Annotated in this window: 60 protein-coding genes and 2 tRNA genes (1 of these 62 cut by a window edge); 38 read left to right on the top strand and 24 right to left on the bottom strand. The window is 64.3% G+C overall.

The annotated features are described in order from the left end of the window. Positions 1–434 carry the 3' end of a family 8 glycosyl hydrolase gene (locus F7P65_RS19330; RefSeq protein ID WP_150294701.1) on the top strand. Its footprint begins 577 nt before the window's first position, so 434 of the gene's 1,011 nt are visible here — the last part of the coding sequence; its start codon lies off the left edge, out of view; the stop codon is at positions 432–434. Between the two features lie 50 nt (positions 435–484). Here F7P65_RS19330 and F7P65_RS19325 read toward each other — a convergent pair whose 3' ends face one another. The 5 genes from F7P65_RS19325 to F7P65_RS19305 form a co-directional block, all read right to left on the bottom strand. Continuing rightward, on the bottom strand, positions 485–1,465 hold the full coding sequence (locus F7P65_RS19325; RefSeq protein WP_240334400.1) for an NADP-dependent oxidoreductase: 981 nt from the start codon (positions 1,463–1,465) through the stop codon (positions 485–487). 20 nt (positions 1,466–1,485) lie between these two features. Beyond that, positions 1,486–2,151: a Dabb family protein gene (locus F7P65_RS19320; RefSeq protein ID WP_150294697.1), complete on the bottom strand. Its 666-nt coding sequence runs from the start codon at positions 2,149–2,151 to the stop codon at positions 1,486–1,488. Next, on the bottom strand, positions 2,144–2,500 hold the full coding sequence (locus F7P65_RS19315; protein ID WP_150294695.1) for a hypothetical protein: 357 nt from the start codon (positions 2,498–2,500) through the stop codon (positions 2,144–2,146). The genes F7P65_RS19320 and F7P65_RS19315 overlap by 8 nt, the downstream gene beginning before the upstream one ends. Before the next feature lie 142 nt (positions 2,501–2,642). After that, entirely contained in the window at positions 2,643–3,710 is a 1,068-nt protein-coding gene (locus F7P65_RS19310; protein WP_150294692.1) for an AraC family transcriptional regulator, read from the bottom strand. Positions 3,711–3,812: 102 nt separating this feature from the next. Beyond that, a tRNA-Gln gene (locus tag F7P65_RS19305) sits at positions 3,813–3,887 on the bottom strand. Positions 3,888–4,015: 128 nt separating this feature from the next. On the opposite strand from F7P65_RS19305, the gene F7P65_RS19300 reads away from it, so the two are divergent. From F7P65_RS19300 to F7P65_RS19290, 3 genes are all read left to right on the top strand, one after another. Beyond that, positions 4,016–4,537, top strand: coding sequence for a MarR family winged helix-turn-helix transcriptional regulator (locus F7P65_RS19300; RefSeq protein ID WP_150294690.1), 522 nt, complete (start codon positions 4,016–4,018; stop codon positions 4,535–4,537). 71 nt (positions 4,538–4,608) lie between these two features. After that, complete coding sequence (locus F7P65_RS19295) at positions 4,609–4,923, top strand: hypothetical protein (protein ID WP_150294688.1); 315 nt, start codon at positions 4,609–4,611, stop codon at positions 4,921–4,923. A gap of 72 nt (positions 4,924–4,995) precedes the next feature. Beyond that, positions 4,996–5,886, top strand: a complete 891-nt coding sequence (locus F7P65_RS19290; protein ID WP_150294686.1) for a DMT family transporter — start codon at positions 4,996–4,998, stop codon at positions 5,884–5,886. On the opposite strand, the gene F7P65_RS19285 is transcribed toward F7P65_RS19290, so the two are convergent. Continuing rightward, on the bottom strand, positions 5,883–6,638 hold the full coding sequence (locus F7P65_RS19285) for an enoyl-CoA hydratase (protein ID WP_150294684.1): 756 nt from the start codon (positions 6,636–6,638) through the stop codon (positions 5,883–5,885). The genes F7P65_RS19290 and F7P65_RS19285 overlap by 4 nt on opposite strands. A 95-nt stretch (positions 6,639–6,733) precedes the next feature. Between F7P65_RS19285 and F7P65_RS19280 the strand changes: the two genes are divergently transcribed. The 11 genes from F7P65_RS19280 to F7P65_RS19230 all read left to right on the top strand — a co-directional run bounded on the left by F7P65_RS19280 (position 6,734) and on the right by F7P65_RS19230 (position 16,853). Next, positions 6,734–7,723 carry a bile acid:sodium symporter family protein gene (locus F7P65_RS19280; protein ID WP_150294682.1) on the top strand — a complete coding sequence of 330 codons (990 nt, stop codon included), beginning with the start codon at positions 6,734–6,736 and terminating at the stop codon, positions 7,721–7,723. Positions 7,724–7,726: 3 nt separating this feature from the next. Continuing rightward, complete coding sequence (locus F7P65_RS19275) at positions 7,727–8,236, top strand: phosphoribosyltransferase (protein WP_150294680.1); 510 nt, start codon at positions 7,727–7,729, stop codon at positions 8,234–8,236. Positions 8,237–8,356: 120 nt separating this feature from the next. Next, positions 8,357–9,967, top strand: coding sequence for a phytoene desaturase family protein (locus F7P65_RS19270; RefSeq protein WP_150294678.1), 1,611 nt, complete (start codon positions 8,357–8,359; stop codon positions 9,965–9,967). Between the two features lie 63 nt (positions 9,968–10,030). Beyond that, complete coding sequence (locus F7P65_RS19265; protein ID WP_150294676.1) at positions 10,031–11,026, top strand: aspartate carbamoyltransferase catalytic subunit; 996 nt, start codon at positions 10,031–10,033, stop codon at positions 11,024–11,026. A gap of 32 nt (positions 11,027–11,058) precedes the next feature. Beyond that, complete coding sequence (locus F7P65_RS19260) at positions 11,059–12,282, top strand: dihydroorotase (protein ID WP_150294711.1); 1,224 nt, start codon at positions 11,059–11,061, stop codon at positions 12,280–12,282. 56 nt (positions 12,283–12,338) lie between these two features. Further along, positions 12,339–12,414: transfer RNA gene (locus tag F7P65_RS19255), tRNA-Trp, on the top strand. A 201-nt stretch (positions 12,415–12,615) separates the two neighbouring features. Further along, entirely contained in the window at positions 12,616–12,822 is a 207-nt protein-coding gene (gene secE / locus F7P65_RS19250) for a preprotein translocase subunit SecE (protein WP_025550848.1), read from the top strand. A gap of 140 nt (positions 12,823–12,962) precedes the next feature. After that, positions 12,963–13,499, top strand: a complete 537-nt coding sequence (gene nusG, locus F7P65_RS19245) for a transcription termination/antitermination protein NusG (protein ID WP_150294674.1) — start codon at positions 12,963–12,965, stop codon at positions 13,497–13,499. A gap of 153 nt (positions 13,500–13,652) precedes the next feature. Beyond that, on the top strand, positions 13,653–14,084 hold the full coding sequence (gene rplK / locus F7P65_RS19240; protein WP_150294672.1) for a 50S ribosomal protein L11: 432 nt from the start codon (positions 13,653–13,655) through the stop codon (positions 14,082–14,084). 4 nt (positions 14,085–14,088) lie between these two features. Next, the gene (gene rplA, locus F7P65_RS19235; RefSeq protein WP_150294671.1) at positions 14,089–14,787 is read left to right on the top strand and encodes a 50S ribosomal protein L1; all 699 of its coding nucleotides are present in this window, start codon (positions 14,089–14,091) and stop codon (positions 14,785–14,787) included. A 320-nt stretch (positions 14,788–15,107) separates the two neighbouring features. Further along, positions 15,108–16,853, top strand: coding sequence for a DEAD/DEAH box helicase (locus F7P65_RS19230; RefSeq protein WP_150294669.1), 1,746 nt, complete (start codon positions 15,108–15,110; stop codon positions 16,851–16,853). Between the two features lie 43 nt (positions 16,854–16,896). Here F7P65_RS19230 and F7P65_RS19225 read toward each other — a convergent pair whose 3' ends face one another. Genes F7P65_RS19225 through F7P65_RS19220 form a run of 3 tightly spaced genes read right to left on the bottom strand, consistent with a single transcriptional unit; the run spans position 16,897 to position 19,156 of the window. Next, a complete protein-coding gene (locus F7P65_RS19225; RefSeq protein ID WP_150294667.1) occupies positions 16,897–18,519 on the bottom strand; it encodes a cation:proton antiporter domain-containing protein in 1,623 nt (540 codons plus the stop codon). Between the two features lie 58 nt (positions 18,520–18,577). After that, positions 18,578–18,703 (bottom strand): hypothetical protein, encoded by a 126-nt coding sequence (locus F7P65_RS22520; RefSeq protein ID WP_275897568.1) that lies wholly within the window; start codon positions 18,701–18,703, stop codon positions 18,578–18,580. 54 nt (positions 18,704–18,757) lie between these two features. Then, a complete protein-coding gene (locus F7P65_RS19220; RefSeq protein ID WP_240334399.1) occupies positions 18,758–19,156 on the bottom strand; it encodes a hypothetical protein in 399 nt (132 codons plus the stop codon). A gap of 187 nt (positions 19,157–19,343) precedes the next feature. On the opposite strand from F7P65_RS19220, the gene rplU reads away from it, so the two are divergent. From rplU to F7P65_RS19205, 3 genes are all read left to right on the top strand, one after another. Next, positions 19,344–19,640 carry a 50S ribosomal protein L21 gene (gene rplU, locus F7P65_RS19215; RefSeq protein ID WP_150294663.1) on the top strand — a complete coding sequence of 99 codons (297 nt, stop codon included), beginning with the start codon at positions 19,344–19,346 and terminating at the stop codon, positions 19,638–19,640. Positions 19,641–19,667: 27 nt separating this feature from the next. After that, the gene (rpmA, locus tag F7P65_RS19210) at positions 19,668–19,937 is read left to right on the top strand and encodes a 50S ribosomal protein L27 (protein ID WP_007683600.1); all 270 of its coding nucleotides are present in this window, start codon (positions 19,668–19,670) and stop codon (positions 19,935–19,937) included. A 274-nt stretch (positions 19,938–20,211) separates the two neighbouring features. Further along, positions 20,212–20,802: a GNAT family N-acetyltransferase gene (locus F7P65_RS19205; protein ID WP_150294661.1), complete on the top strand. Its 591-nt coding sequence runs from the start codon at positions 20,212–20,214 to the stop codon at positions 20,800–20,802. On the opposite strand, the gene F7P65_RS19200 is transcribed toward F7P65_RS19205, so the two are convergent. After that, on the bottom strand, positions 20,769–21,371 hold the full coding sequence (locus F7P65_RS19200; RefSeq protein WP_150294658.1) for a GNAT family N-acetyltransferase: 603 nt from the start codon (positions 21,369–21,371) through the stop codon (positions 20,769–20,771). The genes F7P65_RS19205 and F7P65_RS19200 overlap by 34 nt on opposite strands. 188 nt (positions 21,372–21,559) lie before the next feature. Here F7P65_RS19200 and obgE point away from each other — a divergent pair, with 188 nt between their 5' ends. The 3 genes from obgE to F7P65_RS19185 all read left to right on the top strand — a co-directional run bounded on the left by obgE (position 21,560) and on the right by F7P65_RS19185 (position 24,787). Beyond that, positions 21,560–22,660 (top strand): GTPase ObgE, encoded by a 1,101-nt coding sequence (gene obgE, locus F7P65_RS19195; RefSeq protein ID WP_150294656.1) that lies wholly within the window; start codon positions 21,560–21,562, stop codon positions 22,658–22,660. A gap of 74 nt (positions 22,661–22,734) precedes the next feature. Continuing rightward, a complete protein-coding gene (gene proB, locus F7P65_RS19190; protein WP_150294654.1) occupies positions 22,735–23,865 on the top strand; it encodes a glutamate 5-kinase in 1,131 nt (376 codons plus the stop codon). Positions 23,866–23,869: 4 nt separating this feature from the next. After that, positions 23,870–24,787 (top strand): NAD-dependent epimerase/dehydratase family protein, encoded by a 918-nt coding sequence (locus F7P65_RS19185; RefSeq protein WP_162854716.1) that lies wholly within the window; start codon positions 23,870–23,872, stop codon positions 24,785–24,787. A gap of 51 nt (positions 24,788–24,838) precedes the next feature. Here F7P65_RS19185 and F7P65_RS19180 read toward each other — a convergent pair whose 3' ends face one another. Beyond that, positions 24,839–25,351, bottom strand: coding sequence for a CvpA family protein (locus F7P65_RS19180; RefSeq protein WP_150294652.1), 513 nt, complete (start codon positions 25,349–25,351; stop codon positions 24,839–24,841). An 11-nt stretch (positions 25,352–25,362) separates the two neighbouring features. Then, positions 25,363–26,730 (bottom strand): DNA repair protein RadA, encoded by a 1,368-nt coding sequence (gene radA / locus F7P65_RS19175; RefSeq protein WP_150294650.1) that lies wholly within the window; start codon positions 26,728–26,730, stop codon positions 25,363–25,365. A gap of 89 nt (positions 26,731–26,819) precedes the next feature. Here radA and F7P65_RS19170 point away from each other — a divergent pair, with 89 nt between their 5' ends. From F7P65_RS19170 to F7P65_RS19160, 3 genes are all read left to right on the top strand, one after another. Further along, positions 26,820–27,530: an endonuclease/exonuclease/phosphatase family protein gene (locus F7P65_RS19170; protein WP_205452186.1), complete on the top strand. Its 711-nt coding sequence runs from the start codon at positions 26,820–26,822 to the stop codon at positions 27,528–27,530. A 61-nt stretch (positions 27,531–27,591) separates the two neighbouring features. Further along, positions 27,592–29,934 (top strand): patatin-like protein, encoded by a 2,343-nt coding sequence (locus F7P65_RS19165; protein WP_150294646.1) that lies wholly within the window; start codon positions 27,592–27,594, stop codon positions 29,932–29,934. Then, positions 29,931–30,557: a hypothetical protein gene (locus F7P65_RS19160; RefSeq protein ID WP_150294644.1), complete on the top strand. Its 627-nt coding sequence runs from the start codon at positions 29,931–29,933 to the stop codon at positions 30,555–30,557. The genes F7P65_RS19165 and F7P65_RS19160 overlap by 4 nt, the downstream gene beginning before the upstream one ends. Here the strand turns inward: F7P65_RS19160 and F7P65_RS19155 are convergent. Then, positions 30,549–30,836: a 4a-hydroxytetrahydrobiopterin dehydratase gene (locus F7P65_RS19155; RefSeq protein WP_150294642.1), complete on the bottom strand. Its 288-nt coding sequence runs from the start codon at positions 30,834–30,836 to the stop codon at positions 30,549–30,551. The genes F7P65_RS19160 and F7P65_RS19155 overlap by 9 nt on opposite strands. A 74-nt stretch (positions 30,837–30,910) precedes the next feature. On the opposite strand from F7P65_RS19155, the gene F7P65_RS19150 reads away from it, so the two are divergent. The 4 genes from F7P65_RS19150 to F7P65_RS19135 are packed head-to-tail and all read left to right on the top strand — an operon-like array spanning position 30,911 to position 33,529. Then, complete coding sequence (locus F7P65_RS19150; protein WP_150294640.1) at positions 30,911–31,336, top strand: metallopeptidase family protein; 426 nt, start codon at positions 30,911–30,913, stop codon at positions 31,334–31,336. Further along, a complete protein-coding gene (gene ccmA / locus F7P65_RS19145) occupies positions 31,333–31,938 on the top strand; it encodes a heme ABC exporter ATP-binding protein CcmA (protein WP_150294638.1) in 606 nt (201 codons plus the stop codon). Before F7P65_RS19150 ends, ccmA begins: the two co-directional genes overlap by 4 nt. Beyond that, entirely contained in the window at positions 31,935–32,582 is a 648-nt protein-coding gene (locus F7P65_RS19140) for a heme exporter protein CcmB (protein WP_150294636.1), read from the top strand. The genes ccmA and F7P65_RS19140 overlap by 4 nt, the downstream gene beginning before the upstream one ends. A gap of 50 nt (positions 32,583–32,632) precedes the next feature. Next, positions 32,633–33,529 (top strand): DMT family transporter, encoded by an 897-nt coding sequence (locus F7P65_RS19135; RefSeq protein WP_150294634.1) that lies wholly within the window; start codon positions 32,633–32,635, stop codon positions 33,527–33,529. Between the two features lie 36 nt (positions 33,530–33,565). On the opposite strand, the gene F7P65_RS19130 is transcribed toward F7P65_RS19135, so the two are convergent. Beyond that, positions 33,566–33,850 (bottom strand): chorismate mutase, encoded by a 285-nt coding sequence (locus F7P65_RS19130; protein WP_150294632.1) that lies wholly within the window; start codon positions 33,848–33,850, stop codon positions 33,566–33,568. A 159-nt stretch (positions 33,851–34,009) separates the two neighbouring features. On the opposite strand from F7P65_RS19130, the gene F7P65_RS19125 reads away from it, so the two are divergent. The 7 genes from F7P65_RS19125 (at position 34,010) to F7P65_RS19095 (ending at position 42,498) form a co-directional block, all read left to right on the top strand. Next, positions 34,010–35,038: a polyprenyl synthetase family protein gene (locus F7P65_RS19125; protein ID WP_150294630.1), complete on the top strand. Its 1,029-nt coding sequence runs from the start codon at positions 34,010–34,012 to the stop codon at positions 35,036–35,038. A gap of 33 nt (positions 35,039–35,071) precedes the next feature. Then, the gene (locus F7P65_RS19120; RefSeq protein WP_150294628.1) at positions 35,072–35,851 is read left to right on the top strand and encodes a TSUP family transporter; all 780 of its coding nucleotides are present in this window, start codon (positions 35,072–35,074) and stop codon (positions 35,849–35,851) included. Positions 35,852–35,896: 45 nt separating this feature from the next. Further along, complete coding sequence (gene hrpB / locus F7P65_RS19115) at positions 35,897–38,374, top strand: ATP-dependent helicase HrpB (protein ID WP_150294625.1); 2,478 nt, start codon at positions 35,897–35,899, stop codon at positions 38,372–38,374. A gap of 57 nt (positions 38,375–38,431) precedes the next feature. Next, on the top strand, positions 38,432–38,710 hold the full coding sequence (locus F7P65_RS19110; RefSeq protein WP_150294622.1) for an NADH dehydrogenase ubiquinone Fe-S protein 4: 279 nt from the start codon (positions 38,432–38,434) through the stop codon (positions 38,708–38,710). Between the two features lie 114 nt (positions 38,711–38,824). Next, positions 38,825–39,067, top strand: coding sequence for an acyl carrier protein (locus F7P65_RS19105; protein WP_150294620.1), 243 nt, complete (start codon positions 38,825–38,827; stop codon positions 39,065–39,067). A gap of 99 nt (positions 39,068–39,166) precedes the next feature. Next, on the top strand, positions 39,167–40,384 hold the full coding sequence (gene spt, locus F7P65_RS19100; protein ID WP_150294617.1) for a serine palmitoyltransferase: 1,218 nt from the start codon (positions 39,167–39,169) through the stop codon (positions 40,382–40,384). A gap of 122 nt (positions 40,385–40,506) precedes the next feature. Beyond that, on the top strand, positions 40,507–42,498 hold the full coding sequence (locus F7P65_RS19095; RefSeq protein ID WP_205452183.1) for an ATP-binding protein: 1,992 nt from the start codon (positions 40,507–40,509) through the stop codon (positions 42,496–42,498). Here F7P65_RS19095 and F7P65_RS19090 read toward each other — a convergent pair. The 4 genes from F7P65_RS19090 to F7P65_RS19075 form a co-directional block, all read right to left on the bottom strand. Further along, a complete protein-coding gene (locus F7P65_RS19090) occupies positions 42,455–43,330 on the bottom strand; it encodes a hypothetical protein (protein WP_150294612.1) in 876 nt (291 codons plus the stop codon). The genes F7P65_RS19095 and F7P65_RS19090 overlap by 44 nt on opposite strands. A gap of 341 nt (positions 43,331–43,671) precedes the next feature. Next, on the bottom strand, positions 43,672–43,971 hold the full coding sequence (locus F7P65_RS19085) for a DUF938 domain-containing protein (protein ID WP_150294610.1): 300 nt from the start codon (positions 43,969–43,971) through the stop codon (positions 43,672–43,674). Positions 43,972–44,175: 204 nt separating this feature from the next. Next, a complete protein-coding gene (locus F7P65_RS19080) occupies positions 44,176–45,339 on the bottom strand; it encodes a site-specific integrase (RefSeq protein ID WP_150294608.1) in 1,164 nt (387 codons plus the stop codon). A 236-nt stretch (positions 45,340–45,575) separates the two neighbouring features. Next, positions 45,576–47,069: an AAA family ATPase gene (locus F7P65_RS19075; RefSeq protein ID WP_162854715.1), complete on the bottom strand. Its 1,494-nt coding sequence runs from the start codon at positions 47,067–47,069 to the stop codon at positions 45,576–45,578. A 392-nt stretch (positions 47,070–47,461) separates the two neighbouring features. Here F7P65_RS19075 and F7P65_RS19070 point away from each other — a divergent pair, with 392 nt between their 5' ends. After that, complete coding sequence (locus tag F7P65_RS19070) at positions 47,462–47,764, top strand: hypothetical protein (protein WP_150294604.1); 303 nt, start codon at positions 47,462–47,464, stop codon at positions 47,762–47,764. Between the two features lie 89 nt (positions 47,765–47,853). On the opposite strand, the gene F7P65_RS19065 is transcribed toward F7P65_RS19070, so the two are convergent. The 4 genes from F7P65_RS19065 to F7P65_RS19050 form a co-directional block, all read right to left on the bottom strand. Further along, complete coding sequence (locus F7P65_RS19065; RefSeq protein ID WP_150294602.1) at positions 47,854–48,237, bottom strand: hypothetical protein; 384 nt, start codon at positions 48,235–48,237, stop codon at positions 47,854–47,856. Between the two features lie 67 nt (positions 48,238–48,304). After that, positions 48,305–48,649 carry a hypothetical protein gene (locus tag F7P65_RS19060; RefSeq protein WP_150294600.1) on the bottom strand — a complete coding sequence of 115 codons (345 nt, stop codon included), beginning with the start codon at positions 48,647–48,649 and terminating at the stop codon, positions 48,305–48,307. Between the two features lie 110 nt (positions 48,650–48,759). Continuing rightward, on the bottom strand, positions 48,760–49,410 hold the full coding sequence (locus tag F7P65_RS19055; protein ID WP_150294598.1) for a DUF4230 domain-containing protein: 651 nt from the start codon (positions 49,408–49,410) through the stop codon (positions 48,760–48,762). After that, a complete protein-coding gene (locus tag F7P65_RS19050) occupies positions 49,407–50,159 on the bottom strand; it encodes a hypothetical protein (protein WP_150294596.1) in 753 nt (250 codons plus the stop codon). The genes F7P65_RS19055 and F7P65_RS19050 overlap by 4 nt, the downstream gene beginning before the upstream one ends. A 446-nt stretch (positions 50,160–50,605) precedes the next feature. Here F7P65_RS19050 and F7P65_RS22575 point away from each other — a divergent pair, with 446 nt between their 5' ends. After that, positions 50,606–50,965: an excalibur calcium-binding domain-containing protein gene (locus F7P65_RS22575; protein WP_338053922.1), complete on the top strand. Its 360-nt coding sequence runs from the start codon at positions 50,606–50,608 to the stop codon at positions 50,963–50,965. Between the two features lie 383 nt (positions 50,966–51,348). Here the strand turns inward: F7P65_RS22575 and F7P65_RS19040 are convergent, their stop codons facing one another. Continuing rightward, positions 51,349–51,843 (bottom strand): hypothetical protein, encoded by a 495-nt coding sequence (locus F7P65_RS19040; RefSeq protein WP_150294594.1) that lies wholly within the window; start codon positions 51,841–51,843, stop codon positions 51,349–51,351. A 131-nt stretch (positions 51,844–51,974) separates the two neighbouring features. Here F7P65_RS19040 and F7P65_RS19035 point away from each other — a divergent pair, with 131 nt between their 5' ends. Then, positions 51,975–53,348: an SIR2 family protein gene (locus F7P65_RS19035; RefSeq protein ID WP_240334398.1), complete on the top strand. Its 1,374-nt coding sequence runs from the start codon at positions 51,975–51,977 to the stop codon at positions 53,346–53,348. A gap of 917 nt (positions 53,349–54,265) precedes the next feature. On the opposite strand, the gene F7P65_RS22215 is transcribed toward F7P65_RS19035, so the two are convergent. Continuing rightward, a partial coding sequence (locus tag F7P65_RS22215) for a hypothetical protein (RefSeq protein WP_205452180.1) occupies positions 54,266–54,532 on the bottom strand: 267 nt, incomplete at its 5' end.

Genomic DNA, 54,532 nt, shown 5'->3' with positions numbered 1-54,532 from the left:
GGTTCCGATCGCTGGACGGTTCATCGCTGTGGGGACCGCTGATCGCTGACAGCGAGCATCTGCTGTCCGCTGCCCGTTTCGGCCCCCGGCAATTGCCCACAGACTGGGTGGATATTGCAGGCGCCAACAGCATTGTGCCGGCCGCCTCAAAGCCGCCGCGCTTCGGTTTCGATGCGATCCGGATTCCGCTCTATGCGCTCGCCAGCGGCCGTCAGCCTTTGGTATCGCCCATCATCGATTATTGGCGCGACTATCGCCGCCGCGGCAGCGTCATACCGGCCTGGATTGACATTCGGTCGGGCGAGGAAGCGGATTATGGCCTGTCCCCTGGCGGCATCGCGCTCGCAGACCGGTCGTTGGGCCTGAAGAACCGGCAACCGCTGGCCAATGACTATTATGCCGCCGCCTTGCAGATGCTGGCCAAATCGCTCTGATCGCCGGAGAATTTTTGCGGGCTGCCGGTGAGCAGCCCGCCACAGGCTGGCTATCGATCCAATGCGCTGTCGACGTCGAGCAGGATCTTGCCGCGGACATGCCCCGCCGCGACCTGTTCGTGCGCCTGCGCCGCCGCTTCGAGCGGCATGACATGGATGTCGGGCGTACGGATGACGCCGCGCGCGAGCGTGTCCACCAGCGCCTTCAACTGGCGTTCCTGATTGGGAAAGGTCGATGACGCCACCGCCAGCTTGACGCCCAGCGCCTCGGCGCGCGCGGCGTCCGCCATCGGCTCATTGGCGATCAGCGTCGTGATCGGCACGATGAGGCCGCCGCGCTTCACCATTTCCACGGCATCCAGCAGGCTGCCCTGGCCCACCGTGTCGATCACCAGATCGACGCCATCGGGCGCCCAGGCGCGGACGGCGTCCAGCACCCCGCCTTGCCGATAATCGATCGCCAGATCCGCGCCGAGGCCGCGAACATAGTCCAGATTGTGCGGCCCGCATGTCGCCGCGACCTGCGCGCCCGCCACTTTGGCCAGCTGGATCGCATAGCTTCCGGTGCCGCCGGCCCCGCCATTGACCAGGACTTTCTGGCCGCTGGCGACGCCGCCCACATCGAACACGGCTTCCCATGCGGTCATGCCCGCCGTGGGCAGGGCGGCGGCGTCACGCAGCGACAGATGATCGGGCAGCTTCACGACCCGCTCGACATCGGACGCGACATAGTCCGCATAGGAACCGCGCTCGCCCCGGCCCTGGTTGCAGGCGACGACCACGCGGTCGCCCACGGCAAGCCCGCTCACGCCTTCACCGATTTCCGCGACGATACCGGCCGCGTCGAAGCCCAGGACGAAGGGAAAGCCATACGTCAGGAAGGACGACAGCCAGCCCTCGCGCACCTTCCAGTCGGCGGGGTTGACCCCGGCAAAGGCGACCTGGACGACGACGTTGCCCGGCGCGGGGCGGGGCCGTTCGATCTCGCCCAGCCGCAACACGTCGGGGCCGCCAAACTGATCCAGGACCATTGCTCGCATCATCGTCTCCTTCATTGTTCCGGGCCCTGATTGAGAATGGCCTGATCGATCGCACAGAAGGTGTGCACCAGCTGGGGCGCCACCAGATAGTCGGGATATTCGGTATCGAACCAGCGTTCGACATGCGCCCAATGGACCGGATGGATCATATAGGTTCCCTCCAGCCCGGTGCGGTCGGCATATTCCTGTTCCCACAAATGGGTCCACGGCATCGCGCCCGAAGCCGTCGCGGCCTGCGACAATTCCCAGCGCAGGATGGTGCGGGCATGATCGGGCATGATCAGCGTGTCGCGCGCGAAGGCGGCCAGACGCTCCGGCGTCGGGTTGCGGTTGGCGCAGAACATCGCGACCCGGTAGAGCCCGGTGCGCGCATCGGCGGCCCCGCCGGACCAGCCCGTTTCGAACGCCGCATCCTCGCAGGAGCGTACCGCCTGCGCGTCCCCGACCAGAGCCCGGATCGCGGCGCCCGCCTCGCTCGCCAGCGCGGCCTCCGCCGCCGCGCGATCGGCAAAGCTCACCCGCCAGATGAAATCGCCGCCATTATAGGTGCCGGGCAACGTCGGCGCGGCGAGCCGGGTGATCGCGCTAGGCAGGCGCCGTGTCGCCTCGCCCAGCGTCGCGCCGAAGCGCTCGCGCTGCTCTTCCGTCACCCCAAGCACTTTGAGAAGATTATACATTGTCCAACTCCCCCAGTGCTTCCGCTTCGGCCAGCGTGTACCGCTGCCGGGTCTCGACCAGCGCGGGCGCCTCCTCCTGCCACCAGCGATCGACATCGGGATCGAGCCGCGCACGCTGCTTGGCGCCCCATACGGCCCCGACATCCGGCTGCGTCCAGATGAACAGCAGCCGGTTGACGCCTTCGGGCAACCACATCGCCGGTTCGACCAGCCGATGCGCCAGCACCATCCCGCGCTCGCGCGCGCCGGGCGCATAGCGCTGCATATAGGCGTCGTGGAGCGCCTTGCCCTGGCCGGGCCGGGCGACGAGTTCGTCGATCACATAGATCGCGTTTTGTTCAACGGACATGGGCGTTGCGGACCTTTCCTTTGCCGTCTGCCACGTCTTGGGCAGCGGGACGCAGGGATGATCTTGCGTTCGGACGGGCCAATGAGAAATGGCGAAACGGACCAAAAACCGACACAGAACGGACCAACCTCGTCCGCCTGTTTCAGCCGGCCATCGGCCCTGCCACGGCGCGCCGATAGGCCGATGGCGACCGTCCCGCCCAGTTTCTGAAGGCCCGCCGGAACGTCGTCACGTCGCTCATGCCGACGCGCACGGCGATCTCGCCGAGGGAAAGCCTGCCCTCGTCGAGCAGGTTTCGCGCGACTTCGTACCGGCATCGATCCTTCAGCTTCTGCAACGACGTCCCCTCCTCGCCCAGCCGGCGCTTGAGCGTGGTGGCGCTGATACTGAACATCGCGACCAGATCGGCGGTCGCGGGAAGCGGCTGGCGCTGCGCGATGGCCGCGCCGAATATCGCCCCGACGCGCTCGGACAAGGGCGCCGTCTTGGACTGCATGGTCGTCAGTTCGAACGGAAAGCTCCGCAACAGCTCGGCCAGCTCGAACGGGGTACGCACGACCGGCCGTTGCAGATAGCGCGCGGGAAAGCGCAGCAGATTGTCCGGAGCCGAATGAACGACCGGACAGGACAGCAGGCGCGCCGCCACGGCCGCGTCGATCAGGGGCGGGTAACAGACATGGGCGACCAGCGGCTGGATGTCCTCGCCGATGAGCCAGCCGAACAGCCGGTGATAGGTGGAAAGGCCCGTCAGGTCGGCGAGATAGGCGCCGGCGCACTGCGTCGCGCGCAGCGACCGCATCCTGAATTCGGCCTGCGCGCCCAGGGTGCGGACCGACAACTGCCCGCCCCGGCCGTTCAGCATGTCGCAAAAGGCGGCGGCGCGATCGATCGCGTCCGCCAGCGTGCGGCAGGTGATGACGCAGTGGCACAGCATCTCGAATTCCGCCCGGGTCATCGGCGGACGATGCGCACTGCGGCTGGCCTGCACTTCCAGAAACGCGATGCAGTCATGGTAGATGGCGCTGAACGCCGTCTGCGACAGCGGGCCGCTCCACGGGAATAGGTGCCGCGAACCGGCGCGGCGCGCCACGCCCGCCCGCGCGAGGATGGCATCCGCATCGCCCCCGGCCTCCTCGACCTGCAACAGCAGCACGCGCGCCAGCGCGGGGGATGGGCGCTTGCTGGCAGGCTTGGAAATATGCTTGGCCATTGCCGCTTGTCCGTCCGGTCCCGATCCTGCCCTACCGCTCCGCGCTATCCCAGATCCGTTGCGCAAGTTCCTGGAAAACGGGCTGAAATTAGAGGATTCGGCTGGCTGGGGCGGCAGGATTCGAACCTGCGCATGGCGGTACCAAAAACCGCTGCCTTACCGCTTGGCTACGCCCCAGCATCGGCCGGCCATCGCCGGCGCGGACCGCCATATAACGGCTCCTGCGCGAAAGGAAAGCCTAGTCATTATTTTCCTGAGACGCCAATATATACGCTCGTCCATCCGTCATATTGGAAAAAGCCGGCATGTCCCACCCCAGCTCTTCCCCGGCCGCTTCACCGTCCCAGATCGCGCCCGCTTCGCCGCTGTTCCTGCGCGAGGATGAGATCCGCCGGGGGATCGAGATGCTCTATTTCGGCTATTCGGCGCTCACCCGGTCCATCGACGACGGGCTGGCGGCGCAGGGGCTGGGCCGGGCGCATCATCGCGCGCTCTACTTCATTTCGCGCCAGCCCGACCTGACCGTCAAGGACCTGCTGCGACTGCTGGCGATCACCAAGCAATCGCTGGGCCGCGTGCTCAATGACCTGATCGAGGGGGGCTATATCGAAACCCGCCAGGGCGCCAGTGACCGGCGGCAGAAACTGTTGCGGCTGAGCCCCGCCGGCAAGGCGCTGGAGGCCGAACTGTTCCGCGCCCTGCGGGAGAAGATGGCCGCCGCCTATGCCCAGGCCGGGCAAGGATCGGTCACCGGATTCTGGCGCGTGCTGGAAGGGTTGATCGCCGATCAGGACCGATCGATGGTGTTTGCGCTGCGCAGCCGCTGACCGCCCCGCCGCAACCTTTTCGCCTCTGCAACGGTTATGACGGGGTCCGTTGACGGCAATGGGGATATATTATGGGCAAATCATTTCTCGCGATCATGGCGGTGCTGACCGTGCTGGGCACGTCGGCCTGTTCGAAAAAGGCGTCCGACAATCTGGAAAATGCCGGATCGGCCATGAGCAACGACATGGATAACGCCATGGACGAGGCCGGCGCGAAGATCGACAGGGGTCTCGACCGGGCCGGCAATGCGATTGACGAAAGTAGCGACCGGATGGGCGCAGCGATGGACAATGCCTCCCGCGACGCCCGGCGGCAGGCGGACGAGACCAAGCGCGATGTCGGTGCCGCGATGGAACGCGCGGGCAATGACCTGAAGAAGGATTGACCGGACGCGTCGCCCGCCTTTTGCGCGGGCGGCGCTTGACCTGAACGATCATCGGCAGCACCAGCTTGGGCCATGTCCGACGCGGCCTCCCCTCCATCCTTTTCTCCCCGGTTGATGATCGGCCGCCCGGAACTGGCGCTGATCGGCATCACCATGCTTTGGGGTGGCACGTTCCTGATCGTGCACCAGGCGATGCGGCACAGCGGGCCGTTTTTCTTTGTCGGCCTGCGGTTCGGGACGGCGGCGCTGATCGCCTTGCCCCTGGCCCTGCCGGTGCTGCGCGGGGTGACGGCGCGCGAATGGCTGGCGGGCGGGATGATCGGCCTTGGCATCTTCGGGGGCTATTCGTTGCAGAGCTGGGGCCTCCAGAGCATTGCCAGCACCACTTCCGCCTTCATCACCGCTGCCTATGTCCCGCTGGTGCCGATATTCCAGTGGGCGATCCTGCGGCGACGCCCCCGGCTGGCGAGTTGGGCCGGGGTGGCATTGGCCTTTGTCGGGTTGCTGCTGATCGCGGCGCCGCGGGACGGCCTGTCGCTCGGCAAGGGGGAGGCGCTGACGCTGATCAGCACCCTGCCCATCGCGTTGGAGATCATCTTCATCAGCCTGTGGGCGGGCCGGGTGAATGTCGCGCGGGTGACGCTGATCCAGTTGATGACGACGTCGCTCCTCGCCTTTGCCAGCATGGTTCCGGCGGGCGAGGCCGTGCCGCCCTTTTCATGGGTGGTCGTCATGTCCGCCTGCGGGTTGGGGCTGATGACCGCGATCATCCAGCTGGTGATGAACTGGGCGCAGCAGAGCGTGTCGGCGACCCGCGCCACGCTGATCTATGCAGGCGAACCGGTGTGGGCGGGGCTGATCGGCTGGATCGCGGGCGACCGCCTGCCGGCCATCGCCCTGCTGGGCGGCGCCCTGGTGGTCGCCGCCGTGATCATCAGCGAAATCCGGCTCGGGAAGAATTAGCGGCGGAAGACTGGCGGCCGCTTTTCGAAGAAGGCGGCGAAAGCCTCCTGCGCCTCGGGCGAGGCCAGCGTTTCCCTGAACAGCCGCGCTTCTTCCTCGATCCGCTGGTTGAGCGTGACGGGATCGCCCTTCATCAGCCGGCGCGTCGCGGCGAGCGCCTGTGGCGGCTTCGCCATCAGTGCCGCCGCCTTCCGCCGGGCATGGTCGAGCAGGTCATCGGCCGGAACGATGGCGGTGACGAGCCCGGCGCGGTCCGCCGTCTCCGCGTCCATCGGCTCGCCCAGCAGCAGCATCGAGGCCGCCTTGGCATGTCCAAGCGTCGCGGGTGCGAGCAGGCTGGACCCCGCCTCCGGCACAATGCCAAGGTTCACGAACGGCGTGATGAAGCGCACATCGGGCGTCGCATAGACGAGGTCGCAATGGAACAGCATGGTTGTACCGACACCCACGGCCAGACCCTGAACGGCGGCGACCATCGGCTTGTCGAAGGCGGCAAGGGCGCGGATGAAGTCGAACGCAGCGGCGCCGCCCTCCGGCCCGGCCATGAAATCCTTGAGGTCGTTGCCGGCGCAAAAGGCATCGCCCTTGCCCGCGAAGAGGACCACGCCGATGTCGGCGCGCGCCGACGCATCGGCCAGCGCGGCGGTCATGGCGCGATACATGGCGGCGGTCAGCGCATTCTTCTTGTCGGGACGGTCGATATGGATTTCGATGACGCCCTGATTTTCGATGATGGCGATCCCTTCGCTCACGGTCGATCTCTCCTGTGCTGTTCGACGGGCGACTGTTGGCGCATCGGCGGCGGCGCGTCTATCCTTTTCCCCTCTTCCTGCCTAAAGGCGACGCCATGAACCGGCTGCGTGACCTTTTCGATCCCTTTCTGCTGGCGCTGATCTGCACGGTGGCGCTGGCCTCCTTCCTCCCTGCCCGGGGCGACGGGGCCGCCCTCGCCGGGGTGGCGGCGGATGCGGGAATCGTGCTGCTCTTCTTCCTGCATGGCGCCAAGCTGTCGCGCGAAGCGATCTGGAGCGGGGCCAAGGCGTGGAAGCTGCATCTGGCGACACTGGCGACGACCTTCGCCGTCTTTCCCCTGATCGGCCTTGCGACGCAGCAGGTGACGGCGATCCCGCCGTCGATGCGGGCGGGGCTGTTGTTCCTGACCCTGCTGCCCTCCACCGTGCAGTCGTCCATCGCCTTTACCGCCATCGCGCGGGGCAACGTGGCCGCCGCCGTGGTCAGCGCATCCTTTTCCAACCTGCTGGGCATCGTGCTGACGCCGCTGCTGGTCGCGCTGCTGATGGAAAGAAGCGGGACCGGCAGCCTTGTCTCCCTGTCCGCCGTCGAGAATATCGTGCTGCAATTGCTGCTGCCCTTCATCGTCGGACATCTGGCGCGACCGTGGATCGGGGGCTTCGTCGCCCGGCACAAGGCGTTGGTCGGGCGGGTGGACCGGGGGTCGATCCTGCTGGTGGTCTATGCCGCCTTCAGCGCGGCGGTGGTCGAGGGGTTGTGGCACACGGTCTCGCGCGGCGAACTGCTGTTGCTCACCGTCCTCAGCATCGCGATGCTGATCCTGGTGCTGTTGTTCACATTCATGCTCGGGCGCCTGTTCGGCTTTACGCGGGAAGATGCGATCGTGCTGCAATTCTGCGGATCGAAGAAGAGCCTGGCGTCCGGCGTGCCGATCGCGGGCGTGCTGTTCCCCGCCAGCGCGGTCGGACCGATCCTGCTGCCGGTCATGCTGTTCCACCAGATCCAGCTCATGGCCTGCGCGGTGCTGGCGCGGCGCTATGGCGCGCAGGTGGACGCGCAGGCCCGGCTGGCGGCGGCGGAATAGGCCATGACCCAGCCGATCTTCACGCCGGTGACAATGGACAGCTTCCTGCGCCAGATCGATGTGCTGGCGGGGGCGTTGCAGGCGCCGGGATGGCGGCCCGATCATCTGGTCGGCATCGGACGCGGGGGGCTGGTGCCCGCGGCCTATCTCAGCCATGCCACGGACCTGCCGATGCTGTCGGTCGACATGTCGGCGAAGCTGCCCGATTTCGGCGAAGCGCTGCTGGCGAAGCTGGCGGCGCGCGCAGCGGCGGGCGAGAAGCTGCTGTTCATCGACGACATCAACGACAGCGGACGGACCATCACTCTCGTGCGCGAGGCCATGGGGGGAGCGCAGACGGTGCGCTTCGCGGTGCTGATGGACAATATCCAGTCGGCGGCGACGGTCGATTATCGGGCGGACATCATCGACCGCGCCGTGACCAAGGACTGGTTCGTCTTTCCCTGGGAAGCGGTGGCCAGCCGGGAGAGCATGGTGGCCGACTGGAGCGCCGTGCCCGAACGGACGCAATAGACCCATTGCCGCGCCATCGCCCATGTTATACGAATGTATAAGTTTAGCAGCGCTGGCAGGGCGCGGTTGCAAGGGACAGCCCCGCCCCAACCCCTCCCCTGACCGGAAAGGGGTAAGATCATGACGCAACGCTACGACGCCGTCATCATCGGGGGCGGCCATAATGGCCTTGTCTGCGCCTTCTACCTTGCCCGTGCGGGATATAAGGTCCGCATCCTTGAGCGCCGCGCCATTGTCGGCGGGGCCGCCGTCACCGAGGAGTTCCACCCCGGCTTCCGCAATTCGGTGGCGAGCTATACCGTCAGCCTGCTCCATCCCAAGGTGATCCGCGACATGGCGCTGGCCGATCACGGCTATCGCGTGCTGGAGCGCCCGATCAGCAATTTCCTGCCGCAGCCCGATGGACGCTACCTCAAGCTGGGCGGCGGCATCGCACGGACGCAGGCCGAGTTCGCCAAATTCAGCGCGAAGGACGCCGCCGCCCTCCCCGCTTATTATGACGCGCTGGAGGTCGTGGCGGACCTGCTGCGCGACATGACCCTGAAGGCCCCGCCCAATGCGGGCGACGGCCTGCCGATGATCGTGAGCGCGCTCGGCCAGGGACGGCGGCTGGGCGGGCTGACGCTGGAGCAGCAGCGCGACGTGCTGGAACTGTTCACCAAATCGGCGCGCACCTTCCTCGACGGCTGGTTCGAGAGCGAGGCGGTGAAGGCGGCGTTCGGCTTCGACGCGGTGGTCGGCAACTATGCCTCACCCGACACGCCGGGCAGCGCCTATGTCCTGCTGCACCATGTCTTTGGCGAGGTGAACGGAAAGAAGGGCAGCTGGGGCCATAGCGTCGGCGGCATGGGGACGATCACCCGGATCATGGCGCGGGTCGTGCAGGCGCTGGGCGTGGAGATCAGCCTGGAGGCGCCGGTCGCGTCCGTGCTGGTCGACGGGACGCGGGCCGTCGGCGTGCGGCTGGAAAGCGGCGAAGAGGTGATGGGCAAGGCGATCATCGCCAATGTCGGGCCGAAGCTGCTCTATGAACGGCTGATGGCCCCGGGCGACCTGCCGCCGGAATTCCTGAAGCGCATCCGGGGGTTCAGGGCGGGATCGGGCACCTTCCGCATGAATGTGGCGCTGTCGGCGCTGCCCGACTTCACCTGCCTGCCGGGCGCGGGCGAGCATCACAAGTCCGGGATCGTCATCGCGCCGACGCTGGATTATATGGACCGCGCCTTTACCGATGCAAAACGCGACGGCTGGTCGAAGGAGCCGATCGTCGAGATGCTGATCCCCTCGACCGTGGATGACAGTCTGGCGCCGGAGGGATGCCATGTGGCGAGCCTGTTCTGCCAGCAGTTCGCGCCCGAACTGCCAGATGGCCGAAACTGGGATGAGGAGCGCGAGGCGGCGGCGGATCATATCGTCGCGACGGTGGATGCCCATGCGCCCGGCTTTGCGCGCTCGGTGATCGCGCGCGACATCCTCTCCCCGCTCGATCTGGAACGGAAATTCGGGCTGGTGGGCGGCGACATCATGCATGGCAATATGACGCTGGATCAGCTTTGGGCGGCGCGGCCGGTACTGGGGCATGGCGCCTATCGCGGGCCGTTGAAGGGCCTCTATATGTGCGGCGCGGGAACCCATCCGGGCGGCGGCGTGACCGGGGCGCCGGGGCATAATGCCGCGCGGGAGGTGATGAAGGACGGCGCGCTGCTGGGGCGGTGGCTCGGGCGGGGGTGAAGCGCCGCTTTCATCGACGCCGTGCCTTGCCCTCCCCCCTGCGCTCCCCTAAAGGGTCGGTTCATGCCCGACATCATCGTTCCTTCCGCCTCGCCTGACCTCCAAGGCCGGGCGCTGTTCCCGCATCGGCATCTGCTGTCCATCGCCGACCTCAAGCCCTGGGAAATCCGTTTCCTGCTGGATGAGGCCGAACATTGGGCCAGGAGCAACCGGGGCGGCGCGCGCAAGCATGACGACCGCCTGGCGGGCATGACGCAGATCAACGCCTTTTTCGAAAATTCGACGCGCACGCTGCTGTCCTTCGAGATTGCGGGCAAGCGGCTGGGCGCGGATGTCGTCAACATGGCGGCGGCCACGTCCAGCGTGAAGAAGGGCGAGACGCTGATCGACACCGCCATGACGCTGAACGCGATGATGGCCGACGTGATCGTCATCCGCCATGCCAGTTCGGGCGCGGTGGCGCTGATCGCGGACAAGGTGGACTGCCCGGTGCTGAACGCGGGCGACGGCTGGCACCAGCATCCGACGCAGGCCCTGCTGGACGCGCTCACCATCCGGCGGCGCAAGGGCGGGTTCGAGGGGCTGATCGTGGCGATCTGCGGCGATGTGCTGCACAGCCGGGTGGCGCGGTCGAACATGCTGTGCCTTGCCGCGCTGGGCGCGCAGGTGCGCGCGGTGGCGCCGCCGACGCTGATGCCGCCCGAGGTCGAGATGCTCGGCGCCACGCCTCATCACCGCATGGACGAGGGGCTGGAGGGCGCCGATGTCGTGATGATGCTGCGGCTCCAGAATGAACGGATGGACGGGGCCTTCATCCCCTCCCCCCGCGAATATCACATGCTCTACGGGCTGACGCCGGAGCGGCTGGCCATCGCCAAGCCCGATGCGCTGGTGATGCATCCCGGGCCGATGAACCGGGGCGTCGAGATTTCCAGCGTGGTGGCCGATCATCCCGACCGCTCCGCCATTACCGAGCAGGTGGAAATGGGGGTAGCCATTCGCATGGCCTGTCTGGACGTGCTGACCCGAGGCGCGCGTGGGGTGGAGGGATGGTCGTGAGCATCCCGGTCAACAATAAGGAATCGGTGGCGATGAAGACTATTGCCATCATCAACGGCAAGCTGGCCGACCCGGCGGGTAAGGAAGTCACCGACGGCACGATCCTGATCGAAGGCGACCGGATCGTCGCGGCGGGCGATGTGGCCGTGCCGGGGGACGCGGAAAGGATCGATGCCGCCGGGTTGGTGGTCGCGCCGGGCCTGATCGACCTCGGCGTCTTCGCCACGGACAAGCCCGCCTTCCATTTCGGCGGGATCACGCGGGCCGCACTGATGCCCGACCAGTCATCGGCCCTGGACGATGCCGCCCTCATCCGGCAGGCGACGCGGGCAGGGAAGCCCGATTTCTGGGTGCATCCGATTGCAGCCGCGACGCGCGGCCTGAAGGGCGCCGAACTGGCCGAGATCGGCATGATGCAGGCAGCCGGCGCCAAGGCCGTGGGCACCGGGCGCCAGTGGATCGCCGATTCGGGCGTGATGATGCGGGTGCTGGCCTATGCGTCCGGCCTCGGACTGACCGTCATCGCCCATGCCGAGGATGGCGGGCTGGCGGGCAAGGCCGTCGCGACCAGCGGCGAGACGGCGACGCGCCTCGGCCTGTCGCACGCGCCCGCCTGCGCCGAGGCGATGGCGATGGCGCGCGACATCATGCTGGCGCGGGCGACAGGCGCGGCGATCCATTTCCGGCTGGTGACGACCGCAGCGGGATTCGATCTGATCCGCGCCGCCAAGGCCGAAGGATTGAAGGTCACATGCGGGATCAGCCCGGCCTATCTGTTCCTCAACGACCAGGCGGTGACGGATTTCCGCACCTTCGCGCGCCTGTCGCCACCGCTCCGGTCGGAAGAGGACCGCAAGGCGTCGATCGCGGCGGTCGCGGACGGCACGATCGACGTCATCACCTCCAGCCACGACCCGCGCGGGCCGGAGGACAAGCGCCTGCCCTTCGCCGACGCCGCGCCGGGCATGGCGGGGGCGGAAACGCTTCTCGCGCTCGCGCTCAATCTGGTGCGGGAGGGGCATCTGGGCCTCAACCGCCTGATGACGCTGCTCAGCGCCAATCCGGCGAGGATATTGGGCATCGACGCGGGCGCCTTCACCGCCGGGAGCGCGGCGGACCTGATCTTCATCGATCCCGACGCCCCCTGGATCGTCGATTCGGAAAAAATGGCCGCGCAGGCCGGAAACACGCCCTTCGATCGCCTTCCGGTGCAGGGTCGCGTGCGACGGATCATGAAGGGCGGAAATTTCCTGTAACTTCCCCCCTTGCCCTCCCCGGCGGGCCACGCTAAAGCGCCCTCCTTCGCCGGCACAGGAGTGTAGCTCAGCTGGTAGAGCGTCGGTCTCCAAAACCGAATGCCGGGGGTTCGAGTCCCTCCACTCCTGCCAAGCATTAAGCCGCGAAGCCTTGTAAAGCCAAGGTTTCGCGGCTAAGCGCGGTTGATGGTGTTTGGAGCGGCGCTGCGCCACTCCGGGCGAAGAATGGGTCGCGAAGCGCGGCCGCACCCCCGGACGCCGACATGGGCGGGATCGGGAGGGCGGACTGTTGCTTCGCGCTTTGGTGTTTGTTCGAAGGGTTTGAGACAGGCGATGGCGAAGGTTTCTCCGGGCGAATTCGTCAATCAGGTGAAGACCGAAGCGTCGAAGATCGTGTGGCCCACCGGCCGCGAAACGATCATGACCGGCGTGATGGTGGTCATCATGACATCGCTGTTGGGTCTGTTCTTCTTCGGCATCGACACCTTCTTCGGTGCGATCGTGCAATGGCTGCTGGCCTTTGCCGCTGGCCAGGCCTGAAGTTTTTGATTGCCGCGATTTTCAAGTAAATCGCGCTGGGTTTATGAGATTGCCGCGATTTTCAAGTAAATCGCGCTGGGTTTGTGAGATTGCCGCGATTTTCAAGTAAATCGCTAAGGTCGGGAGTTTGAGACGGTAACATGGCGCGCTGGTACATCATCCACGCCTATTCGGGCTTCGAGAACAAGGTCAAGGAATCGATCCTGTCCGAAGCCGAGCGCATGGGCCTCTCCCAGCTGGTCGAGCAGGTGGAAGTCCCCACCGAGACCGTGACCGAGGTGAAGCGCGGCAAGAAGGTGCAGGTCGAGCGCAAGTTCATGCCCGGCTATGTCCTCGCCAAGCTGGCGATGAACGACGATATCTACCACCTCGTCAAGAACACGCCGAAGGTGACGGGTTTTCTGGGTTCGTCGGGCAAGCCGCAGGCGATCAGCGAAGCCGAGGCGGCGCGCTATTTCGGCGCGCAGAAGGCGGCCGAGGCCGCGCCCAAGCACATGGTCAACGTCGATTACGAGATCGGCGACAGCGTCAAGGTGCTGGACGGCCCGTTCGCGAGCTTCAACGGCACCGTCGAGGAGCTGGATTTCGAAAAGAGCCGCGTCAAGGTGTCGGTGTCGATCTTCGGTCGTGCCACGCCGGTCGAGCTCGACTTCGAGCAGGTCGAGCTTTCGAAGTAATTCACGTCATCCCAGCGCAGGCTGGGATCTCGTGCCTCAGACCGTTCCCTTGCGGTCTGAGATCCCAGCCTGCGCTGGGATGACGACAGGGGAAAGTGCGGGAGGCGGATTTTAAGTCCGCTGTCTGACCGCTTAACTTGAAAGAGAGTGAAAATGGCCAAGAAGATTACGGGCTATATCAAGCTCCAGGTGCCCGCTGGAGCCGCCAACCCCTCGCCGCCGATCGGTCCGGCGCTGGGTCAGCGCGGTGTGAACATCATGGAATTCTGCAAGGCGTTCAACGCCTCGACGGAAAAGATGGAAAAGGGCACCCCGCTGCCGACCATCATCACCGTCTATGCGGACCGTTCGTTCAGCTTCGTCACGAAGCAGCCGCCCGCCACCTATCTGATCAAGAAGGCCGTCAACCTGAAGTCGGGTTCCAAGGAACCGGGCAAGGTCGTCGCCGGCAAGATCACCCGCGCCCAGCTCGCTGAAATCGCGCAGGCCAAGATGGCCGACCTGAACGCGAACGACATCGACGCGGCGACGAAGATCATCGAAGGCTCCGCCCGCGCGATGGGCCTCGAAGTGGTGGAGGGCTAAGACCATGGCAAAGCTGACGAAGAAGGCCAAGGTTCTGGCCGCTGCCGTTGACAAGGAAAAGCTGCACGGCGTCGATGAAGCGCTGGGCCTGATCAAGACCCACGCGACCGCGAAGTTCGACGAAAGCGTCGAAATCGCGATCAACCTGGGCGTCGATCCGCGTCACGCCGACCAGATGGTCCGTGGCGTCGTCACCCTGCCCGCCGGCACCGGCAAGGACGTCCGCGTCGCCGTGTTCGCCCGTGGCGACAAGGCCGATGCCGCGACCGCCGCTGGCGCCGACATCGTGGGCGCCGAGGACCTGCTGGAATCGATCCAGGCCGGCAACATCGACTTCCAGCGCGTGATCGCCACCCCCGACATGATGGGTCTGGTCGGTCGCCTGGGTAAGGTTCTGGGTCCCAAGGGTCTGATGCCGAACCCGAAGCTGGGCACCGTGACGCCGAACGTCGCCGAAGCCGTGAAGGCCGCCAAGGGCGGTCAGATCGAATTCCGTGTCGAAAAGGCCGGCATCATCCACGCTGGCCTCGGCAAGGCGAGCTTCTCGGCCGCTGACCTGCGCAAGAATTTCGACGCGTTCGTCGACGCCATCGTCAAGGCGAAGCCGTCGGGTTCGAAGGGCAAATATGTCCGCAAGATCGCCCTGTCGTCCTCGATGGGTCCGGGCGTGAAGGTCGACGTGGCGGAAGTCGCTTCGGTCTGATCCGACGCTGTAACAGTTAAGGGGAGCCTCCTTCCTCCGCGTGGGGAAGGAGGCTTTCTTCTTTTTTGGGCAGTCCTGTGATATGGGGCTTTCCCAATTCATTCTCCTTTTTGCGAGAATGCCAAGGTGCCTTGCAGGGCAAGGTCGAGGGTCGTTCCACCTTCTGCTACTTCATAAGAATGAGCGCGGCTTTGCGAAGCTTCGCCCGCACGGATGAGGGGGATGGGACGCTACCCGGATGGGACGCCTGGAAACTTGGGCCAGGCACAGAATAAGATACCGTCGGCAGAGGCGGGTCGCACTCCGACGGATATGATAGAATGAGTTTTGAACACCTCCCTCCCCTCCTTTCCGACGCGCTGACGCGGAAGGGCTATGAAAATCTGACCCCGGTGCAGGCCGAAGTCACCCAGCCCGAAGCCGAAGGCCGCGACCTGATCGTGTCGGCGCAGACCGGATCGGGCAAGACCGTCGCCTTCGGCCTGGCCATGGCGGGCGAACTGCTGGGCAAGGAAAGCCGCCTTCCGGTCGCCAGCCGCCCGCTGGCGCTCGCCATCGCGCCGACGCGCGAACTGGCGTTGCAGGTCAGCCGCGAGCTGGAATGGCTCTATGGCGAGGCCCGCGCGCGGATCGCGACCTGTGTCGGCGGCATGGACGCGGCCAAGGAACGCCGAGCGCTCAGCCATGGCGCGCATATCGTCGTCGGCACGCCGGGCCGCCTGCGCGACCATCTGGAACGGGGCGCGCTCGACCTGTCCGGCCTCAAAACCGTGGTGCTCGATGAAGCCGACGAAATGCTCGACATGGGCTTCCGCGAGGATCTGGAGGAGATTCTCGACGGCGCGCCGGAGGAGCGGCGCACGCTGCTGTTCTCCGCCACCATGCCCAAGCCCATCGTGGCGATGGCGAAGCGCTACCAGAAAGATGCGCTGCGCATCTCCACCGTCAGCGACGAGCGCGGCCATGGCGACATCAGCTATCAGGCGGTGACGGTTGCCCCTGCCGACATTGAGAACGCCGTGGTCAACCTGCTGCGCTATCATGAGGCGGAAACGGCGATCCTGTTCTGCGCGACCCGCGACAATGTGCGTCACCTGCATTCCAGCCTGACCGAGCGCGGCTTCGCAGCGGTGGCGCTGTCGGGCGAACATAGCCAGAATGAGCGCAACCATGCGTTGCAGGCGCTGCGCGACCGCCGGGCGCGGGTGTGCGTGGCGACCGACGTGGCGGCGCGCGGCATCGACCTTCCCAATCTTTCGCTCGTCGTCCATGTCGAAATTCCGCGCGACGCGGAGACGATGCAGCACCGTTCCGGCCGCACCGGGCGCGCGGGCAAGAAGGGAACGGCCGTGCTGATCGTGCCCTATCCGCGCCGCCGCCGGGTCGAATCCATGCTGCGCGGCGCGAAGATCCCGGTCGAATGGGGCACCCCGCCGAGCAAGGAGGCGATCCAGGAACAGGATAATGCCCGTCTGCGCGAAAAGCTGATGGAGCGGGCCGAACTGGACGAGCAGGACTGGGCGCTGGGCGCCGAGCTGCTGGAACAGAAGTCCGCCAAGGAAATCGCCGCGATGCTGGTGAAGAGCGCCCGCGCCGCCCTGCCCGCGCCCGAGGAACTACTGGACGCCAGCGAAGCGCCGCCCCGTCGCGACGGACCGCGTCCGGGGTTCGAGGACACTGTCTGGTTCCGCATGGACATCGGGCGGCGGCAGAACGCCGATCCGCGCTGGATCCTGCCGCTGATCTGCCGTCGCGGCCATGTGTCGCGGCAGGACATCGGCGCGATCCGCATCGCCGCCAATGAGACGCTGTTCGAGATTCCCAGCGCCATCGCCTCCCGCTTCATCAGCGCGGTGAAGCGCACCGGGGAAGCGAGCGACGAAGGCGCGGAAGTCGCCTTCGAACAGGTCGAGGGCACGCCCCGCGAGGCCGCCCGCGAAAACCGGCGCGAAGGTCCGCGCGGCAAGGGCCGCCCCAATGGCGGGCGCGGCCCGCGCCCGCCCGCGCACAGCCCGCGCCCCTTCAAGGGCGGTCCCAAGCGGGGCGGGCCGCGCAAGCCGCGCTGACAGGAAAAAGGGCCGCTCCCCGATGGAGCGGCCCTTCCCCTATCTATCCCGCGCCGCAGAGCGCCAGCATCTTCGCCGCCAGTTCGCGTTCGCCCATGACGACATGGGGCACGCCCAGCCCTTCCAGATGCGCGACCTCGGCATCCGAATGCGCCCGGGCGATGACCTGGAGATGGGGGTTGAGGCGGCGCGCATGGTCATGGATCGCGCCCCCTTCATACCCCTCCGGCACCGCGATCAGCAGGCGGCGAGCCTCGCTTATGCCGGCGGCGAGGAGGTGGCGGTCCTCCAGCGCGCTGCCGCGGACGACCGAAAAGCCGGCCTCTTCCGCTTCCTCGGCGCGGTCGGCATCGCCCTCCATCAGCACGAAATGGACATTGCGCTCGGCCAGCCGGGTGGCGATCAGCTTGCCGACCCGCCCATAGCCCACCAGAATGACATGGCCCATGAGCGGCTTTTCCGGCGCCTTTTCCTCTTCCTCCGGCTTGTGGCCGCGCACCACGATCGAAAAGATCAGCGGATTGAGCAGGATGGACACGATCGCGCCCGCCAGGATCAGGTCGCGCGCTTCGGCGGGCAGGACGCCCAGGCCCGTGCCCAAAGAGGCCAGGATGAAGGAAAACTCGCCGATCTGCGCCAGGCTCGCCGCGATGGTGAACGCGGTGTCGCCGGGATGGCCGAAGGCGCGGACGATGGCGAAGGCGGCGATGGACTTGCCGACAATGATGATCGCCACGGTGGCGAGCAGCGGCAACGGCTGTTCGATCAGGACCGACGGATCGAACAGCATGCCGACCGAAACGAAGAAGAGCACCGCGAAGGCGTCCCGCAACGGCAGCGTTTCCTCGGTCGCCCGGCGGCTGAGCGGCGTTTCGCCCAGGATCATGCCTGCGAAGAAGGCTCCCAGCGCGAAGGAGACGTCGAAGGCGAGGGCCGCGCCGAAGGCGACGCCCAGCGCGATGGCGAGCACGGCGAGACGGAACAGCTCGCGCGAGCCGCTGTGCACGACCCAGTGCAGCGCCCAGGGAATGACGCGGCGGCCAACCACCAGCATCAGGGCGACGAAGCCCGCGACCTTCAGCAAGGTGCCCAGCAGCGGCGCGAGCAAGGCCCCCGCCCCGCCGGCGGCATCGGTGTTGTTCATGACACTGGCCAAGGGGGGAAGCAGCACCAGCGCCAGGACCATCACCAGATCCTCCACGATCAGCCAGCCGACCGCGATGCGGCCACGGCGGGTTTCCACCAGATCCGCACCCTGCAGCGCGCGCAGCAGGACCACCGTGCTCGCGACCGACAGCGCCAGACCGAAGACCAGCCCCCCCATCAACGGCCAGCCCATATAATGGGCCAGGCCCATGCCCATCAGCGTCGCCACGGCGATCTGACCGATGGCGCCGGGCACCGCGATATGGCGGACCGACAGCAGATCGCGCAGCGAGAAATGGAGGCCGACGCCGAACATCAGCAAGATGACGCCGATTTCCGCCAGCTCATTGGCCAGCCCGGCATTGGCGACGAATCCCGGGGTGAAAGGGCCGACGATGATGCCGGCGACCAGATAGCCGACCAGCGGCGACAATTTCAGGCGATGGGCGATGGCGCCCATGATGAAGGCAACGACAAGGCCCGCTACGATCGTTCCGATCAGGGGCGTGTGGTGGGGCATAGACTGTCTTTCCCTGGCCGCGGGCGGGGAGCCTGTCCTCCGCCAGCAGCGTATTACATTATTCAGCGACCGTAAGCATCGCCACCGACAGCAGCGCCCCGGCAATGCCGAGGCCCGCCATGACGGCGGGCATGAACCAACGGGGCGGACGGCGGTCGCCGCGTCCCGATCTTCTGCGGGTCATGGGAGGCTCCTTTTTCCTGACGGGGGACCGGAGGGTCCGCCTGAAAGCGATGCGTCAGAAAAAAGCGGGCGGCGCGCGGGCGCGCGCGAGGGAAAGAAGGTGAAAGGACGGCAGGGAATGGAAAGACGGGATGCGGCGGACGCGCTGGAACACGAGGACAGCCGGCAACAGCACCGCCATGGCCGGCGGCCGGATCGCGGCGGGCGCCAGGGTGGGCGCCCGCCCATCGCCATCCGGCTCGATCACCCGGATCACAATCGGATTCGCCTGGCCGCGCGCCTTCAGCACGACGCTGGTCGTCGCGGGGTTGAACGCCGAACCCATCAATCGGCTCGAAGGTGGCCCCAGGGGCGCCAGGGCACTGAGCAGCGCCACGCCGAGCGACAGCCACAGGGACAGGATGAAGAACAGCCGGGCCTGCCCGACGTCATTCCTGTATGGCGCTGGCCTCATGCGTGACATTATCCCTTCCGCGACACAGATAGGGAGTGACCCGGCTAAAAACCAGCCCCGAATGCCGGTGTTGCCGGTTGACAGAAGCGAGTCATTCCAGTAGCGGGCCACATTCCCGCGCGGGTCGGAAGGTCTTTATGTCCTCGTCGATCTGCGTAAAGCAGATTTGAACGAGAAGAGAAGAGCCATGTTCGCAATCGTGCGCACGGGCGGCAAGCAGTATCGCGTCGCCGCCGGAGACAAGATCGTCGTCGAGAAGCTGGCCGGTGAGGCTGGTGACAAGGTGACTCTGGATGACGTCCTGTTCGCCGGCGAAGGCAGCGACGTGAAGGACGCAGCCAAGCTGACCGTTGCCGCTGAAATCGTCGCGCAGGCGAAGGGCGAGAAGGTCATCGTCTTCAAGAAGCGCCGTCGTCACAATTACCGCCGCAAGAACGGCCACCGCCAGAATCACACGATCCTCAAGATCGTGTCGATCGCCTGAGCGCAGCTGAAACAAGGAGTTTAGGTCATGGCACATAAGAAAGCTGGCGGTTCGTCGCGTAACGGTCGCGATTCGGAATCGAAGCGCCTTGGCGTGAAGAAGTTCGGCGGTCAGGAAGTGATCGGCGGCAACATCATCATTCGCCAGCGCGGCACGCGCGTCTACCCGGGCCGGAACGTCGGCATGGGCAAGGACCACACGCTGTTCGCGCTCGGTGAAGGCCGCGTGGTATTCCACACCGGCAAGCTCGGCCGCAAATATGTATCGGTCGACGCCATGGCCGAAGCAGCCGAATAACGGACGATCGATGACGGATCGTCCCTCGCAATCGGGGCGATCCTCCTGGCGGAACGGCTTTTAGTCACTCCGCCGGTGTTCGAGGGAAACAAGGGGCGCCCCATCCGGGAGCGCCCCTTTTTCTATTCGTCGGCGTCTCCCCACATTTTCCCTCAGGGCTTTGGAACCCCTGCCCCGCTCACGCGTCGAGGCGGCGGGGCCCAGCCAGAGCCAAGCGTCGTCAAGCCGTAACTTTTTGCGGCCATTGGCGCGCCGGAAATCAGGAGATGTTTGAATGTTTGCCCGTACCCCTCGCCTGTTGCTGCGGCCCGGCTGGATGGAAGATGCGCCCGCGCTGGCCGAGGCGATCGGCGACGCGTCGGTCCTGCGCAATCTGACGCGCGCCCCCGCCGTCTATGGCCTGGCCGATGCCGAAGCCTTTCTGGCCCTGCCGCAGGATGCGCGCCTGCCGCGTCTGCTGGCCTTCACCCGCACCAAGGGCCCGCCTCGGCTGGTGGGCGGCTGCGGCATTCATCTGGCGGCGGATGGCGCGCCGGAACTGGGCTATTGGATCGCGCGCCCCTATTGGGGGCTGGGATTCGCGACCGAAGCGGCGCGCGCCGTCATGCAGATGGCGCGGGCGGCGGGCGTCCGCGATGTCCGGGCCCTCCATTTCGCGGACAATCCGGCATCGGGCAATGTCCTGCGCAAGATCGGCTTCCGCGACACCGGGCGAATCGAAAGCCGCTTCAGCATGGGCCGGGGCGCTGCGGCGGATTGCCTGATCTTCGAGGAAGGCGTTTCCGAAGAGGGCGCGGACGCCCGCGCGATGGCCGACATGTCGATCGACCTTTACGGGGATTCGCTGCCGGCGCTGGCGGCATGATCCCGGAACGCCGAAGGCGGCACGTCAATGCCGCCTTCGGCCCCGGTCGCCCGGACACGCTCAAAAAGTCGAATCGGCGCGGCGCCCAGCATCCGGTCGGCGAAATGGGTGAAGCCTGATTTTGTGGCGACGCGGATGGACGCGGCATGATCGGATTGGATGATGCAGCGCGTCACCGGCGCGTCGAGATGACGGTCGGCCCAATGCAGGACCGACCGCATCGCTTCGGTGGCGAGTCCCCTGCCCCAGCCCGTCGGCGCCAGAACCCAGCCCGCTTCGGGCACATCCTCCAGTTCGGCGATGCCCCGCGCGGCGCTGAGCAACCCCGCTTCGCCCAGCAATGCGCCGCTGGCCCGGTCCTCCAGCGCCCACATGCCATAGCCCAGCAGCGACCACATGCCCGCATAGCGCAGGATGCGAAACCATGTGGCCTGCCCGTCCTGCGGTTGCCCGCCAATGTGGCGGACGACGGCGGGATCGTTCCATAACAGGCGGCAGGCGGGAAAATCCTCTGCCCGGTGGGGACGCAGGATCAGGCGGTCCGTTTGCAATATCGGGGCTTGGGTCATGGGCAAATATGGCTGTGCGCCCGCGCGCCGGTCAAGCGGCTGGAGAAAGGGTCTGGGCGCCGGAATGGCCGCGTGAAAAGGTTCGGCACCTGGCCACGCGGCACCTGATTTCGACGATGATGGAAGAAGCGGCGGCTTTTGCGGCACGCGTGGTTTAATTTTGTCGCATAAGCGGCTATGGGCGCGCCATGCATTTTCTGGATCAAGCAAAGATTTACATCAAGTCCGGCTGGGGCGGTCCTGGCGCGGTCAGTTTCCGGCGCGAAAAATATGTCGAATATGGCGGTCCTGACGGCGGCAACGGCGGCAAGGGCGGCGACATCATATTCGAGGCGGTCGCGGGGCTGAACACCCTGATCGACTTCCGCTACACCCAGCATTTCAAGGCGCAGCGCGGCATGCCGGGCATGGGCAAGAACCGCTATGGCGCGGGTGGCGAGGACCTGGTCGTCAAGGTGCCGGTGGGGACGCAGATCCTGTCCGATCCCACGCCCATAGAGGGCACGGAGGACGAAGACGGCACCATGGAGTTCGAGCAGGAGCTGCTGGCCGATTTCACCGAAGTGGGGCAGCGGCTCATGCTGCTGCGCGGCGGCGACGGCGGGCGCGGCAACCTGTCCTACAAGACCAGCACCAACCGCGCCCCGCGCCAGCATGGCACGGGCTGGCCGGGGCAGGAAATGTGGGTGTGGCTGCGGCTGAAGCTGCTGGCCGATGTGGGCCTTGTGGGCATGCCCAATGCGGGCAAGTCGACCTTCATCAACCAGGTCACCAATACCAAGGCGAAGGTCGGCGCCTATGCCTTCACCACCACCAAGCCGCAGCTTGGCGTGGTGCTGCATCGCGAGCGGGAGTTCGTGCTGGCTGACATTCCGGGGCTGATCGAGGGCGCGGCCGAGGGCGCGGGCATTGGCGATCGCTTCCTGGGGCATATCGAGCGGTGTCGAGTGCTGCTGCACCTGATCGACGCGACCGGGGACGATCCGGTCGAACAGTTCCGCATCGTGCAGGATGAACTGTCGGCTTATGGCGGCGGCTTGGACGAAAAGCCGCAGATCGTGGCGCTCAACAAGGGCGACCTGCTGGGGCAGGAATTGATGGAGGACATTGCCGAACAGCTTCGCGATGAGGCTGGGGTGGAGGATGTGTTCATCATTTCCGGCGCCACGGGCGAAGGCGTGCCCAGGTTGATGGATGCGGTGCTGCCGTTGCTGGATCAGCCGACGAGCGGTGAGGATGACGATAAGGATGGAGGCGAGGAAAGCGAGGCGCCGTGGTCGCCGATCTGACCCGGCATCCCAAGCTCGCTTCGTTCGCACCCTCCCCCCGACCCCTCCTTCAAAGGGAGGGGAGGAAAAGGTAAATGACCGCTCCCCTCTCCGGCTTCCCTCCCGCTCAAATCCGCCGCCTGGTCATCAAGATCGGCTCCGCGCTGCTGGTCGATCCGCAGGGCCAGGTGCGCGAGGCCTGGTTGCGCACGCTGGTCGCCGATGTCGCCGCGCGCAAGGCGGCCGGACAGCAGATCATCATCGTGTCCTCCGGCGCCATCGCCCTGGGCGCGCGGCGGCTGAAACTGCCCAAGGGCGGACGCGGCTCCCTGGAGGACGCGCAGGCGGCGGCGGCGACGGGGCAGATCGCGCTGTCGCAATGCTGGGCGAACCTGCTGCATGAAAACGGCATCACCGCCGCGCAGATGCTGGTGACGCTGGACGATCTGGAACATCGGCGGCGCTATCTGAATGCGTCGGCCACGCTGGAGCGGCTGATGACGCTGGACGTCGTGCCGGTGGTCAATGAGAATGACAGCGTCGCCACGGCCGAGATCCGCTTCGGCGACAATGACCGGCTGGCGGCGCGCATCGGACAGGCGGCACGGGCTGACGCAGTTGTGCTGCTGTCGGACGTCGACGGGCTTTACACCGCCAATCCGCATGTCGATGCGAATGCCATGCTGATTGAGACAATCGAGCGCATCGATGCGCGCATTGCCGGGATGGCGGACAGCGGCTCCGCTTCGGGCATGGGATCGGGGGGCATGACCTCCAAGATCGAGGCGGCGCGCATTGCGACCGGCGCCGGGGCGCATCTGGCGATCATCTCCGGCAAGGTGGATTCGCCGCTGTCGCATTGGGCGGAGGGCGGCAAGGGGTCGATCTTCCTTGCGGCGCAGGCCAAAGGCGCGCGCAAGGGCTGGCTCGCCGGGCGGCTGACGGTGCGCGGGCGGATCGTGGTCGATGCCGGCGCCGAGGCGGCGTTGGGACGCGGCAACAGCCTGCTGCCGGCCGGCGTGGCGCGCGTGGAAGGCATTTTCGCACGCGGCGACGTGGTCGACATCTTGGCCGAGGATGGCCGGGTCATCGCGCGGGGCCTGATCGAATATGACAGCGCGGAAGCCGCGCGGATCGCGGGCAAGCGCAGCGAGGATATCGCGGCGCTACTGGGGCACCTCCCCCGCTCCGTGCTGGTCCACCGCGATCATATGGCGATGGTCTGAGGCCATGAACCTGCGCATTGCGATGACGGGCGCGACGGGATTCGTCGGCGCCGAGACGCTGAATCAGGTTCTGGCGGCGGGGCATCATGTCACCGCCATCACCCGCCGGGCGCAGCCGCCCCGCGCGCATCTGAAATGGGTGCCGGGCGCGCTGGAGGACCGGGCGGCGATCAACACGCTGGTGCGCGACGCCGATGTGGTGATCCATATCGCGGGCGTGGTGAACGCGCCGGACCGCGAAGGCTTCGAGACCGGCAATGCGCGCGGGACCATGGCGGTGGTCGACGCCATGCGGCAGCGCGGCGTGAAGCGGCTGATCCACGTGTCCTCCCTCTCTGCGCGGGAGCCGGAACTGTCGGACTATGGCTGGTCGAAGGAACTGGCTGAGCGGCATGTGAAGGCCAGTGGCCTCGATTGGACCATCGTGCGGCCGCCCGCAATCTATGGGCCGGGCGACCGCGAGATGCTGGAGTTGTTCCGCATGGCCAAGCGCGGCATCATGCTGATGCCGCCGGCTGGGCGACTATCTCTGATCGAAGTGAGCGATCTGGCGCGTCTGTTCCTGACGCTCGCGGTCGAAAAGGACATGAAGAGCCTGACCCATGTCTATGAAGTCGATGACGGCACGCCGGGCGGCTGGGATCATCTGGAATTCGCGCAAGCCATTGCCCGCGCGGTCGGGCGACCGGTGCGGACCTTCTCGACGCCCGAATGGATGCTGGGCATGGGGGCGCGGCTGGACCGGATGGTGCGCGGCAGGAATGCCAAGCTGACGCTCGATCGGGTGAGCTATTTCTGCCATCCCGACTGGGTGGTGCAGAAGCGCAAGCAGCCGCCCAAGAAGCTCTGGGTGCCGAAGGTGACGACGGAGGACGGGCTGAAGGCGACAGTCGAGGCGTATCGGGCGAAGGGGTGGTTGTAGGGGTTAGACAGCCGCCTAACGCCAACCCCACGCCTGTCGGTTTCAGGCCTGTCAGTTTGCGGAAGGCTTGTGCGCCCGGCGTTCCGCCACGAATTCGCTGATCGCCTGACCACTGGCATTGAGCAATGGGTAGGTGCGCGCGTCGGAAAGCCAGTCCGGGCGACGGCTGCCGCCGCCGTAGACCGTGTCGTAGACGAGGCTGAACGCCAGGAATATCAGGGTCGCGCCAATCAGCCCCTTGACCGCGCCGAACCCCGCGCCGAGCACCCGGTCGACCGGGCCAAGGACCGACTGTCGCGTACGGCGGCCTATGGCATGGGCGAGCAGCTTGCCCGCGCCGAACGTGACACCGAACACCAAGATGAAGGCAAGGACCGCCGCGCCGCTGGTGGTGCCAACGAAGGAATCCAGCCTTTCGGTGGCCGAGGCATGGAAAAGGCGGATCGCGAAAATACCGAGAACCCAGGCGATCAGCGACAGGGTTTCCTGCACAAAGCCGCGCAACAGGCCGAAGATCGAGCAGCCGCCGATCAGCAGCAGGACGAGAATATCGATCGCGTTCATCGCGTTGCTGGCTATCCGCGACCAAGCATCTGGTCAACCAGTTGCGCCAGCGCGCGATAGCCGCTGACCGAAATGCCCTTCACCCCATCGGCGACGGCGGCGGGGACGAAGGCGCGGCTGAAACCCAGCTTGGCCGCCTCCCTCAGTCGCAGCGGCGAATGGGCGACGGGACGCAGTTCGCCCGACAGCGCGATTTCCCCGAAGAGGACCACATCGGACGGAACCGGACGCTCCGACAGCGCCGACATCAAGGCGGCAGCGACGGCCAGGTCGGCGGCGGGGTCGGACAGGCGATAACCGCCCGCGACGTTCAGATAGACTTCGCAGGTCGAGAAGCTGAGGCCGCAACGCGCCTCCAGCACGGCAAGGACCATGGCGAGACGCCCGCTGTCCCATCCGACCACGGCGCGGCGGGGGGTCGCACCGCTGGAAAGGCGGACGACCAGCGCCTGGATCTCGACCAGCACCGGACGCGTGCCTTCCAGCGCAGGAAAGACGGTGGCGCCCGTCACATTCTCGTCGCGATGGGTCAGGAACAGGGCGGAAGGGTTGGCGACTTCCTCCAGCCCCTCCGCAACCATGGCGAAGACGCCGATCTCGTCGGTGCCGCCGAAGCGGTTCTTGATCGCACGCAGGATGCGATATTGATGGCTGCGCTCGCCCTCGAAGCTCAGCACCGTGTCGACCATATGCTCCAGCACGCGGGGGCCCGCGATACTGCCGTCCTTGGTGACATGGCCGACGAGGATCAGCGCCGTGCCGCGCTGCTTGGCGAAGCGGATCAATTCCTGGCTCGACGCGCGCACCTGGCTGACCGTGCCCGGCGCGCCTTCGATCAGGTCGCTGTGCATGGTCTGGATCGAATCGATGATGAGCAGCGCGGGCGGCGTCCCTTCCCCCAGCGTCGTCAATATGTCGCGGACGGAGGTGGCGCTGGCGAGTTGCACCGGCGCATTGCCCAGCCCCAATCGCTGGGCGCGCAGTCGCACCTGATCCGACGCCTCCTCCCCGCTGATATAGGCCACGCTATGCCCGGCCGACGCAATGCGGGCGGCCGCCTGCAACAGAAGCGTCGACTTGCCGATGCCGGGGTCGCCGCCGATCAGCGTGGCGGAACCCGGCACGATGCCGCCGCCCAGCGCGCGGTCGAATTCGGCAATGCCGGTGGTGGTGCGCGGCGGCAGTTCGACCTTGTCGTCCAGTCCCACCAGCTTCAGCGCGCGACCGCCGGTGTGAAGGTCATGGCGGGCCGAAAAGACCGTCTCCGCCGCTTCCTCGACGATGCTGTTCCATTCGCCGCAATCGTCGCATTGGCCCTGCCACCGGCCGGAAACGGTGCCGCATTGCTGACAGACGAATTTGCGCTTTGCCTTTGCCATGGCGCACGTATATCAGAACATATGCGGAACACAAATCCTCTTTGCATCTTCCCATGGAAACCCTGCGCGGAGTGGCGCATTGTTTCGGTATGAAATCCATTCGTGTCGCCAGCTACAATATCCGCAAGGCCATTGGCACCGATCGCCGCCGGGTGCCGGAACGGGTGATCGACGTGCTGAACGAGGTCGATGCCGATGTGATCGCGCTTCAGGAGGCGGACCGGCGCTTCGGCGTGCGTTCGGCGGCGCTGCCACCCTGGTTGCTCGAATCGCTCAGCCCCTACAAGCCGGTGCCGCTCAACGTGCATGTCGATTCCATGGGCTGGCACGGCAATGCGATACTGGTGCGCAAGGAGGCGGAGGTCGGCGCGCATGACGTGCTGCACTTGCCTTGCCTGGAGCCGCGCGGCGCGACGATGGCGGAGGTGAGGCTGCCGGACAAGGGGGGCAAGACGGGCCTGCGGATCTTCGGCATGCATCTCGACCTGTCGGGCCTGTGGCGGCGCAAGCAGGCGGCGGCGGTGATCCATGCGGCGGGGCTGCGCGACACGATGCCGACCGTGCTGATGGGCGACCTCAACGAATGGAGCGCCGGGCGGGGATGCCTGGCCGATTTCGCGCGGCATTTCAGCTTCGCGCCATGCGGGCGGTCCTTCCATGCGCGGCGGCCCGTGGCGCAGCTCGACCGGATCATGCATTGCGGGCAGTTGAAGCTGATCGCCAGCGGTGTCCATGAAAGCGCGGCGGCGCGGCGGGCGTCGGACCATCTTCCGATCTGGGCGGAGTTCAAACTATCCTGACGCTCCCGACAAATCCTTCCGGCCCTCGACAAGCGCATCCGGCTCTGCAACTCTCAAGCCTATGAAAGAGCGGGAACTCAGGCTCGCACTGGTCTGCTATGGCGGGATCAGCCTGGCCGTCTACATGCACGGCATCACCAAGGAAATCTGGCATCTGGCCCGCGCCAGCCGGGCGTTTCACGACGGCGAGCCATCGGGTAACAGCAGCGAGGCCATTTATCGCCGGCTGCTGGAGGAACTGGAAAAGGAAAGCGGCATCCGGCTGCGCGTCATGCCCGACATCATTGCGGGCGCGAGCGCGGGCGGCATCAACGGCATCTTCCTGGCGCAGGCGATCGAGACGGGCCAATCGCTCGATCCGCTGACCGACATGTGGCTGGACAATGCCGATGTCGAAAAGCTGCTCGACCCCGATGCGCGGCCGACGCGACGGATCACCAAATTCTGGGCGACGCCGCTCGTCTGGATGGCGGCGCGGCATCCCGGCGACACGGTGGAGCGCACCGTCGCCCCCGACACGCGGGAGGAGGTGCGGCACAAGCTGTCCCACTTCATCCGGTCCCGCTGGTTCGAGCCGCCCTTTGGCGGGGAGGTCTTCACCGCCATGATCCTGGACGCCTTCGACGCGATGGCGGCGACCGGGCGCGGTCCCGCGCTGCTGCCCGCCGGCCACCCGCTGGACCTGTTCGTCACCGTCACCGATTTCGAAGGGCATCCGCAAAGCCTCAACCTCAACAGCCCGCCGCAGGTGGTGGAAACGGAACATCGCCTCTCCATCGGCTTCCGCGCGCGGGGCCCGAAGAGCCATGGGCAGGGCCGCGATTTCGCCGATCCCGCCGAGCTGGTGTTCGCCGCGCGCGCGACGGCCAGCTTTCCCGGCGCCTTCCCGCCCTTCACCGTGCGCGAACTGGACCGCGTGCTGAAGCGCCGCCATCGCGCCTGGCCGTCGCGGGAGACGTTCCTGGCCCGCGCCCTGCCCCGCCATACGGCGCAGGGCCGGGCCGAGGATGCCGTGCTGATCGACGGATCGGTGCTGGCCAACGCGCCCTTCGCGCAGGCCATCGGCGCGCTCAAGAACCGTCCCTCGCGGCGGGAGGTCGACCGGCGCTTCGTCTATATCGATCCCAAGCCCGGTCATCGCTCCATCCAGCTCAACCGCCAGGGCGAGGCCGTGCCGACGACGGGCGAGCAAGCGCCGTTGCCCGGCTTTTTCCGCACCATCTTCGGCGCCTTGAGCGACATTCCGCGCGAACAGCCGATCCGCGACAATTTGGATGCGATCGACCGGCATAGCGGGCGCATCCGGCGGATGGCGCGCATCCTGACCGCGTTGCGCCCCGGCATCGAGGCGGAGGTGGAAAGCACCATCGGCGGCATGCTGTTCCTCGACCGGCCGACCCCGGCGCGGCTCTCGGCCTGGCGCGGCAAGGCGCAGCAGCGCGCCGCCAATTCCGCCGGCTTCGCCTTCCCGGCTTATGGCCATCTCAAGCTTTCCGGCATTGTCGAGGATCTGGCCGCCCTGCTCTTCCGCCTCGGCGCGGAGGAAAGCCCGCTGATGCGCGAAAGCTACCGTCAGGCGCTCTGGGGTCATGTTCGCGCCATCGGTGCGGACCGGCTGACTGAGGATGTCGGGCGCGATTCCGCGCCGGTCGCCTTCTTCCGCCAGCATGACCTGGCTTTCCGCATCCGCCGCCTGCGCTTCCTGGCGCGGCGGCTGGCGGAGACGCTGGAGGTGGAGGCAAACACCGACGAGGCGGTCATCCTGAAGATGCACGACGCCATCTATGCCGCCATGTCCCATTATACCGAATGCGAAGGCACCGACTTCTACAATGGGGAAATCCGGGCGGCGGCGCGGGAGGTGCCCAATGATCCGGGCGCCGCGCTGGCGGCGGTGGCGCAGCTGCGCGGCCTGCGCGAGCGGGACGAGGCGGCGGACATGATGCTGGCCGATGCGATGGCCGCGCTGCCCAGGGCGGAGCGGCGGACGATGCTGCTCGCCTATCTCGGCTTTCCCTTCTACGACATCGCGACCCTGCCGTTGCTCCAGGGCCACGCCATGGACGAATATGACCCGATCAAGGTCGACCGCATCTCGCCCGAAGATTGCAGCGCGATCCGGTCGGGCGGCGCGGAAGCGACGCTGAAAGGCATTGAATTCAATAATTTCGGGGCCTTTTTCAGCCGCGCCTATCGGGAAAATGACTATCTGTGGGGGCGGCTCCATGGCGTGGAGCGGCTGCTGGATATCGTGATTTCGGCATTGCCCGCGGCAAACCGTCTTTCGCAGGAAACGGTGCGCGACTATAGGCGGACCGCTTTCATGGCGATCCTCGATGAGGAAGAGACGCGGCTGAAACATGCCGCGGACCTGATCGCCGGCTTGCGGAAGGAGATCGGGTGAACGCGGGGAAGAAGCTGTTTCCGACGATGATGCTGGCGCTGGCCGCCGGTTGCTCGCCCACCTCCACCGGCCATGCCGACGCCAGCGGACAGGAACGGACCCGTGCCGCCGCGCCAGTGGACAGGGTGACGGCGGATGGGGTGACGATGAATGGGCCGATGGGGAATGGGGCGCCGGGTCCCGATACGCGGCCCACGCGCATTCTGCCCGATCTCGATCCCACCGTGACCACCAAGCGCCCGCCCGCCCCCAGGGGCCCGGAGGCGCCGCGGGTGGCGATGACCGGTCATCCGGCGATCCCGCCGATCAAGCCGTCGGTCGTCAACATCCCGCCGCCCGCCTATGTCCCAGATCTGCCGCCGTCCGCCGGCGCCGCCGACCCCCGGCCTTTCCCCGAGGAAGTGACCCGCTACATGGTCGACCGCGACAGTTGCGACCATTTCCGGGGGGAGGAAGCCTATGATATGGAGCGGCGCGCCTTCCTCCAGGAAAATATCGTGGAACTGTGCACCGGCGCCGACGCGCGCCTGGCCCGGCTGCGCGACCGCTATGCCCAGGATCCGGCCGTCATGGCCGCGCTCAGCGGCTATGAGGACCGGATCGAGGGGAATGCGTCACAATAAGGCGTCGATCTGCGCGGCAAGGTCGATGTCGCGACGCGACAGCCCCCCCGCGTCATGGGTGGTGAGCGTGACGTCGACGCGGTTATAGACGTTCGACCATTCGGGATGATGGTCCGCCTTTTCCGCGAGCAGCGCGACCTTGGTCATGAAACCGAAGGCGCCCACGAAATCCTTGAAAGTGAACAGCCGGCGAATGCCCTCCGGCTCCTGCACCGGCGTCCATTCGGGCAGATTCCGCAACGCCAGCGCCCGTTCTTCCTCATCCAGTTTCGCGATCACTTGTCGTCCTCTCCGCTCCTGCGAGCCGTTAACGCATTTTCCCGATCTTCGGCTGTTTCCAGACGATTCGGAACATGCTTTATGTCTCCTCCATGGACGATGCCGGTCAACCTCCCCGTTTTGCGCCCAGTCGCGAGGATATTGAAAGCCTGGCGCTGAGCGCCCTGGCGCGCCTGCCTGAACCCTTCCGGGCGTATCTTGCCAATGTCGTGCTGTTCGTCGAGGAATTCGCCGACCGGCAGGTGTTGAAGGAGATGGAGATAGACGATCCCTTCGGCCTCACCGGCCTCTATACCGGGCGTCCCGTCGGGGAAGCGGCGCAGACCGGCGACCTGCCGCCGACCATTCACCTGTTCCGCCGCCCGCTGCTGGACGAATGGGTGGAAACCGGCGTGCCGCTCGACATGCTCATCACCCATGTGGTGGTGCATGAGATCGGCCATCATTTCGGCCTCTCCGACCTCGACATGCATGTTCTGGAGGACATGGTCACCCTATGAGCCGGGTGGGATTGCGCCTGTCGGGCGTCGCTTGCGTGCGCGGCGGGCGGCTGTTGTTCCGGGGCGTCGATCTGGCGATGGAACCGGGCGGCAGCGCTTTGCTCAAAGGCCCCAATGGCATCGGCAAGTCCAGCCTGATACGCATTTGCGCGGGGCTGCTGCGTGCCTCGGCGGGCATGGTGGAACGGCATGGGCGGGTCGCGCTGACCGATGAACGGCTGGCGCTGGACATGGAACAGCCGCTTCGCGCCGCGCTGGATTTCTGGGCGCGACTGGACAGAGCGACGGCACAGGCATTGGACGCGGCGCTGGAGGCGATGGCGCTGGAGCCGCTGGCGCAGGTGCCGGTGCGCATGCTCTCCACCGGGCAACGCAAGCGGGCGGCGCTGGCGCGGGTGATTGCGTCGGGCGCGCCGATCTGGCTGCTGGACGAACCGGGCAATGGGCTGGACGATGCCGCGCTGGGCCTGCTGGGCGATGCGGTGGCGGGGCATCTGGCCAGGGGCGGGATCGTCGTCGCGGCGTCGCACCAGCCGCTGCCGCTGGTGACGCCGGTGGTGATGGCCATGCAGGACCATGTCGCGGCGGAGGAGGGAGAATGACCGTCCTCCTGACGCTCGCCGCACGGGACTTGCGGCAGGCCTGGCAGTCGGCGGGACTGTGGCTGCCGGTCGCCTTCCTGTTGCTGGTGGCAAGCCTCTATCCCTTCGCGGTCGGACCCGATGCGGCGCTGCTGCGACGGACCGGCGGGGGGATGTTGTGGATCGCGGCGCTGCTCGCCAGCCTGTTGCCGGTGGACCGGCTGGTCGCGCCCGACCGGGAGAGAGGCGTTCTGGACCAGATCGCGCTGCGCGACATCGGGGAGGAGATGGTGGTCCTCGCCCGGTTGATCGCGCATTGGCTGGGTTTCGGCCCGGCACTGATGATCGCGACCTTGCCCGCCGCTGCGCTGCTGAAGCTGGACGGCGCGACCATCGCCCTGCTGGAGCTGGGCCTGCTGATCGGGACGCCTGCGCTGGCGGCGCTGGGGTTGCTGGTGGCGACGCTGACGGCGGGGCTGCGGTCGAGCGGCGCGCTGTCGGGCCTTTTGGCCCTGCCGCTGGCGGTGCCGTTGCTGATCTTTGGCGCCGGGACTTTGGGCGACGGCAGCGGGGCGGCGTTCAAATTCCTGGGCGCGGCATCGCTGCTGCTGGTCGCGATCACGCCCTTTGCCGGCGGGGCGGCAATCCGGGCCGGGCGGGAATAGTTTTAAATCACAACTCGACAGGCCCGCGCCGATAGGCCAAAGGCGCAGGCATGATTGCCGTCCTTGCTTCCATTTTCTTCGTCCTGATCTGGTCTACCGGTTTCATCGTCGCGCGGGCCATGGTTCCTCACGCCGCGCCCGAACTCATTCTCGCCATTCGCCTGACGCTGTCCACGCTGCTGCTCTTCGGCGCGGCGCTCTACGCGCGACAGGCTCTGCCGCGCGGGCGTCGGCTGGGGCTGCATCTGGCGGCGGGCGCGATGCTGCACGGCATCTACCTGACGCTGAGCTGGTGGGCGCTGAACAACGGCATGCCCGCCGGGATCATGGCGCTGCTGGGTGCGCTTCAGCCGCTGATGGTGGCGGTGGGCAGCGTCGCCTTTCTGGGCGACCGGCTGGCGGGGCGTGCCTGGGGCGGCCTGGCCATCGCGATTGTCGGGGCCGGCTGCGTGCTCCTCCCCGCCATCGAGCGGTCGGGCGCGGGATCGATCACCATCTGGCCGGCACTGGCCGGCATGGTCGCCGTGCTGGGCATGGCGGGCGGAACTCTGATCCAGCGGGGCGAGATTGCCGGGGACGGGATCGCGATTTCAGGCGCGGTGCAGAATGCGGGCGGCGCGCTGGTGGCGCTGGCGGCGACGCTGCTGGTCGGGGACTATCGCTGGGACGGCAGCCCGATGCTGTGGATCGGCCTTGGCTGGGCGGTGCTGGGGCTGTCCGCCGCCGGGCTGTCGCTGCTGGTCTGGCTGGTCCGGCATCAGGGGCCGACGCGCATGTCGATGCTGTTGCTGACGGTCCCGCCGCTGGCGGCGATAGAGGCGTGGCTGTTGTTCGGGGAGCGGCTGGGATCGGTGCAGATGCTCGGCTTCGCGCTGGCGCTGGGCGGGGTGATGCTGGGCCGCTCCACCCGACCCGCGCGCAGTCGGGAAATCGCCGAGCCGGCCTAGGCATCGTGAAAGCGATGCGACCTCAATCCATCAATCTCAGCCCTGTTGCTCGCGCAGCCGCTCATGGTGGCGGATCACTTCGTCGATGATGAAGCGCAGGAATTTTTCGGTGAAGTCGGGGTCCAGATTGGCATCGGTGGCCAATTGGCGCAGGCGCGCGATCTGGCGCTCCTCCCGTCCCGGATCGGCGGGCGGCAGGTCGTGCGTCGCCTTATACTCGCCCACGGCCTGGGTGATCTTGAACCGCTCGGCCAGCATGAAGACCAGCGCCGCGTCGATATTGTCGATGCTCTCGCGATAGCGCTTCAAAGTCTCGTCCACTGTCGTCCTCCGGCAGAGCATCGCTAGAAAAAGTGGGTACAGGTTTTCCGCCCGAGCGATGCGTCAATCAAATAACGCGCGCTTTTTGCCGCTTCCGGGCGCCCGCGCAAGCTATTCCCGCTTGCCTTTAGCATTTTGCCCCGCCACATGGCGCTTGTCATGACTGCACCCGCCACCGGCAATATCCATCCCATCGGCCGCGCCAACAGCGCGCCTTCGCTCGCTCCCATGATGGCGTTGGTCGCCGAGGGCATGAACCAGGTGAATGCCGTCATCCTGGACCGGATGCAGTCGCGCATTCCGCTGATTCCCGAACTGGCCGGTCATCTGATCGCGGGCGGCGGCAAGCGGATGCGGCCGATGCTGACGCTGGCCTGCGCCGATCTGGTCGGCTATGCCGGGTCGCGCCATTACAAGCTGGCCGCCGCCGTCGAATTCATCCACACCGCGACGCTGCTGCATGACGATGTGGTCGACGGGTCGGGCCTGCGCCGGGGCCGCAAGACCGCGAACATCATCTGGGGCAACAGTGCCAGCGTGCTGGTGGGCGATTTCCTTTTCTCGCGCTCCTTCGAGCTGATGGTCGAGGCGGAATCGCTGAAGGTTCTGAAGATCCTCTCCAACGCGTCCGCCGTGATCGCGGAGGGTGAGGTCAACCAGCTCACCGCCCAGCGCAAGATCGACACCAGCGAAGAACAATATCTCGACATCATCGGTGCCAAGACGGCCGCCCTGTTCGCGGCGGCCTGCCGGATTTCCGCCGTGGTGGCGGACCGTGACGAGGCGGAGGAGCAGGCGCTCGACGTCTATGGCCGCAATCTCGGCATCGCCTTCCAGCTGATCGACGACGCCATCGACTATGAATCGGACGGCGCCACCATGGGCAAGGATGCGGGCGACGATTTCCGCGACGGCAAGGTGACGCTGCCGGTGATCCTGGCCTATGCGCGGGGGGCCGACGAGGATCGTGCCTTCTGGAAGGCCGCCATGGCCGGCAATCGGGTGAGCGATGAGGACCTTGCGCACGCGACCGCCCTGTTGCGTCAGACCGGCGCGATCGACGACACGCTGGCGCGGGCGCGGCATTATGGCCAGCGCGCGATCGATGCACTCGGCATGTTCGACAATGGCAAGGCCAAGGCGTCGCTGACCGAAGCGGTGGAATTTGCGATAGCGCGGGCCTATTGACGATTTTGCGCGCTTCATTCGTTTGAGGAGCCCATGATCCCGTCTCCTGAAACCATCGTCTTCCTGATGGCCGCCGCGCTGATGGCGGGGTGCATCGACGCGATGGCGGGTGGCGGCGGGCTGATCGCCCTGCCCGCTTTGCTCGCCGCCGGCATTCCGCCCGTCCCCGCGGTGGCGACCAACAAGCTGCAATCCTCGCTCGGCACCTTCGGCGCCTGCATCGCCTATGCGCGGGCGGGGCATATGGATCTGAAGGCCTATCGCTGGCCGGTAATCGCTGCCTTTGCCGGATCGGCGGGCGGGGCCTGGCTGATCCAGCGGGTCGATCCGTCGATCCTGGCGGGGCTGATGCCCGCGCTGCTGATCGCGCTGGCCGCCTATTTCACCTTCTCGCCCAAGGTCAGCGAAATGGACCGGCACCAGCGGGTCGGCATGGCCGCGCTCAGCCTGCTGATCGGCGTCATCGGCTTTTATGACGGCTTTTTCGGGCCGGGCGCGGGTGCATTCTACACCACGATCTTCGTCGCTTTGGGCGGCCTCGGCCTGGTCCGGGCCACGGCGCAGACCAAGGCGGCCAATTTCGCCAGCAACCTCGCCGGGCTGCTCATCATGATCGTGGGCGGGCATGTGATCTGGATCGTCGGCCTCGCCATGGCGGTCGGAAGCATCACCGGCGGGCAGATCGGGTCGCGCCTCGCCATGCGCTTCGGCAGCCGGTTGATCCGGCCGCTGCTCATCGTCATGTCGCTGGCGCTGACCGCCAAGATGCTGCTGGACCCGAAGAACCCGATCCACGCGCTGCTGTTCGCCTGACCCGAAAGCTGAACCCCCAAGCTGAATCATTGCGTTGAAGCGCGAATGGCGCGAGAGGAAGCGGCGATGCACACCCCGCTTGCTCCCCTGCCCATCCATGCCGTGCTGCCCGAACTGCTCGCCGCCTTGCGCACAGGGCGCAATGTCGTGCTGGTGGCGCCGCCGGGCGCGGGCAAGACGACCGCCGTGGCCCCTGCCCTGCTGGATGAGCCATGGTGCACGGGACAGGTGCTGTTGCTCTCCCCCCGGCGTCTGGCGGCGCGGGTGGCGGCGGAGCGGATCGCCGAACTGATGGGCGAGCAGCCGGGCGGCACGGTCGGCTATGCGACGCGCATGGATTCGAAACAATCCGCCAGAACGCGGCTCCTGGTGCTGACCGAGGGGATTTTCGTCCGGCGGATTCAGGACGACCCGGAACTGTCGGGCGTGTCCGCCGTCCTCTTCGACGAAGTGCATGAGCGCAGTCTGGACAGCGATTTCGGGCTGGCCCTGGCCCTCGATGCCCAGAGCGCGCTGCGGCCCGATCTGCGGATCGTGCCGATGTCCGCGACATTGGACGGGGCGCGCTTCGCCGCGCTGCTGGACGGCGCGCCGGTGGTGGAGAGCGAAGGCCGCATCCAGCCGCTGGAGCTCCGTCATGTCGGGCGCGCATCGGAAAAACGGGTCGAGGACGAAATGGCCGCCGCCATCCGCCGGGCGCTGAGCGAGGAGGCCGAGGGCGATCTGCTCGCCTTCCTGCCCGGCGTCGCGGAGATCGAACGGACGGCGGAGCGGCTGGAGGGCGCGGGCGTGGAAGTCCACAAGCTGCACGGATCGCTCGACCCGGCGGCGCAGCGGATGGCGATCCGGCCTTCGCGGAAAGGGCGGCGGAAGGTCATTCTCGCCACCTCCATCGCGGAAACCAGCCTGACCATCGACGGCGTGCGGATCGTGGTCGACAGCGGGCTGGCGCGGCGGCCGCGCTATGACCGGGCGGCGGGGGTGACGCGGCTGGTGACGGAGCGAGCCAGTCAGGCGGCGGCGACCCAGCGCGCGGGCCGCGCCGCGCGCCAGCGGCCCGGCGTCGCCTATCGGCTGTGGGAAGCAGCGGCGACGGCGGGGATGCCGCCCTTCGACCCACCGCAGATATTGGAAAGCGATCTTTCCAGCCTGATCCTCGACTGCGCGCTCTGGGGGGTCGGCGATCCGGCGGACCTGCGCTGGCTGGATGCACCGCCCGCCGCTGCGGTGGCGGAGGCCCGCAAGCGGCTGACGGTGCTGGAGGCGCTGGACGCGGACGGGCGCATCACCGCGCATGGCAAGGCGCTGGCGAGCCTGCCGCTGGAGCCGCGCATCGGTCATATGCTGGTGCGAGCGGGCGAAAGGGGGCTGGCGGAGGTCGCGGCGGAGATCGCCGTGCTGTTGGGTGAGCGGGGCATTGGCGGGCAGGACAACGACCTGTCGCAGCGGCGGATACGCTGGCGGCGGGAGAGCGGAAAGCGCGCAGATGCGGCGCGGGGCCTCGCCAAACGCTGGGCCAGGCTGGTCAAGGCGGGCACGCCCGCCGTTGCTGCCGACCATGCCACGGGGCTTTGCCTGGCCCTCGCCTTTCCCGATCGCGTGTCCAGGCGCCGTTCTGGCGACGGCGCGGACTGGGCCAGCGTCGGCGGACGCGGTTTCCGGTTGGACCCGCTCAGTCCCCTGGCGCGGGAAGAATGGCTGGCGGTGGGCGAAGTGCAGGGCAGCGCGGCCGGTGCCCGCATCCTCTCCGCCGCGCCGATCAGCGAGGCAGACGTGATCGCCCTGTTCGGCGCGCGCATCGCGGAGCATCGCACCGTCCGCTTCCGCGCCGCCAATGCGGGGATCGAGGCGCTACGCGAACGGCGGCTGGGCGCGGTGCGGCTCTCCTCCGGCTCCGACGACCGGCCCGATCCCGAAGCCGTGGTCGCGGCCCTGACCGAAGGCGTGCGGCAGGGCGGGCTGGACCTGCTCCCCTGGTCGGACGCGGCACGGTCGCTCAGGATGCGCGCGGATTTTGCCGGGGTGGAGGCGCTGTCCGAGGCCGCGTTGACAGCGACGCTGGACGCATGGCTGCCGCCGCTGCTGCAGGGCAAACGTCGCCTGTCCGACATCGACAGGTCGCAGCTTTCCGGCGTGCTCGAAGGGCTGATCGGCTGGGACGGCAAGCAGCAGATCGACCGGCTCGCGCCGTCCGACTTCCGCTCGCCCGCAGGCAGCACTCATGAAATCGACTATTCAGCGGAAGGGGGACCGCGCGTCGAACTGCGCGTACAGGCCCTTTTCGGCCTCAGCGAACATCCGGTGGTCGGCAGCCGGCGCATTCCGCTGGTCCTTTCCCTCACCTCGCCCGCTGGCCGCCCGATCCAGACGACGCGCGACCTGCCGGGCTTCTGGGCGGGAAGCTGGAGCGCCGTCGCCAAGGAGATGCGCGGGCGCTACCCCCGCCATCCCTGGCCCGACGATCCGGCGGCGGCCAGCGCCACCTTGCGCACGAAACGCGCCGACGCCAAGGGCAAGCCTTGACTTGAGCGCGTCCGCTGGTGCAACGCAGCACCGCAATCCCTCAGGAGTCCCATCGCGATGAGCGCGCGCATCTATCAGATCCAGAAGAACGCCCTGCAATCCGGCAAGGCGCTGACCCATCAATGGGTGCTGGAATATGTGCCCGCCGAAGCGAAGCAGCCCGATCCGCTGACCGGCTGGGCCGGGTCCGGCGACATGAAGCAGCAGATCAGGCTGAACTTTTCGTCGGAGGCCGCGGCCCGCGCCTATGCGGAGCGCGAAGGGATCGCCTATTCGGTGATCGCGACCGCACCCAAGACGCTGAAGCTTCAGGCCTACGCGGATAATTTCCGCTAATATCCCCCGGCGCTCCTTTTTCGCGACAGTCATGCCCGATTGCCGCCTTATTCCCTTGCCAAAGAACGGCGCTTGAGGGCAAAAGCCGCCCTTTCATGGAAAGCACCACGGATAATGACGGATCGCCAGCAGATTTTCGACAGCGTTGTGAGCCAGATCGCGCCCTTCAACAAAAAGGGCGTGGAGCTGAGCGAAGCCACCACTTTCGCGGGCGATCTGGAGTGGGACAGCCTGACCGTGATGGATTTCGTCGCGGCCATCGAGGATGAATTCGACATCATCATCACCATGAACATGCAGGCCGAAATCGAAACCGTCGGCCAGCTTGTCGATGCCGTGGCGAAGCTGAAGGGCTGACGCCGCCTTGATCTATTCCGGCGCAGGCAGACAGGGCCTGCCCGTTCGCGTAACGTCCGCCGGGCTTTCCCCCGGACGAACGGCTATTGGGACCGCAATATGACCACCGAAACCCGCGACCTCTTTTCCAAATTCGATCCGCTGATCGCCGAGCGCGAGGCGCTGCTGGCGACCGGCGTGCGCGATCCCTTCGCGATCGTCATGGATGAGGTGAAGTCCCCGACCCAGGCCGTCATCAAGGGCAAGGACACGATCCTGCTCGGCACCTATAATTATATGGGCATGACCTTCGACCCCGACGTGGTCGCGGCGGGCAAGAAGGCGCTGGACGAATTCGGCGCGGGCACGACCGGCAGCCGCGTCCTCAACGGCACCTATCAGGGGCATAAGGAAGTCGAGGACGCGCTCAAGGACTTTTACGGCACGTCCGGCGCGATGGTCTTTTCGACCGGCTATCAGGCCAATCTGGGCATGATCTCCACGCTGGCGGGCAAGGGCGACTATGTCGTGCTGGACGCCGACAGCCACGCCTCCATCTATGACGGCTGTGGTCTCGGCAATGCGGAGATCGTGCGGTTCCGCCACAACAGCGTCGAGGATCTGGACAAGCGCCTGGGCCGCCTGCCCGCCGAGGCGCTGAAGCTGGTGGTGCTGGAGGGCGTCTATTCGATGCTGGGCGACATCGCCCCGCTGCCCGACATGGTGGCCGCCGTGCGCAAGCATCCCAACTGCATGATCCTGGTGGACGAGGCCCATGGCATGGGCTTTTTCGGCCCCAATGGCCGCGGCGTTTACGAAGAACAGGGCGTGGAAAAGGATGTCGATTTCGTCGTCGGCACCTTCTCCAAATCGGTCGGCACGGTGGGCGGCTTCTGCGTTTCGAACCATCCGAAGTTCGAGGTGCTGCGCCTCGTCTGCCGCCCCTATGTCTTCACCGCCTCGCTGCCGCCCAGCGTCGTCGCCACCGCCGCCACCTCGATCCGCAAGCTGATGCATGCGGGCGAGAAGCGCGCCCATCTGTGGAAGAACAGCCAGCGGCTGCACAAGGGCCTGACCGACCTCGGCTTCAAGCTGGGCACGGACACCCCGCAATCCGCGATCATCGCCGTCATCCTGACCGACCAGACGCAGGCGGTGGCGATGTGGCAGGCGCTGCTGGAACTGGGTCTCTACGTCAACATGGCGCGTCCCCCGGCGACTCCGGCGGGCACCTTCCTGCTGCGCTGCTCGCTCTGCGCCGAGCATAGCGACGAGCAGGTCGAGCAGATCATCGCAATGTTCGAGGCGGCGGGCAAGGCGACGGGCACGATCGGCTGATCGCACCGCCCTCCCGGCGCCTCGTCCAAGCGGTTATTTAACGCGACGGACCATCGCAGAAAATCGGAACCTTTCCCCTGCGGCATTTCTCGCGTAATGCTGTTCGTCTAACGTAACTGTCGATGACGGACGGCTTTTTCATGGATGACCAGGCGACCGGATGGAGGGCAGCGATACGCCGCTTTCTGCCGCTCCTGCTCGTGATCCTGCTGATCGGATCATTGGGCACGCTGCTCTACAGCGCCAGCAATGCGTCGCACGACCATCAGCAGGCGCTGGACGAACAGCGCCGCAGCTATGAAATCATCGCCCTCGCCCGCGCCTTCGAAGCGAAGACCGCGCGGGCGGAGGTGACGCTGGCCCGCTATGTCATCAGCCTCGATCCCGATACCGGCCGCCTGTTTCAGGACCAGTGGCGCGGCGCCGCCAGCCTGCTCAAGACGATGAGCTATGCCACGCGGCAGTCGGGATGGCAGCGGCACAATGTCCGCGCCCTTGAGATCGCCTTCGACCAGCGCGGCAAGACGCTGAGCGACATCGGCCTGCGCACCACCTATGACCAGAAGATGGCGGCGCTGGCCAAGTTCCACCAGGCAGGCAAGTCGGAGGATCTGCGGCAGATCACGCTGCTGCTGGACCGCGTGATCGAAGCGGAAAACGCCCGGTTGCAGGAACGCAGCCAGGCGGTGTCGCTGGCGGGCGACCGCAACGAATGGGTCGGCAAGACATCGCAGCTTTTCGGGCTGGTATTGCTGGTCTGCGTGCTGTTCGCGCTGTGGCTGGCCAACGCCGCCTATACCGAACGGCGCAAGGCCCGGCGGCAGGCGGATGACGAGACCGAGCGCGCCGACCGGCTGGAGGCGGCGGTCGCGGCGCGGACGGGGGAACTGTCCGAGGCCTATGAACAGTTGAAGAAGGAAACCGCCGAGCGCGCGGCGGCCGAGGAAAATCTGCGCCAGATGCAGAAGATGGACGCCGTGGGCCAGTTGACCGGCGGCATCGCGCATGACTTCAACAATATGCTGGCGGTGGTCGTCGGCGGGCTGGAACTGGCCAAGCGCAAGCTGCGCCTGAAGCCGCAGGAGGCGGGCCGCCATCTCGACAATGCGATGGAGGGCGCCAACCGCGCGGCCGCCCTCACCCGCCGCCTGCTGGCCTTCGCCCGGTCCGAACCGCTGCTGCCCAGCGCCATCGATCCCGACGCGCTGGTGTCGGGCATCGGCGAACTGATCGACCGCTCCATCGGCGACCAGATCACCATGGCCTTCGACAATGGCGCGAAGGGCTGGCGGATTTTCGTCGACCAGCATCAGATGGAAAATGCGATCCTCAACCTGTGCGTCAATGCCCGCGACGCGATGGAGGGACGCGGCCATCTGGTGATCCGCACCGGCCAGCTCCATCTGGCCGCGAACGAGATCGGCGAATGCGTCGAGGGCGACTATGTGACGCTGACCGTCAGCGACGACGGCTGCGGCATGACGCCGGACATATTGTCGCGCGTGTTCGAGCCCTTCTTCACCACCAAGCCGGTCGGCAGGGGCACGGGGCTGGGCCTCAGCCAGATTTTCGGCCTCGTCCACCAGTGCGAGGGCGAAATCCGCATCGAATCCGAAGTCGGCAAGGGCACCAGCGTCCACATCTACCTGCCCCGCCATATCGGTGCCGAGGGCGAGGCGAGGCTGGACGCGCACATGCCGGAACGCGAACCCGTGCTGCAACCGCCGACGCGCATCCTGGTGGTGGAGGACGATCCGCGCGTTCTCAACCAGACCATGGCGGCGCTGGCGGAACTGGGCCACCTGCCCGTCGCCTGCGACCATCCGTCGAAGGCGGCCAGGCTGCTGATGAGCCATCGCGACATCGGCCTGATCGTCAGCGACGTGCTGATGCCCGACATGACGGGGCCGGAAATGATCCGTACCCTGCCCGCTGCCCATGCCCATCTGCCGGTGCTGTTCGTCACCGGCTATGCCGGGGATACGGCCGAGCGGGCGGATTTCGCCGGGCATGAAGTGCTGCGCAAGCCCTATACGCTGGCGGCCCTGTCGCACGCGCTGTCCAACGCGCTCAGCGGATCGCACCGCCCCGGAACAGCCGCGGCAGCAGAGTAAGCGCGCCGATCAGCGGCCAGCGGCGCTGCCAGGGCTTGATCTCTATCCGGGTTCCGGCGTGGCGGTTGATCTTCCACGCAAGATAATCGATGCCGCCGGCATAGGTGAAGCTCGCCTTGGCGAGACGGATGACGGAGAGCCATTTGCCGCGCCGCTGAAGCTGGCGCCAGCGGGCGGGCGCGTCCGGTGGCGAAGGCGGCAGACCTTGCGCCAGCGCCGCCTCCCCGAAGCGGCGATAGCGGGTAGGGTCGGCATCGACGATCGAGAGCGAGCGCCCCTTCCGCTCCGCCCGCAACTCCGCATTGTAGGTCAGCGTGAAGCCCGCCTTCCAGAGCGACAGCGCGTCCGCCGCCTGCGCCATGGGGCGGGCCAGAGAGAGCAGGGTCGGCGCGGCGCCGGCGACGGCGGCGATGGCGCGCTGGCGGGCGAGATCGTCCGCTACCCAGAGCAGCCGCGCCGGCTGGGCAAAGCGCGCCCAGACCGAGACATTGTCGGCGGCGGGGCCGGTGAGGCGGGCGAAATCGGCCTCCGACAGCACGGCATATTTGGCGATCAGGCCATTATGTTCGAACGGAAAGACATTGGGGGGGATCGACCGATTGGCGGTCGCCAGCCAGCTTTTGCCATAAGCGGCGCGATAATCCGACACGATCAGATAGAAATCGAGCATCAGCCCGTCGAGATTCGCTTCCCGCAGGCAGGAGCCGTAGAACAGCACCGCGCGCGAGGCGCGGGGATATTTGGCCGCCAGAGCGCCCGCCATCGCCGCCGCGCGCGGATCGGCGGGCGCGGTGAGTTCGGCTGTCACGAGGGCGAGAAGGGTTTCGGGCATCGGTCCTGCTTTGGCGGCCCCTATTCCTGCGCGGGCAGGAGGCCGGTCCGCCGTCTGATCTAGGGTGTGTGGGGATTCAGCCCATGGCGGGCTGCAAATGGCGGCGTTCTGCGCTTCCGGTCCTCACCTACTTTAAGTACGCTGCGCGCCGGTTCTCGAACGCCACCATTTGCGCCTCACCCTGAACTCAATCCCTACACACCCTAGAGCATCGTGCGGAAAAGGGGGAACCGGTTTTCCGCAAAAAACGATGCGACCACAAAGATTGAGAGCGCGCGTCCCGCGTCGGATTGAACACAGCGCGCGTCAGCGCATTGCTTTCGCAGGCGCGCGACCGTCTTTCAATCCCGCCGCCGAAAAAGCAATGACAGGTTGTTGGCAGGCATTTCCACCAGACGGTCGAGGCGCAGTCCTTCGGCGGCGGCGGCGACCATCACATCCTCCACCCGGCGCAGGCCCCATTGCGGATCGCGCGCCCGGAGCGACGCATCGAAGGCGAGATTGCCGGGCGCCGTTTCCACGCTCTCCCGCACATAGGGGCCGTAAAGGTAGAGCAGGCCCTTCGGAGGCAGATACGCCCCCGCCCCCCGCAGCAAACCGAGCGTCGCCGCCCATGGGCTGATATGCACCAAATTAGGCATCGGATTTCCTTTTCTGAGCTTTTTCAACGCGCTCCCGGTCGTTTTTGGCCCATCCGGCATCATGACCCAACGCCTGCCCAACCTGTGTGGCGTCCGGTTCAGCCCGCGTCCACTTGAAAGCGCGTTGCCACTGCGATTCTGAAAACGCTGCCCATCGCCCGCCCAGATCACCCAGCGAAGCGCAATCCGAGCGGCACGACAGAATCAGGCGGTCCAGTCGATTCCCGTTGCCGCCGCACCAACGTCAGCCGCGAGCAGCAGCGACTCCTGACTGAGGTGCGAGTAGCGTTGCGATGTGGTCACGCGAGCGTGCCCCAGAATCTGCCCGACAACATAAAGCGACTGGCCGTTCGATATAACGTTGCTCGCGAAGGTGTGGCGCAAGTCGTGCAACCGCACGTCCGGCACTCCCGCTTCGATTCGCGCCTTGTTCCAGACGTAGAAGACGTCCTTGTAAGGCAACTTCGTCTGCGGGTTCGGCACCACGAAGGAGCAGCCCTCCCAACGAGGCACCTTTGCCAGCACATCCAGAGCAGCTTGCGACAAGGGCACATGCCGCGCCTTGCCGTTTTTGCTGTGCGGAATCCGCCAGCGCCGCTGTTCCAGATCGAAATGCTCCCATTTGGCGTCGAGCAGTTCACGCTTGCGCGCACCCGTCAGCAACAGCAGCGGCACGATGAAACGAAGCTGCCGATTCGGACTGGCCTCAATCGCCGCTTTCACCCGTTCCGTTTCAGCCGCCGTAAGGTATCGCTCCCTCGCATTGTTCGCCTGAAAGTGCGGGATCGTGCCCAGCGGGTTCACCTCCGCGCCGGGGATTTTCCATTGGGCCGCAAGCTTGAACATGTACCCCAAAACGACATGCAGGAAGTTGACCGAAGCGGGAGACAGCCCTTCCTCGACCTTCTTGCGAAACCAAGCGGCGATCGCCTCCGGCTCCAGTTCGTCCAGCCGCATCCGGCCGAACCTGGGCAAGATGTGGTTGCGGAGCGCCCGTTCATCATTGGCGTGGCTGCGCTTGTAGTTACGAACATAGTCGAGGTAACGGACGGACAGTTCCTGCACGGTCGGCACCAACCGCTTGGCCTGCTTCTCCTCCAAGGGATTTTCGCCGACCACCACACGCGACCGAATCTTGGTCGCTTCGCGCTTTGCCTTTTCAAAGCTGATGTCTGGATAAGGCCCGATCCGCATCTGGCGCAGACGGCCGTAACTGTCCTTGTAGCGAAGGTGGAACGACTTCCCGCCGTTCGCCCGGACCTCCAGGATGAAGCCCGAGAGCTTGTCCGAATAATAGTCCACCTTGCGCTTGTCGGGCGGACAGGTGGCGGTCAGGACGAAGGTGGCGTCCATTGATACAACAGGCATTGCGATTTTCCTTTCCAAGTGTCGATAGTTCAGGGCCGCCAGACGTCGCCGAGGCCGGATGGGAGTGGAGGTGCGGGGCGGCCGGGTCGGGCCTCCTGGGTTTGGCGAAACGGCAAATCGCCAAGGCTATGCGGCTGAGGGACCGCCCCTCCCCGCCGACGACAGGTTTCCGTCGCCCCCTGCGCCCGCGATGGACACAGAAAGCTGGAAACCTGACGGCCGCCGGGGCGACGACATCAGTCGGCGATGCGGTAGACCTTCGCGCCGCGCGCCTGCACCGAGTAGGTCCAGAGGTTGCCTTCGTACCGTTCGATCACCTGCACGGCAGCACGCCTGCTGATCTTGAGGCGTTCGGCTACGGCGACCGCGAGGAACATCTTTTTGTCGATGCCCTCCGCAATGCAGGTGAAGACCATATCCACGATGGTCTGGTCATCAGCTCGACGGGCGCTGGCGGTGATGCGCTCCATCTGATCGGCATCGACCAGACGGACCGAAGCCAGAAGCTCATCATAAGACTCGGGATCGGCGGCGAAGGCGTAAGCCTCATCGGCACCCCCGCCCCGTTTCTTTTTGCCTTCGAATTTAACGACTTTCTCGCCGGTGGCTTCGACGTCTACGGCTTCGCTCAACATGTAGACTGCGTCGCTATCTTCTATGAGGTCGGTGGTCCCACCGTAAACCGCCTTGCCGTTGGCGTTCGGGTTCTTCCTTGTGTGTGCCAGACTAAGACAGGTGCCACCCTTCTGGGTGAACCGACGAACCGAACCGGCGAAGATTGCGGTTTGCCGCTTGTCCATCACGTCAACGAACTTCTTGATTGTGTCGATGATGATGACGACGCCCCGGCAACGATCCTCAGCGGCCATTTCGTCCAGCCGACCGGCCAGCATAAACGGCTCAAACCCGTTTTCGCCGGGAATGAGCGTATGGACACCAGCATCATCGAGCAGGCGGGCCTTCTCGGCGATGCCGTTCCCGTTGTCGTCGGCATTGAGGTAATAGGCGTTGCCAGCCAGAATATGCCCGGAGCGGACAGCCTCCAGCAACAACGCCAAGGCGATCAGCGTTTTGCCGCTATTGGGCGGTGCATACCAGACCGTAGCCTGACCCAGCATGGCGACATTGCCTAAAAGCGGATGGAGCTTCAGCGCCCGTTCTTCGAACGATGAAGCAGACCCTCGCACACTCATTTCGGCAAGAGGCGTGTCCACCAGTTCCATGGCTGGCGGATCGGCATCGCCATTCCCTTCTTCGATAGGCAGACTGATGATCGCGAGATCATCCATCGATCCACCAAAGTGACCGCGTTCCAACTTTTCACCGACAGGCAGGAGGATAGTGTCGCCCGGACCGATCGCCAGAATGCCTTCAGGTAGCACTCCGGACCAATCGCTGATGCTTTCGCCATCCGCGAGGCGGTAAAATGATCCGGCTGGTAGCCAAAGCATCGGTGCAGCGCCCAGGGAACGGAGGAAGCTGCTAAGTGCACCATCGAATTCCGCACTGGCGGTGCGGAAACCAATGATACCGTCAGGAACCACCGCACCTACGCGATCGCGCGGATGCTCCACGAAATGATCTTTGACCGCAGACCCGGAATAGTTTGCGCGCCATGTGTCTGCCTCAACAGCGGCGACTGGTGATAATTGTTTGATGGGGATGATCTCCAGGCCGAACTCGACCCAAAAGTCTATGCCGCCCGGAGGGGCGGGATTTGATGATGTCATATTATGCCTCCGGCTGGCCCTGCAAGAGCGCCACCGCATTGGATGTTTTGGTGATGTCCCGATGGGCATGATCGGCAGCGCCAGACCGCCTTGGCGATGGCTGGATTGAACCCGAACGCCATTTGCCCATAGGGCTAAGTAAACCGAGTCTGGAGACTGCCTTATTTCAAGATGTTAGCCGGAAGGATGTCGCACCCATTTGCGTGGCCTATCTGCCCTATGGTGAACCCCTTGAAATCCGGGACGGGCACTTCCAAATGGCGCTGATCTGGCTTTATCGGCCGGTGTAGTCTTTCGGCTTCGCCTTCTACCTGCCTTTGCGCCGCATGGCGATTTGATCCGAGCAACCCGCGATCATCTCAAACGTAGCTTTGGATATAAGGCGTGATTTAATGAACATTGATGTAGCTGAAGTACTGAAGGCCAGTGCAGACATTATCTTGTGGATTGAAAACGGTGACGACCGCCAATCCTTACTTCACATCAACGCAATACAAATTGCGGCCAGAATACGCGCCATAACGGCTTTCACGCCAATGACACAGGAGGACTTGTGTTATTATTTCCGCCGACGCGGCTTCGGGAACACCGTCATGATTGAGTATATGCTGAATAAATTTTGCAGGCACTCGACCAGAAACTATCTCTGGGACCGGGACGAGTTCGGACGCTTTTTCCCTGCCGCCAACAATTGAAGGTTGATAACTGACTTGGGGGCGGTCGCCATGCCGCCCCCTTTTCATGCCTCCCCGGCAACCGCCTAGGTGGCCAGCCTGCCAGCTTTTCAGCTTTCCGCACGGCACGCAGCCCGGATTTCTGGAAAGCTGGAATCCTGAGCCTCCTCGATCAGCAGCACGACGGCCCAGCCGCCGTTGCCGATGCAAAAGACCATCTCGAACCAGCCTCCGTGGTTGTGCAGAATGTCCCAGCGCCGGATGAAGCCGGGCGCGCCATAGCGTAGGCCATCATGCTCTAATGGAGAAAAGCCTATGTCGGCGACCAGCATGGCCTCCGTGTCTTCTGCTGTGAGCACCACCAGATGGGTGTAATCGCCCAAGCCATCGGCAAGGATGCGGTTGATCCGCAGGCGGAGCAGGCCTTGAATGGTGCCCGGCAATGGCTGGACCAGCGCGCGCCGTAGCGCGAATGTGTCGGAGAATGAAAGCATGGATTCCCTCCAGATAAAAAAATAGCGCCCCGAAGGACGCCGCTTGCTGATGAGGTATGATTTTGGGTCAGGCGTGTTCGCGGCAGAGCGCCAACAGCCTTGGGTCGATCCCTTCCCGATCAGGGATCAGGATGATGTGGCCAAACCCGTCGTCGGAAAGGATGAAACACAATTCCCAGGCATCATCATGTCGTTCGCACGATTCCCAGCTCGGCACGTAGTCGGGATGACCGAATGCCAAGCCGTCAACGAGGTTGATTGTTGGATCGGGCTGAATGTCTTCCGGTCGGTCTCCCGGCTCCACGATGATGAAGGTGGCAAGATCGCTGTATTCGCCCAGCTGATCCAGCCGGGCATTGCGCACATCGGCCAGAACGCCGTGATAGGCGTCAGTATGTTTGAGGATAATCATAGGTGTGTCCTTTCCGGACAAAGAAAAACCCGCCCGGAGCTGGTCCGAACGGGTTGGTTTGGTTGATGGTGGATAAAATCAGTGCTTCAGGGTGATGCCCTTTTCGGCAATCATGTTCTTCCCTTTCCTTCGAACGCCGCGACAACCTTCACGTCCGGCTGCCCAGCAATACGGAGTGGAATTTCAAAGTAGGTCTGGATGTTTGTTCGGGCGTTGTTTTTGGCTACGTCAATCAGACCCTTTCCTTGAGCCTGCTTGATCATCGCCCTTCGCGCGCTGACGTAGTTGAGCTTGCGCAATTCCTCGACTTCATCTTCGCTGAAGGTCAGAATGCCCCCGTTGATCGTGGTGGCTTTCTCCGGCTCAAAGGCAACGTCACCCATCTCCAGCGGAGGCAGCTTCACGGTCACGAGCTTCGCCTGCGCATTGAACGCCACATTCGCCATCGTCAGCTTCGACAGGTCGATATAGTAGTTGACCACCGCCGGAACTTTGAGTTGCTGCCGCCCTTCAAAGATGATCCAGCGCGAGCGGGCGACCGCGACATCGGCCGCGCCCTTGTATGAAAAGACCAGAAGTTTGTTGTCCAGGCGCAGGCTCTCGACCGTGGCCGACAGCACCTTTCTGGTGTCGGTTCGGAAGAAGCCTTTGTGGACCACTTCATTGTCGAGGATTTCCTTTGGCGCGACCCAGTAGCCCAAAGCGAAGGTGCAAGTCCCAAGCAGCATCACGGCAGGAACACTGATCTGCGCACCACTCATTGTTCGACGAGTCCCGCCCTCGGCTCATTGATTATTTCTTGGAAATTATTGCCATTGAAATAATACCATCTTCTTTGATAGCCTACATATCCGCCAAATGCATTTTTCGCGTTGATGTCACATTCGACGACATAGCCGTAGCGGCGAGGTTCAAGGGGCAACTTGATCCATAGCGGCGCGGAAACTTCGCTGCATTCGAGCTTCGCGGAATCATAATCCAATAGACTGCCCTTGAGATGGGCTTTGATGACTCCGATGGCCGTTTCATAAGTAGGTTTCGGATAAAGCGGTTTGCCATCTATCAGTCGGAGGTCTGTAGTGCCATCACAGGCGGCAGCGGAGACTTCCTTGACCTTTTCATAGGCACCGGGCGCAGTCTCGAATTCGGTGATGAACTTAGCGCCCGTTCGGCGAAGAAAATCAGGCATGCCATCATGGGAGCAAAGGCTCCCGGCCCAGCTGGCCATCCGCGCTTTGACCTTCTTCTCCGCTTTCTCACGAGATGCTCCCGCCGATGGTTGAAAGCGTATTGTCAGTGACCGATCACCAAAGATCACTTCACCTACTTTCAAAGTACCATCATCAAGGTTGCGCACTTTCGCTGCAGCAGCTTCAAACGCAGTTTGGACCTCTGGTGGATTATTGACGGGTTGCGCTCGCACGATTTCGGCAGCAAGGCTGATGAGAAGGAAGAGAGCCAGCGCCTTGGCATATTCATGGCGATTCCGCTTTGCAGGTTTGCGCTTCATGTTCGTTTCCATTTGCATGAGGAATTGAACCGGACCCGGACGGGCACGGCTGAACAGGCGATCGCTATTGCTGCTGATAATCCACGTCTCGCCCCCGCTTGAAAGGCGACCTTCGGCTTCAACCTCGTGTCACCCCTATGTGCCTCTTGGAGCGACGGCCGAAGCCGGATGTTAGGAACCTGATCAGAGAGCAGGCGCATGCGCCTTTACCGTTACCGGCTGGACATGCGCGCATGCCACCCGGCCTCCAAAATCTGGCGACCGAGTTCTCTGAAAAGGGGTTCCTACGCCCCACCCTCCGGCTTTCACGGAAGGCAGGACTTTTCTGGCGGGATTAGAGCAGCTTCGCAATAGGCGTTTGAATTCGCCTGTTCATATAAGATGGCGGATTTGTCGCGCGGGCAAAGCGTAGCAATTGCTTTACGATCCCAAGTTATGGACGATCCATGCGCCAATCACACATCATCCTTGCTGGTGCCCTAGCTGTCGGATTGGTCGGCGGGGCCATGTTGCCGCGAAACGTTCCCGCGCCACGTGCTGAACCCACCGATGCAAGTTGGAAACCGCGCAACACGATCAAGCGCGAGCAACCAATGACGGCTGCTGACCTGGACGGGCAACAACCCGACGCCATAGCCTTCGCGCCGAAACGACAAGCGCAAGAACCGGCTTCGTCGTGGTCATATCGCAATTGTCGAGAGGCCCGTGCAGCTGGTGCAGCGCCGCTATATCGCGGCCAACCTGGCTATGGCTCACATATGGATGGTGACAGTGACGGAATTGCTTGCGAGCCTTATCGGCGATAATCCTAACGCGTGTTGTTTCCGCGCTTGAACGCGGGATTTGCTATGTCGGCTCAGCGCCCGCCGGACTGTAGAGCAGACTTACGCCCATTCTCGGTCATGGGATGCGAAAAACGGCATGATTCATCTTCCCAGCGCATGTCAGGCTCGCCCCATCTCTCCCCACGCTTCACCCATTGGGTTGCTGTAGGATCAAGCCAAAGGTACATAAACTAGGCAGTCTCCCGGCCATAAGCCGAAAGGCACTTTCGCTAGGTTTTTCAGGAAGTTCCTACTGAAAGGCTGGTGCCGCTTACGTGACTCGAACACGTGACCCCCGCATTACGAAAAATCAAAGGGTTACGCCGACATACCTGCTACGGTTGTTACAAACCTTTGTAGCATCCCTAGGGCCGCATGCCCAGTTCATCCTGAGCAAGCTTCTCTAACTCTGGTACGATCCGCCGCATTACGCTTGAACAGATTTCAGAAGACTCTGGTGGGATGAGGTTCGGATTGCTCGCCTCGCCTAGTTCTCGGTTCATTCTTTCGTATTGCCCAATGAAAGGACCAGAAAGCATGAGCCGCTTGGCATGGAATGCCATTCTGGCCTCATGAAAATGCTCAATCATCTGGGATTGAGCCTTCTTGTTACCCTCGCTAGCGTCCCATCCATGGGCATCATCGCGATATCCTTCGTCGATATGCTCCGCAATTGCGCGAGCGCGATCAAGGCTCCCTATGATTTCGGTGTAAGCTTCACGTCTCAAATCCCATGACCGTTCCCGCGAATATCTTTGACGCTCGGTACGCTGGATCAGAAGCGTAGTGATACTTGAGATCGCGCCTCCTACAACGACACCAGACAGGCCGATTAATGCTGCTTCGATTTCAAAAGCCATAGCCGCTTTGGTATGACGAAACGGACTTGCAAAACAACCTCCACAAATCCGATCATCGATAGACCGCTCAAGGAAATTGGCCTGAGCGAACCGGATTGACGCTGCGCATAAGCCATTGCAGATATTACGGCATGACAACGACAAGCAGCGCAACCTCAGATCAGGAAACCTCATACCGCCAGAAGGCGAGTGACGCTATTCGCGATCTCCTGATGGAATTTGAGTGTCAGCCTATCCTGTTTGTAGGAAGCGGAATTCCCCAAAGGTATTTCGGCGCACCAACTTGGCGAAACCTGCTTAAGTCACTCGCCACCGCTCTTCCCAACGGGGAGCAGCAATTCGACTATCTTCGGCAAAAACATGAGGATGATCCGGTCAAAATCGGCACAGAGTTATCCGAACTATTTTTCGAATGGGCTTGGAAAGAAGGTAAACCTAACTTTCCTGATGAATTCTTCAAGTCGAACACCCGAAAGGACACGTTCATTAAATATATGGCGTGTGACCTACTGTCGTCTATGACCCCTCTATCGACTAAAGATGTAAAAGGGTTCGATCGGGAAGTTTCATCATTATCTGATATTAAACCACACGCTATTATTACGACAAATTATGATCTATTTCTTGAGACAGTTTTCGATGGATACGCGCCGGTAACGGGGCAGACAATTCTTAAGTACAACACAAATAGCTTTGGTGAAATATTCCATATTCACGGAGATATATCCGACCCTTCTTCTATCGTTCTTACAAAATCAGATTATGACGAGTGGACCGAAAGAAAGAAGTATGTTTCAGCAAAGTTGCTCACTTATTTTGCTGAGCATCCTGTTTTCATATTTGGGTATGGTCTTGGCGACGATAATGTCAAAGCCATCATGCGCGACATTGGTGAACTGGTCGCTGATGAGAGCGGTCTTATTCCGAATGTGTACCAGATAATCTGGCAGGCAGAACCGGTAGGGAAGCATCCGCCGGATCAGGCCATCTTTTCGGTAGATGGTAAAGATTACCGAACAAGAGCCATTTACACCAACGAATTGAAGTGGATTTTTGATGCTCTAAAAAGCCAATCGGCTTTAACCTCTATAAATCCGAAATTAGTACGCGCACTTGCTGCACGGACAATGAAGTTAATTCGGCATGATATCCCTTCTGGTAGCGTTGCAGTAGACTATGATGTTCTTGAGAGGGTTGCTCAGGATAAAGATGAGCTTCCTAAGCTTTTAGGAATTACGGTTGTGGACAATCCCAACCAGTCTCATCCTTATACCATAACTCAGGTAGCTACGCGATTGGGACTCAAAAATTGGCAAGAAGTCAACAAGGTCCTAAACAGAATCAAGGAAGAGAAAGGCATAGACCTTCGATCCTTTGACAATCGCTATCATTGCAAAATCAAAACGGGTACCAAGGAAAGTAGCAATACTCGGAAGTGGTCTCATGAAGCGGTCGATCTTGTATCTCATATCATCCAAGGAAACGAATATGAGATAACCGTCTAACATTCAGGGTAGCTGCGGCGTGTGAAGTCTATGAAGCTCTACAGAAGGAAAGAATGGCACTCTTTCGCAGAGGACGTCATTAAGCTTCATGAAGGCCGATGTACACGCTGCCTAACCACAAGACAGCAAGGGTCCGTTCTACAAGTCCATCATCCATCTTACATAAGCGGAAGGAAACCTTGGGAATATAGCTATTCCGAATGCGAGGTTTTGTGCAGGGGATGCCATGCAAAAGAGCATGGTATCATCATGCCGACCGTGGGATGGGAATTTATAGGCCGGGAAGACCTCGGCGATCTAAGCGGAAACTGCGATTACTGCGATACTGAGCTTAGATATATCCACCTTATCACTCACCCCAATTGGGGTTCATTGGAAGTTGGAACGGATTGTTGCGACCAGTTAACATGTACAACAATAGCTAGCGAATATCACCGTGAGCACAATAACCGAATAAGGCGTCGAAAAAGCTTTATAGAATCTCCCCGATGGTTCAGGTTTAATAATTCCTTTTCAATAACATATAGGGAAATATTTTTAGCGATTAATAGGATTAACGAAGGCAGGTATCGTCTTTCCCTCAACAATATAGAAGGGAAGATAGAGCATGCCAGTTTTTTAGATGCTCAGGTTTGGGCTTTTGATTTCATAGAAAACGGCCAAGCATCCTCATATTTGGCAGAGCGCGCACGCAAAGTTCGGGAGCGGCAGACGGAGCAAAACTCTGGAACTGCCGGTACGCGCCGCCGATCAACGTTTCGACGAAGGCCCCCTGCTTCTTGAAGGCGCTATCGCAATGCCGACATTTGAAGCGCCTCCGCTTCACCAACAGCAAAAGGCCCTGCCGTATATGGCAAGGCCTTTTTGATGCTCTGGCGCGTGATATTACACGGTTTTCCTGCCATATCGCGGTGGTTTCAACGCGATGCCCGCTCCCGATTTATGCGGTCGAGCTTTTCTCTGACCGCCGCGATTGCAACAGGGTCAAAATCACCATCTTTCCAGCAAGACCGGGGAACAGGACGCCGATCATGGTTAGAGCAGCCGGCGTTTTCGCAAGCGGCGGTTTGCTCTAAGAAGGTACCTGCCGATCCTTCATCGTAATTACAATCTCTACACTTTCCGATCACGCATTCTTTGTAAGTCTTTTTTGGCATATTGTCCGTCGTCAGAACATTTGGCGC

It is taken from the genome of Sphingobium estronivorans (assembly GCF_008692605.1).
Lineage (GTDB): Bacteria > Pseudomonadota > Alphaproteobacteria > Sphingomonadales > Sphingomonadaceae > Sphingobium > Sphingobium estronivorans.
The sequence above is the reverse complement of the archived record's forward strand: the minus strand, read 5'-3'. Positions and strand labels throughout refer to the sequence as shown.

What these genes read in the sequence shown, in the direction of transcription:
- F7P65_RS19325 (WP_240334400.1), bottom strand. Translation starts at nt 1,465, where the DNA reads ATGGTCCTGGATCAGTTTGGCGGCCCCGACGTGTTGCGGCTGGGCGAG.
- F7P65_RS19320 (WP_150294697.1), bottom strand. Translation starts at nt 2,151, where the DNA reads ATGTATAATCTTCTCAAAGTGCTTGGGGTGACGGAAGAGCAGCGCGAG.
- F7P65_RS19315 (WP_150294695.1), bottom strand. Translation starts at nt 2,500, where the DNA reads ATGTCCGTTGAACAAAACGCGATCTATGTGATCGACGAACTCGTCGCC.
- F7P65_RS19310 (WP_150294692.1), bottom strand. Translation starts at nt 3,710, where the DNA reads ATGGCCAAGCATATTTCCAAGCCTGCCAGCAAGCGCCCATCCCCCGCG.
- F7P65_RS19300 (WP_150294690.1), top strand. Translation starts at nt 4,016, where the DNA reads ATGTCCCACCCCAGCTCTTCCCCGGCCGCTTCACCGTCCCAGATCGCG.
- F7P65_RS19295 (WP_150294688.1), top strand. Translation starts at nt 4,609, where the DNA reads ATGGGCAAATCATTTCTCGCGATCATGGCGGTGCTGACCGTGCTGGGC.
- F7P65_RS19290 (WP_150294686.1), top strand. Translation starts at nt 4,996, where the DNA reads ATGTCCGACGCGGCCTCCCCTCCATCCTTTTCTCCCCGGTTGATGATC.
- F7P65_RS19280 (WP_150294682.1), top strand. Translation starts at nt 6,734, where the DNA reads ATGAACCGGCTGCGTGACCTTTTCGATCCCTTTCTGCTGGCGCTGATC.
- F7P65_RS19275 (WP_150294680.1), top strand. Translation starts at nt 7,727, where the DNA reads ATGACCCAGCCGATCTTCACGCCGGTGACAATGGACAGCTTCCTGCGC.
- F7P65_RS19270 (WP_150294678.1), top strand. Translation starts at nt 8,357, where the DNA reads ATGACGCAACGCTACGACGCCGTCATCATCGGGGGCGGCCATAATGGC.
- F7P65_RS19265 (WP_150294676.1), top strand. Translation starts at nt 10,031, where the DNA reads ATGCCCGACATCATCGTTCCTTCCGCCTCGCCTGACCTCCAAGGCCGG.
- F7P65_RS19260 (WP_150294711.1), top strand. Translation starts at nt 11,059, where the DNA reads ATGAAGACTATTGCCATCATCAACGGCAAGCTGGCCGACCCGGCGGGT.
- secE (WP_025550848.1), top strand. Translation starts at nt 12,616, where the DNA reads ATGGCGAAGGTTTCTCCGGGCGAATTCGTCAATCAGGTGAAGACCGAA.
- nusG (WP_150294674.1), top strand. Translation starts at nt 12,963, where the DNA reads ATGGCGCGCTGGTACATCATCCACGCCTATTCGGGCTTCGAGAACAAG.
- rplK (WP_150294672.1), top strand. Translation starts at nt 13,653, where the DNA reads ATGGCCAAGAAGATTACGGGCTATATCAAGCTCCAGGTGCCCGCTGGA.
- rplA (WP_150294671.1), top strand. Translation starts at nt 14,089, where the DNA reads ATGGCAAAGCTGACGAAGAAGGCCAAGGTTCTGGCCGCTGCCGTTGAC.
- F7P65_RS19230 (WP_150294669.1), top strand. Translation starts at nt 15,108, where the DNA reads ATGAGTTTTGAACACCTCCCTCCCCTCCTTTCCGACGCGCTGACGCGG.
- F7P65_RS19225 (WP_150294667.1), bottom strand. Translation starts at nt 18,519, where the DNA reads ATGCCCCACCACACGCCCCTGATCGGAACGATCGTAGCGGGCCTTGTC.
- F7P65_RS22520 (WP_275897568.1), bottom strand. Translation starts at nt 18,703, where the DNA reads ATGACCCGCAGAAGATCGGGACGCGGCGACCGCCGTCCGCCCCGTTGG.
- F7P65_RS19220 (WP_240334399.1), bottom strand. Translation starts at nt 19,156, where the DNA reads ATGAGGCCAGCGCCATACAGGAATGACGTCGGGCAGGCCCGGCTGTTC.
- rplU (WP_150294663.1), top strand. Translation starts at nt 19,344, where the DNA reads ATGTTCGCAATCGTGCGCACGGGCGGCAAGCAGTATCGCGTCGCCGCC.
- rpmA (WP_007683600.1), top strand. Translation starts at nt 19,668, where the DNA reads ATGGCACATAAGAAAGCTGGCGGTTCGTCGCGTAACGGTCGCGATTCG.
- F7P65_RS19205 (WP_150294661.1), top strand. Translation starts at nt 20,212, where the DNA reads ATGTTTGCCCGTACCCCTCGCCTGTTGCTGCGGCCCGGCTGGATGGAA.
- F7P65_RS19200 (WP_150294658.1), bottom strand. Translation starts at nt 21,371, where the DNA reads ATGACCCAAGCCCCGATATTGCAAACGGACCGCCTGATCCTGCGTCCC.
- obgE (WP_150294656.1), top strand. Translation starts at nt 21,560, where the DNA reads ATGCATTTTCTGGATCAAGCAAAGATTTACATCAAGTCCGGCTGGGGC.
- proB (WP_150294654.1), top strand. Translation starts at nt 22,735, where the DNA reads ATGACCGCTCCCCTCTCCGGCTTCCCTCCCGCTCAAATCCGCCGCCTG.
- F7P65_RS19185 (WP_162854716.1), top strand. Translation starts at nt 23,870, where the DNA reads ATGAACCTGCGCATTGCGATGACGGGCGCGACGGGATTCGTCGGCGCC.
- F7P65_RS19180 (WP_150294652.1), bottom strand. Translation starts at nt 25,351, where the DNA reads ATGAACGCGATCGATATTCTCGTCCTGCTGCTGATCGGCGGCTGCTCG.
- radA (WP_150294650.1), bottom strand. Translation starts at nt 26,730, where the DNA reads ATGGCAAAGGCAAAGCGCAAATTCGTCTGTCAGCAATGCGGCACCGTT.
- F7P65_RS19170 (WP_205452186.1), top strand. Translation starts at nt 26,820, where the DNA reads ATGAAATCCATTCGTGTCGCCAGCTACAATATCCGCAAGGCCATTGGC.
- F7P65_RS19165 (WP_150294646.1), top strand. Translation starts at nt 27,592, where the DNA reads ATGAAAGAGCGGGAACTCAGGCTCGCACTGGTCTGCTATGGCGGGATC.
- F7P65_RS19150 (WP_150294640.1), top strand. Translation starts at nt 30,911, where the DNA reads ATGCTTTATGTCTCCTCCATGGACGATGCCGGTCAACCTCCCCGTTTT.
- ccmA (WP_150294638.1), top strand. Translation starts at nt 31,333, where the DNA reads ATGAGCCGGGTGGGATTGCGCCTGTCGGGCGTCGCTTGCGTGCGCGGC.
- F7P65_RS19140 (WP_150294636.1), top strand. Translation starts at nt 31,935, where the DNA reads ATGACCGTCCTCCTGACGCTCGCCGCACGGGACTTGCGGCAGGCCTGG.
- F7P65_RS19135 (WP_150294634.1), top strand. Translation starts at nt 32,633, where the DNA reads ATGATTGCCGTCCTTGCTTCCATTTTCTTCGTCCTGATCTGGTCTACC.
- F7P65_RS19125 (WP_150294630.1), top strand. Translation starts at nt 34,010, where the DNA reads ATGACTGCACCCGCCACCGGCAATATCCATCCCATCGGCCGCGCCAAC.
- F7P65_RS19120 (WP_150294628.1), top strand. Translation starts at nt 35,072, where the DNA reads ATGATCCCGTCTCCTGAAACCATCGTCTTCCTGATGGCCGCCGCGCTG.
- hrpB (WP_150294625.1), top strand. Translation starts at nt 35,897, where the DNA reads ATGGCGCGAGAGGAAGCGGCGATGCACACCCCGCTTGCTCCCCTGCCC.
- F7P65_RS19110 (WP_150294622.1), top strand. Translation starts at nt 38,432, where the DNA reads ATGAGCGCGCGCATCTATCAGATCCAGAAGAACGCCCTGCAATCCGGC.
- F7P65_RS19105 (WP_150294620.1), top strand. Translation starts at nt 38,825, where the DNA reads ATGACGGATCGCCAGCAGATTTTCGACAGCGTTGTGAGCCAGATCGCG.
- spt (WP_150294617.1), top strand. Translation starts at nt 39,167, where the DNA reads ATGACCACCGAAACCCGCGACCTCTTTTCCAAATTCGATCCGCTGATC.
- F7P65_RS19095 (WP_205452183.1), top strand. Translation starts at nt 40,507, where the DNA reads ATGACGGACGGCTTTTTCATGGATGACCAGGCGACCGGATGGAGGGCA.
- F7P65_RS19090 (WP_150294612.1), bottom strand. Translation starts at nt 43,330, where the DNA reads ATGCCCGAAACCCTTCTCGCCCTCGTGACAGCCGAACTCACCGCGCCC.
- F7P65_RS19085 (WP_150294610.1), bottom strand. Translation starts at nt 43,971, where the DNA reads ATGCCTAATTTGGTGCATATCAGCCCATGGGCGGCGACGCTCGGTTTG.
- F7P65_RS19080 (WP_150294608.1), bottom strand. Translation starts at nt 45,339, where the DNA reads ATGCCTGTTGTATCAATGGACGCCACCTTCGTCCTGACCGCCACCTGT.
- F7P65_RS19075 (WP_162854715.1), bottom strand. Translation starts at nt 47,069, where the DNA reads ATGACATCATCAAATCCCGCCCCTCCGGGCGGCATAGACTTTTGGGTC.
- F7P65_RS19070 (WP_150294604.1), top strand. Translation starts at nt 47,462, where the DNA reads ATGAACATTGATGTAGCTGAAGTACTGAAGGCCAGTGCAGACATTATC.
- F7P65_RS19065 (WP_150294602.1), bottom strand. Translation starts at nt 48,237, where the DNA reads ATGCTTTCATTCTCCGACACATTCGCGCTACGGCGCGCGCTGGTCCAG.
- F7P65_RS19060 (WP_150294600.1), bottom strand. Translation starts at nt 48,649, where the DNA reads ATGATTATCCTCAAACATACTGACGCCTATCACGGCGTTCTGGCCGAT.
- F7P65_RS19055 (WP_150294598.1), bottom strand. Translation starts at nt 49,410, where the DNA reads ATGAGTGGTGCGCAGATCAGTGTTCCTGCCGTGATGCTGCTTGGGACT.
- F7P65_RS19050 (WP_150294596.1), bottom strand. Translation starts at nt 50,159, where the DNA reads ATGAAGCGCAAACCTGCAAAGCGGAATCGCCATGAATATGCCAAGGCG.
- F7P65_RS22575 (WP_338053922.1), top strand. Translation starts at nt 50,606, where the DNA reads ATGCGCCAATCACACATCATCCTTGCTGGTGCCCTAGCTGTCGGATTG.
- F7P65_RS19040 (WP_150294594.1), bottom strand. Translation starts at nt 51,843, where the DNA reads ATGGCTTTTGAAATCGAAGCAGCATTAATCGGCCTGTCTGGTGTCGTT.
- F7P65_RS19035 (WP_240334398.1), top strand. Translation starts at nt 51,975, where the DNA reads ATGACAACGACAAGCAGCGCAACCTCAGATCAGGAAACCTCATACCGC.